We start from the raw sequence: 51,588 nt of genomic DNA, 5'->3' as shown, positions 1-51,588 counted from the left end.
ACGATGCATCGCCGATGGTAGTGTGGGGTTTCCCCATGTGAGAGTAGGTCATCGTCAAGATTAAATTCCGAAACCCCTGTTTGCTAACGCAGACAGGGGTTTTGTCGTTTCAGGGAACACCAAAAACCTGTCTCAAACCGCTCGGCGTGCCTTGCTGCTCCGACGAGCCTGCCACTTGCGCCACCAGATGTAGACGCCAGTTCCCGACAATCCTGCAATAAGAACACCCAATACTGCGATCATCACCTGTCCCGTGAAGCCTATGATCCGTCCCCCATGTATCGGCAACTGCAGCCGATAAAACTGCTCTCCCAACGTCCCTTCTCCTGCAATCTCCTGCCCCAATAATCGTCCGTCCGTACCGTGGAAGAACAACCAGGATTTACCGTGGGCCTCGGTGTCATGCTGTCCGAACCCCGCACCGTAGAAGTTGTACTCAAAGCTGTAATACAACTCGCCGATCGCTGCTGTCAGCCCCAACCTTTTTCCCTCCTGCTGTGCCCTTTCGTACGCCTGTTGATAACTCAATCGGGTGATCCCCAGATCTTCGGCAGGCATTCGCCCTCGCGCCTCGTACACGCTCGGTTCAATCGGGGAAAACAACGACACCACCGGTTTGAAGACCTGGCTCGGCAGGTTCATCGCCACGCTGCTGACGGCGATCGGCAGCAATAATAACCACAGCCACAAGCCCCCTGCCCGATGCAGATCGAAGTTGAGTCGATAGGCATGCCCGCCTTTGATCTTCCAGGCGCTCGACCACTTCTTCCAGAACGGTTTACCCCGCGGCAATGTCAGCCAGAGGGCGATGAAGCAGTCGATCACCCAAGCTACGGCCACCAACCCCATCAACAGCAAACCCCAGTTACCGGGGAGTGTCAGGTTGTAGTGAAACTCGAGAATGAACGGAACGAAGTTCTCACGCTGGAAACAACACTCGCCCCAGTAACGCTGGCCTTTTTGCTCGCCACTGACCGGATCGAGGTAGAACACCTGATTGCGTTCTTTAAACGGTTCACGCGTCGCCGGATCATTGCGCGGAACCGCCGCCAGTAATGCCGTGTGGCCTGCCTCATTCGGGTACTCCATGTACCAGACCTGCAACTTCGGATGTAACGATTGCACCGCATCCACCAGCTCACCTGGCGGTTGACGAGCGCCCTCGGCCGACGCTGTGTAAAACTCCGGATTCAACCACTCATCCAGCTCATGATTGAACGCCAGAATGCTCCCGGTGATCCCGGCCAGCAGTAGAAAAACCGCGGTGGCCAACCCGATATACCGGTGCAACAAAACCATAAACGAACGCATGAAAAATTCCCCCCCAGATACGACAAAGCCAGCCCCGGAAATCTGGGGCTGGCTTTTTTATGCACAAGATAAAGGCTTAGAACTGGTAACTGACCGTAGCGGCGACGTTGCGCTCTTCGCCCATGTAGCAGAAGTCGAGACTGGCGCAGGAGGCTAAGTAGGATTCGTTGGTCAGATTGTTCGCATTCAGGCGTATGTCGACACCCTTCAAACCGACCTTGCCGAGGTCATAACCAATCGATGCGTCGAACAATGTGTAAGACGGCACCTTCATCGTGTTCTCTGCATCCGCCCAGCTATAGCCGACATAACGCACACCGCCACCCAATCGCAGGCCATCGAGCGCAACACTGTTGAACTTGTAGTCCGCCCACAGCGATGCCATGTGCCGCGGCGCCTGGGTTGGCGAGTTGCCCTTGTTCTCGATCACATTGGCCGGTGTGCTCAAGGTGCTGATCATCGACTTCGAGTATTCAATGTCGGTGAAGGTGTAGCTGCCGAGGACTTTCAGGTTATCGGTCAACTGCATGTGCGCTTCCAGTTCCAGACCCTGGGAGCGGACAGCGCCTACAGCGCGATAGAAGTTTTCCTGCGGCAGTTTGGTCGCCAGGTTCTCCTGATCGATGCGGAACAAGGAGGCGGTGAACAGATTGTCGGTACCCGGCGGCTGATACTTCAGGCCCACTTCCCATTGTGTGCCGTCGGTCGGTGCGAGCGGATTGCCGGCGCTGTCCGCGTAGGAATTCGGGTTGAACGATTCGGAATAGCTGACGTACGGCGCGAGGCCATTCTCGAACAGATACAGTGCGCCGGCGCGACCGGTGAGCTTGGTGCGTCGATCGTTGATCTCGGTCCCGACCGGACGGCCCACTTCGGCGATACGGTTTTCGTCGGAGGTTTCCACCCAGTCCTGACGCAGTCCCAGCGAGAAGCGCCATTTGTCCATCTCGATCAGGTCTTGCAGGTAAACGCCGGTCTGCTCCAGGCGCCGCAGGTAGCTGGTCTCGCCGTACGGCGTAATAGCGGAATTGCCATACACCGGGTTGAACGCGTTGATCGGCGCCAGGCCGCCGCTGGTCCAGTCGACCACGGTTTTACGCCGCTGGTAATCCGCCCCCATCAGCACCGTGTGCTTGGTTGCACCGGTAAAAAATTCGGCCTGGAGCATGTTGTCGACGATGAACGCATGCAGGCGCTCGTCACCGCCGGTGTAGTAGCGATTCAGTTCGTTGCTGGTCGGCGACGTCCAGCCATAGGCGTACACCTGATCCATGTTCACTTTGGAGTCGAGGTAGCGGAAGTTCTGCCGCGCGGTGAAGACGTCGTTGAAGCGGTGTTCGAACTGGTAACCGAACGACTGCTGATCACGGGAGTAACCGTCGATGCCCGGCTCGCCTTCAAAGAAGTGCGGCGAGATGCGATTGCCGTTGCGCTGATGAATCGTGCCGTCGGCCGGCACGCCGCCGTGGTAACCGCCATCGGGATCATGTTGCAGATACGCTTGCAGAGTCAGCGACGTGTCCTCGCTGAAATCGATGCTAACGGTTGGCGCGAGGGCGAAGCGCTTTTCCTTGTTGTGGTCGAATTGCGTGTCGGATTGATCCGTCAAACCGATCAGACGATAGGCGATGCGCTTGTCGTCATCGACCGGTCCGCTGAAGTCAAAACCGACACCGCGCTGGCCCTGAGTGCCGACCGTGGCTTGTACCTGGTGATAGGCTTCGTACAGCGGCTTCTTGCTGGTCAGCGCCACCAGACCGCCCGGCGAGCTGCGGCCGTAGAGCACCGACGACGGGCCCTTCAGAATATCGACACGCTCAAGGAAATAGGGGTCGACCTGCATGGTGCTGTAGGTGCCGCTGTCGCCCATCGACTTGAGGCCGTCCAGGTAAATGTTGTCCACCGAGCCATCGTTGAAGCCGCGCATCGCCACGTAGTCGTAACGGTGTGTGGCGCCGTAAGGGTTGGTCAGAACGCCAGGGGTGTAACGCATGGCTTCGGACACGGTTTGCGAGCCCTGGTCATCCATTTGTTCGCGGGTGACCACGGACACACTTTGCGAGGTTTCCAGCAAAGCGGTGCTGGTCTTGGTGGCAATCTGGCTGTGCGTCGCGTTGTAGCCGTCCATGCTGCCCAGTGCGTTGCCGAGAGCGAAGCCTTTGATGTCGGTGGTCGGCAGGGCCAGCGCTTTGGTTTCTGCGACCGAGCGCAACACATAGCTGCTGCCGTCCAGGCTGATCGCCTCCAGGCCCGAGCCGCCGAGCAAATGGCTCAGGGCCTGATCGGCCGAGTACTCGCCCTGCACACCCGGTGACTGCCGGCCCTGGGTTTGCTGCGGTGTCATGGACAACGTGATGCCCGCCTCTCGCGCGAACTGGTTGAGCGCATCGCCCAGCGGTCCGGGGGCGATGTTGTAGCGGTGGCTGCTGACCTCGCTGGCATTGGCCGCCATGCTCAGGCTCGGCAGCACGCCAACGCCCAGTGCGGTAGAAAACAGCGCCGCCCGAACGGCGTGACGCAACAGGCCCGATTCGGCAGAGAAATTCAGAGGGTTCTTACAGGTAACGCGCGCAGTCATTGTCGGTTTCCGTAGGCAGTCGCGAAGGCTGAGTTGAAATGCTTACTGACTAAGCCGGACGTGCCGCGAAAACCCGCCAGAATAATTTCAGACCACCGACTCCAGCGTCACCCACCAACGCGTGCGGTAGCGCACTTGCACCGGCAGAGTCTGCGGCAGGATCGCCAGCAGCTTGTCGGTGTCCTCAAGACGGAACACGCCGGAGAGGCGCAAATCCGCAATGTCCGATGCACAGCTCAGAAAACCCTGACGATACCGGCCGACTTCGCTAAGGAAGTCCCCCAGCCGCATGTTGCGCGTCACGATCAGTCCGTCGACCCAGGCACCGGCGTCCATGTCCAACGGCGGCGCGGGACGTATCTGATGCTGATCGATCAGATAGCTCTGGCCGGCGATGGCCTCCGTCGAGTTGCCAGCGGAATGAATCGCGACCCGGCCACTGGTGACGCTCAGGCGCGTGCAACCCGCTTCCTGGCGCAGAATGAATCGCGCCTTGAACGGTTCGTAACTGCCATGACGACTCTGCACCCGCAGCGGTCGATCAAATGGCGCACCTTCATCGGCCCCGCCACAGGTGACGATGATTTCGCCGTGGGTCAGTTTGATCAGCCGTTGTTGCGCGGTGTAATCGAGGTCCACGCTGCTGGCGGTATTGAGTTCGACCCGCGTGCCGTCCGGCAACTGGAAGCCACGGCGCTCGCCCGTGACGGTGGCGTAGTCGGCGCTCCACGGTTGCCAGGTGGAGGTGTCGCTGGCCAGCCATCCCGCCGAGCCCATCAGCAGCGCGCTGGACAAGAGCTTCAATGCCTGACGTCGACCCAGTCCCTGAGCACTGTTTTCCAGCGTGTTGAACGCCACCTGCGCACCGGGCACGGCGCGCAGATTGTGGGTCAGTTCGGCTTGCAGAGATTGCACCCGTTGCCAGGCCAGTTCGTGATCATGGTGTTCGGCGCGCCATTGTTCGCACTGGTGATTCAGGCGCGGATTGCCATGGTTATTGCGCAGACGCAGGAGCCAGTGAATGGCCTGTCGTACGACCTGCTGCGGTGGCTCGGCGCGACGCCCGAGTGAGAGGTTATCCACCGGCATCAGCTTTCGTACCGCAATACATAGCAGTGAAACAGGGCGTCGGCGACGTAGCGTTCTACCGAGCGCAGGGACAGCCCCATCTGCTCGGCGATCTGCTTGTGCGTCAAACCTTCGCACTGAGCCAGCAGAAATGCCTGACGCACTTTCGGCTTCAAGCCTTCGAGCATGCGCGCAATGCCCTCAAGCAGTTCGATCACCAAGGCGCGGGATTCGGCACTCGGGGTTTCGGCCTCAGGCAAATGGGCGATGGTTTCCAGATACGCGCGTTCGATTTCCTCGCGGCGCCAATGATCGATCACCAGTCCTCGGGCAATCGTGCGCAGGAACGCGCGGGGTGCCTTGAGTTCCAGGCGCTCGGTGCGTTGCAGCAGGCGCACGAAGGTGTCCTGGGCCAGATCCGCCGCGTCGGCGGCATTGCCCAGCCGCGCGCGCAACCAGCCGTTGAGCCAGCCGTGATGACTACTGTAAAGCGCCTGTACTGCAAACTCAGGTGAGGACATGAACGCGACAGCCCGAACGTCACAAATGATAATTAGTCGCATTGTCATCAAGGGTTACAGAATTTGCAACCGGCGCTGCAAAACGGTCATCAAAAAATAACAAGCGAACGCTCTGGCACGCCGTTCGGCGGGAATCTGGTGCAAATGCCGTCCATTTCCCACAACGCCCTAAGTTTTCTCCGATACGTGCCGACAGACTGGTGAGACATGCGTGCACCAAAGTAGAGCAGCCGTCAGAACGCTGCCTGCGCTGTACATGGAATGTTGCATCCGGAACGCATCCCCACTTTTCGCATAAGAAGTCCCCTGAAATGAATCTCAAGTTCAGCCATAAAATCCTGCTGGCCGCCTCGGGCGTCGTGGTCCTGGCGTTCGCGCTGTTCACGTTGTACAACGACTATCTGCAGCGAAACACCATTCGCCAGAACCTCCAGTCCTCGGTCCAGCAGGCCGGTGACCTGACCGCCAGCAGTGTGCAGAACTGGATGAGCGGGCGGATTCTGGTACTGGAAAACCTCGCGCAGAACGTTGCTCATCAAGGCAAGAATGCAGACTTCCCGGGCCTGGTCGATCAACCGGCCTTCACCTCGAACTTCCAGTTCACCTACGTCGGCCAGGCCAACGGTGTGTTCACCCAGCGCCCTGACGCGAAGATGCCGGACGGCTACGACCCGCGTCAGCGTCCCTGGTACAAACAGGCCGTGGCCGCTGACCAGACCATGCTGACCCCGCCGTACATGGCTGCCGTTGGCGGTCTGGTGGTGACCATCGCCATGCCGGTGAAAAAGAACGGCGAGCTGCTCGGCGTAGTGGGCGGTGACCTGAGCCTGGAAACCCTGGTGAAGATCATCAACTCGGTGGACTTCGGTGGCCTGGGCCACGCGTTCCTGGTCAGCGGTGACGGTCAGGTGATCGTCAGCCCGGACAAAGACCAGGTGATGAAGAACCTCAAGGACATCTACCCGAACGCTGGAGTGCGCATCGAGAAGGGCAACCAGAACGTGGTGCTCAACGGCCAGGAACGCATCCTGTCGTTCACTCCGGTCAGCGGTCTGCCGAATGCCGAGTGGTACATCGGTCTGTCGATCGACCGCGACAAGGCCTACGCCGCACTCAGCCAGTTCCGTACTTCGGCAGTGATCGCAATGTTCGTCGCAGTGGGTGCGATTGCGGTCTTCCTGAGCCTGTTGATCACCGTGCTGATGCGTCCGCTGATCACCATGGGCCGTGCGATGCAGGACATCGCCCAGGGTGAAGGCGACCTGACTCGCCGCCTGGTGGTGGAAAGCAAGGACGAGTTCGGCGAACTGGGCAGTTCGTTCAACCAGTTCGTTGAGCGGATTCACGCCTCGATTTCCGAAGTGTCTTCGGCGACCCGCCACGTGCACGACCTGTCGCAACGGGTGATGGCATCGTCCAACGCCTCGATCATCGGTTCCGATGAGCAAAGCGCGCGCACCAACAGCGTGGCGGCGGCGATCAATCAGCTGGGTGCCGCCACCCAGGAAATTGCCCGTAACGCCGCCGATGCTTCGCAACACGCCAGCGGCGCGAGCGAGCAGGCCGATGACGGTCGTCAGGTGGTCGAGCAGACGATTCAAGCCATGACCGAGCTGTCGCAGAAGATCAGCCTGTCGTGCACTCAGATCGAGACCCTGAATGCCAGCACCGACAACATCGGTCATATCCTCGATGTGATCAAAGGCATCTCCCAGCAGACCAACCTGCTGGCGCTCAACGCGGCCATCGAAGCGGCCCGTGCCGGTGAAGCCGGACGCGGTTTCGCAGTGGTGGCGGACGAGGTGCGCAACCTCGCTCACCGCACCCAGGAATCGGCGGAAGAAATCCACAAAATGATCACCTCGCTGCAGGTCGGTTCCCGTGAAGCGGTGACCACCATGAACGCCAGTCAGGCGTCCAGCGAAGAGAGCGTTGAAGTGGCGAACCAGGCCGGTCTGCGTCTGGTCAGCGTGACCCAGCGCATCGGCGAAATCGATGGCATGAATCAGTCGGTGGCCGCCGCGACCGAAGAGCAGACCGCCGTGGTGGAAACCCTCAACGTCGACGTCAACCAGATCAACCTGCTGAACCAGCAGAGCGTGGCCAACCTCAATGAAACGTTGAAGGATTGCGATGCGTTGTCGCAGCAGGCCAACCGTTTGAAACAACTGGTCGACAGCTTCAAGATCTGATCGCTTGCGGTCAAAAAACAGCCCGCTGCGGAGTGATCCGCAGCGGGCTTTTTCATGCCTTACACAAACAGCTTCAGCACATTGCCCATCGCATCATCGGCAAAGCCCTGCACGAAGTCCTTGAACCCCGGCAGCGCCTCGGGCCCACCGCTGGCCGGCTCGGCAATGATCGTCCAGGTCGCCCGCGACTTGCCCGCGCCCAACGATTCCACATTCATCGCCGCCCACAGATTGGCCACGCCCAGCGTGTTGTAGATCGTGGTCCAGGTCATGCTCAGCGCCTGGTCGTCCCGGGAATTGAGTTGCTCGACCACGACGTTGCCATCCTTGAAGAACTTCTTGCGCAGCGAAGACACGCCTTCGCCGGTCATTTCGATGTGCGACAGGGCCGGAATGAAACGGTCGAAGCCGTCGAATTTGCCCACCACTGCCCACACCTGTTTGGCGTCCACCGGCACTTCCACCGAAGACACGACGTGACAGCCGTGAGGGTTTTTGATCAGGGTGTCGGGTTGCAGATTGCTCATGGTGTTGCTCCTTGGTGGTTGACTCAGATGAAGTTGATTTCTTTCAGGTAGTCGCAGCCTCGACGCAGCAGCGCCGGGGATTTTTCCGGGTAGTGCGCGCCCATCTGCTGCACGCCGGCCTGGGCGTTGGCATGGCCGATCAGGGAGATGTCGCCGATGTCTTCCTCGAAGCCGTTGAGGTAGAAACCGAGCACGCCGAACAGCGCGTTATCCGCATCGACCCGGCCCAGTTGCTGCTGCCAGTCGGCGACGCTGACCAGCGCAAACTCGCTGCCGGTTTCGCGGAACGACGCGACGTAGGCATCCCAGCTCAGAGGCTCCGGGTTATGCAGGTTGAACACCGCCCGTTCGGGCGAATAACGGCTGGCGTGGAAGGCGATGAAGCGGGCGAGGAAGTCCACCGGCATCAGGTCGAAATTCAGCGCGAAGGCCGGCACCTGACCGAGCTGGATCGAGCCCTTGAGCATCAGCATCAAACGGTTCTTGTGTGGCTGGCAGACGCCGCTGAGGCTGTTGAAACTGATGTTGCCGGGCCGATACAGATTGACCCGTACCCCACGCTCCCGGGCCCGTTCGAGGATGCGCTCACCGACCCATTTCGACAGGTTGTAGCCGTTGCGGATGTAGATCGGCGGCGTCGGTGCGGCGGGCAATTCCAGCACCCGGCCCGCGTCGTCGACGGTGCTGGAGGCCGACAGCGTCGAGACGAAGTTGAACACCTTCTTGCTGCGCCCTTCGCACAGCCGCAGCAGGTCGAAAATCGGCTCGACGTTGTCCGCCGCCAGCGACTCGTAATCGAGCACGTGATTGACGTTGGCGGCGTTGTGCACCAGCGCGCCGAATTCGCGATCCAGTCGCTCGAAATCCTCATCGGCCAGGCCCAGTTGCGGCCGGGTGATGTCCGCCGAATAGACCCGCACCCGACTCAGGTCCAGATGCTCCAGCCGGTTCTCTCGCAGCGCTTGGGCAAAGCGTTGCGCTGCGGTTTGCCCGCCGCCTTCGCGCACCAGGCACGCCACCTCGCTGGCGCCCCACCCCAGCAGCGCCTCGACGATGTGCACACCGACAAAACTGTTGGCGCCGGTGACGATCACCTTGTGCACATCGCCCATGCGGCTGATCGGCAGCGGCTCGATATCCAGCGGTCGCTGCGCGTCGGCCATCGCCTGGGCGCTGAGCACCGCGCTGTCATCGGTGCCGCGCACCAGCGTGGCGAGCTTGGCGATGGTCGGCAGTTCGATGAAGCGGTTGATCGAAATGCTGCGACCGAATTCCTCCCGCAGACGCAGGAGCATGCGTGACAGCAGAATCGAGTGACCGCCGAGATTGAAGAAGCTTTCGTCGGTGGAAATATCGCTGGTCGGCAGCTCCAGCAACTCGCCCCAGATCTCCAGCAGCAGTGCTTCGTCAGCGTTGGCGGGCAGGCATTTGGGGCCGCTGTCCTGCACGCTGACCGGCAATTCCAGCAAGGCTTTTCGGTCGACTTTGCCGTTGGCGGCGAATGGCATGTTCGGCAGTTCTGTCCATGCCACCGGTTGCATGTAGTCGGGCAAAAACTGCTGCGCGTGAGCTTTCAAAGACTCGCGAGCGGCATCCGATTGCGGCTGGGCGAGGAACGCCAGAATCCGCCGCTGACTGTCGATCACTACGGCGATCTGCCGATACAGCTGACTCTCGCGCAGGCAGCGCTCGATTTCCTCCGGCTCGACCCGGAAACCGCGAATCTTCACCTGATTGTCGCGGCGGCCACACAGCTCGATGCCTTCCTCGCCCCACTTGGCCATGTCGCCGCTGCGGTAGGCGCGCAGATGCTGGCCGTCCGGCAACGCCAGATCCAGATAGCGCTCGGCGGTCTGCTGTGGATTGTTCAAGTAACCCAGGCACACACCGGGGCCGACGATGAACAGCTCGCCCACCGTTTGCTCCGGCACCGGTTGCAGATCGTCATCGAGGATCAGCACCTGACTGTTGGCAATCGGCCCGCCGAGGGTGCGATTGCTGTCGCCTGGTCGCAGTTGCCGCGCGGTAATCAGCACCGTGGCTTCGGTGGGGCCGTAGAGGTTGTGCAGCTTGCCCTGGCGGGTCAGTTGCTCGATCACGAACGGCTCGCACACATCGCCGCCGGTCATGATCTGCCCGACGCTCTGCAGTTGCTCCAGCGGCAGGATGCTCAACAACGCCGGCGGCAGGAACGCGTGGGTCAGTTGCCGGCGGCGGATCAGCGCCACCAGCTGCAGCGGATCGCGCCGCTGGTTGTCGTCGGGCACCACCAGTTCCGCGCCCTCTGACAAGGTCGGGAAGATGTCGATCAGCGACGAGTCAAAACTCAGCGACGAGAATTGCAGTACCCGGCTCTCGGCCCGCAACTGCGCGTAATCGGCGTACCACGCGGTGAAGTGCGCGAGGTTCGCCTGACTGAGCAGCACACCCTTCGGATGCCCGGTGGTGCCTGAGGTGTAGAGCGCCATGCACGGCGCATCGAGCTCGAGCGGGTGACGCAGCAACGGTTGCGACAGATCGACATCCGTGCGGTTGATGCGGCAGACGTCCAGACCCGGCATCGAACCGCTCAGTGGATGTTCGCCGTCGTGCAGCAACACCATCGCTCCGGCGTTTTCCAGGATGTACTGCTGGCGCTGAAGCGGATGGCTCGGTTCCAGCGGCAGATACACCGCGCCGCTGCCGAGAATTGCCAGGATCGAAGCAAACAGCGCATCGCATTTCGGCAGGCAAACCCCGACCACCCAGGGTTGCGGTTGTGTCTCCAGCATGGCCAGCAACCGTTGCTGGATCGCCCGGCTGTGATCATGCAACTGGCGGTAGCTGATCGACTGCTCGGCGAGGTGCAGCGCCGGGCGTTCCGCGTGCTCGATCAGGCTCTGTTGCAGCCGCTCGATCACCGGGATCTGCGCCTGTTGCAGCAAGGCCGGATCGGCCGTGGCATTCAGGCGATGGACGTAGGCCAGGCTGTCGAGAAACAGCAGGTTTTCCACCTGTTCGAAGTCCGGCGCACGGGCCGCTGTCGCGTGCTGGAAATACTCGGCGTCGCGGGAGAAACGGCTGACCAGCAGCGCCACTTCGTCCACCACCTGCGCCAGTGTTCGCTGGCGCAGGGCCTGACCGTTGCCGGAAGGCTCGTCGGCGATCGGCACGCGACTCAGCAGCGCCGTGTTGCACAGGCACAGCAGATCGAGCACCGGCAGTCCGCCGATGCCCGTTGCACCAATGCCCAGGCGCAAGTTCAACTGCGGTGTGGTGCCGTAATCCTGCGGCGCAAGACGGCCGTCATCGATCACCAGATCCACCGACGGAGCAATCTCCGTCAGCAATGAATGACCGTGTTGTTCGAGCTCCTGCGCCAGGTCGGTCAAGGCCTGGCTGTGGCCCCTCAGCAAAATGTCGAGACGTCTCATGTCAGCCTCCTTGTCAAACCAGGTAGTCGCGCAGGGCGTGCTGCACGCACGGTGTGTCGAGCAGTGAGCTGTTCTGGAAAAACCGCACAATGTTGCCCACCAGCGGGTGGTGGCGATTGATCGGGAAGGCCAGCCCGGCCATCTCGTCTTTCAGTGCGCGGCGGGTTGCCTCGTTGACCGGCAGGGCGTCGATCAGGCGCAGGTCGAAGGACTTCTGGATGTCGTTGGTCAGGTAATGGCCGATGAACACCGGCAGGATCTGCGCAATGCATTCGCGGTCCGCATCGCTCGCGGTGTGCCAGTAGATGCGCACCATCCGCGCCCAGAAACTCGAGTGCCGGCCCTCGTCGAGCAAGTGGTCGGCCATCAGGCCCTTGATCGATGGCTTGACCGTGTCGTCCCGGGCGAACGCCGCGACATCGCCGGTCACGGTGTTTTCGGCGATGGCCACGCAGATCAGCTCCACGGCGCTGCGCAAGTGTTGCGGGGCCAGTTCGACGGCGGCTGGAATTGCCCGGCTCAGTTCGATTTCATTCGGCAGTTCGATCGGCTCGATGCCGGTCATGGCCACGGTCTGCTGCATGAAGTCCATCGCCACCAGCGCGTGATAATCCTCGTCCACGACGACGGTCATGGCGTCGTAGCGACAGGCGAACGGGAAGGCCACGGCGAAGCGGTTCTTGGCGATGCTGCGGGCGGTCTTGTCGACGATTTCGGTTTCGAAAATCACCACGTCGTTGATGAATTTGTACAGCGTCTGCACCAGGGCGAAATCACGCTGCTCCGGGCATTCGCGCAGGAAGGTTTCGCTGAGCACCAACGGCTGGCGGCTGAGCGGATAAATCAGCCGCGCATCGTCCTCCAGCACGCGGCGCGGCCGGGTGCGGATGGTCGCGCGGCTTTCCCAGGCGTCGGCGAAAGACTGGTAGTCGGCGGCGTTCATCGGGCCACCTCCGCCAGCGGTTCGCGCATGCTCAGGCGCAGGCCGTCCCACAGGGCAATACGGCTTTCCACGGCGGCGATGGCGCTGGCATAGACCTCGGCTTCGCGCTGCGGATCGCCGTCCACCAGTCGATCCAACAGTTGCTCTGCCGCCGGGCCGTGGTCTTCGGAGTCGACTTCGATGTGTCGCTCCAGGTAGTAACGGAAGGTCGGCGCCTGTTCGACGCCGATGCCCCAGGCATCGAGCATGCGCTGGAACATGGTCGGGATCACGCTCTCGCGGCCGTGCAGGAATGCGGCAGCCACGCTGTGCCCCGGCGCATGCAGTGCGGTGTGCAACGTGTCACGGACGAACCGCGCAGCGGCCGGATCGACCTCGACGCTTTGCAGGGCGACGTCGTAACTCACGCCCTCCTGCTGCAGCGTCACGAAGCGCTCCACCGCCGTCGTGTCCGCACCGACTTCGCGCATGGCATCGAGGTACAGTTCGAAGTGACTGTAATGCCCGTGTGACAGCCGATCGTCAGATTCTTCCCCGAGCACGATTTCGTTGATCAGTCTTGCTGCGTGCGGGTCGCGCGGTGGCAACCACGGCAGACGGGTGCAAGTCAGTTCCTGCTGCAGGCGCTTGGTCAGCGACATGAAGTCCCAGACGGCAAAAACATGGGACTCCATGAACCGGCGCAATGTCGCCAATGAATCGATTTCGGAGAAGATCGGGTGAGCGCTGAGTTGGGCTTTCTTTAGTGTAAGTTGCTCTTTGGTTGGCATGGTTGCGAGACTCTGGCTAATAGGGAATAAGGACTGCTCAGTTAATCGCTAACAACGTTGAACACGTTTCTCCAGGCGAACGACAGCCTCATTCGGTTTCGATGAAAACAGGCAATGTCTGAAGGGCCCGGTACAGCAGCGGATGGACAAACCGCCGATATCCAGGCCGTGGCGCAAGGTTGTGCCGGGTTGGTGATTTCGGATCCAAACTCGGCGAAGAAAAACTAATACATCGCAAAACAACTTAACAAGTTTATTTTTAATTATTTTTAGTTGGCTGTTTTTGAAGTGTGAGTGGGCCTGATAAAACTTATAAGTTAAGTTTTATTTGGACGTAGTTACTCCTTTCGGCGGTTTATGGCCAAAATTGAACGGCAAGAGTGAATGCCTCACTCGAAGTAACTTTTAAATTAAGTAATTGAATTGATATGAGGGGATGAAGTCGGGCTGTAACGGCGCCGTTTCTTCCTGTTCCCGTGACAAGGCTCCTTCCGTAGGTTCCTGGTGCGGGGACTGCTGCCGGGGCGGCGCGTCCCCGTTCTATATTGGGTTGGCGATTCAAGGGTGCGCGTAAATCGGCGCCGCGGCTATCGTCGAAAATGACTTCCTTGCGGTGCAAATTCCGGGCTGTTCAAAGCAGAAGGGAGGTTAGAGCGCAGGCGTCGATGTGCCACGGCAAATGACCGTGACCGGTGGGGGGGATTTGTAAGCGGGTTATTCGCCGGGTGAGTGGAGGCTCACCCGGGAGGGAGGAGTCAGTGCGCCACTTTGCGGCTTTGGCCGGCGGAGCTGGCCAGGTAACGGGTGATGACCTCGACACCGCGGTTGAGGTGCTGCTCCAGCAGTGTCACGGCATGCGCGGTGTCACGCGCCTTCACGGCCTGCAACAACGCACGGTGGTCGTCCTGGGAGAGCTTGCCCAGGCCCATCGCTTCGAGATTGAAGCGCAGAAAGCGTTCTTCTTCATTCAAGCCGTCCTCCACCAGTCGCAACAGCCGGCCATTGGGCGCCTTGCAGTAGAGCGCCATGTGAAACAGACGGTTGAGCCGACCGATTTCGGTGTAGTCGTGTTCGATTTCCAGCTCTTCGATGTAGCTGGCCGCGCGTTCGTGATCGGCAGGGGTCAGCAGCGGGATCGACTGGCGCAGCGCTTCGGATTCCAGCAGGATGCGCAGCTCGTAGGTTTCGGTTGCATCGCCCTGGATCAGCGGCGCCACCACGGCGCCCTTGTGGGCAATGACATTCAGCAGGCCCTGGGCCTCGAGTTGGCGCAAGGCTTCGCGCACCGGCATGCGGCTGACACCGAACAGGTCGGCCAGATCCTGCTGCCGCACGGCGGTGCCGCAGGGCAGGCGGCCGTCGAGAATCGCGGCGCGCAAGGTTTCCTCGATGACCGAGCGCGCCAGGTGGGCGGGAATCGGGCCGTCGACTTTGATGCTGTGGAGTGGCTTGGGCTTCTGGGTCACAACTGCACACCCTATGACTGCGGTATTTGGATCCAAAGGACACTAGTGATTGCTCTACAGGTTGTCAAACCGTGTAGAAGAACCCTGTCACATCTGAAGTTTAGCGCGCCAGCGATGATCTCAGGGTGCCATTGTTTTTTGCTGGGCTAACCTTCACCATCAAGCGCTTTCCTCTCTACCCTGGATGCCTTGCATTGGCGGTACGTTTCGCGATCCCACGGATTGCGCGCTGGCTTGTCGGCGCGCTGCTGCTGGCCGGCATCATGCTGGGCGGCCTGCATGCCGATTGGGATTTTTCCGCGATCAGCCGCAAGGCCACGGCGTTGTACGGCCCGCTGGGTGCCGGGCAACAGCGGATCGATGCCTGGCAGAATCTGCTGGCCACGCAGAAGCAGGTCAGCGAGATGGAAAAGCTCAAAGTGGTGAACCTGTTTTTCAACAAACAGATGCGCTACGTCGAAGACATCGATCTGTGGCACGAGGTCGACTATTGGGAAACCCCGATCGAAGCCTTGTGGAAAGGCGCCGGCGACTGCGAAGACTACGCGATCGCCAAGTATTTCAGCCTGCGCCACCTCGGTGTGGCCAGTGACAAGTTGCGCATCACCTACGTCAAGGCCCTGCGCCAGAATCGCGCGCACATGGTCCTGACTTACTATTCCAGCCCTGACGCCATGCCGCTGGTGCTCGACAGCCTGATCGACCCGATCAAGCCGGCCGCCGAGCGAACCGATTTGCTGCCGGTCTACTCTTTCAATGCCGAAGGGTTGTACCTGCCGGGCGCCAAGGGCAACAAGAAGGTCGGTGACACCAAACGCCTGTCACGCTGGCAGGATGTGTTGAAGAAAATGCAGGCCGAAGGATTCCCGGTCGAGACGACTAACTAGGAGCACGCGCTCAGATGTCTTTGTTCAAACAGCTGTTGATCGCTATCTGTCTGTTCCTGGTGGTCGCCTTCACCGGCAGCTTCATGGTCAGTCTGGAGAGCTCGCGCACCCAGTACGTCAACCAGTTGCGCTCCCACGCCCAGGATGCGGCCACGGCGCTGGCGCTGTCGTTGACGCCGAACATCGATGACCCGGCAATGGTCGAGCTGCTGGTCAGCTCGATCTTCGACAGCGGTTATTACTCAAGCATCCGCGTGGTCGATTTGAAGACTGACCAGACCATTGTCGAGCGCAACGGCATTCCTGCGGTCACCAACGTGCCGGACTGGTTCGTCAGACTGATCGGTCTGGAACCGGCCGGTGGCGATGCGCTGGTCAGCCGTGGCTGGGAGCAGGCCGCGCGGGTCGAGGTGGTCAGCCACCCGATGTTCGCCCTGGCCAAGCTCTGGCAGAGCGCATTGGGCAGCCTGGGCTGGCTGCTGATCTGCGGTGCGGTGAGCGCAGTGCTGGGCGCGCTGTTGCTGCGTCGGCAATTGAAACCGCTGGATTACATGGTCAAGCAATCCCACGCCATCGCCCGCCGCGAATTCCTCAGCCTGCCGGACCTGCCGCGCACGCCTGAATTGCGCCGCGTGGTGCTGGCGATGAACCAGATGGTCGAGAAGCTCAAGGCGCTGTTCCAGGAGCAGGCCGAGCGCAGTGAAAAACTGCGCACCGAGTCTTATCAGGACAACCTTACGGGGCTGGCCAACCGGCGTTATTTCGAGATGCAGCTGAATGCGCGGGTGAGCAACCCGGAGCAGGCCAGCAGTGGTTACCTGCTGCTGCTGCGAGTCAAGGATCTGGCCGGATTGAACCAGCGTCTTGGCGGTCAACGCACCGATGAGTTGTTGAAAGCGGTCGGCGAGCAACTGTCCCGCGAGTGCGCCCGATACCCGGAAACCCAGAACCTCGTCACCCGCATTCGCGGCGGTGAATTCGCCGTGCTGGCGCCGGGGCTGACCCGTGAAGAAGCGCTGCAACTGGCACAGAGTCTCGACAGTGCGTTGAGCAGCCTGCATGCGACAGGCGCTACAGACGTGGCAGCCGTGGCTTCTATCGGTCTGGCGCCGTTCGCTCACGGCGACTCACCGCAAGCGGTTCTCAGCCTCGGCGATCAGGCGCTGGCCCAGGCCGAAGGGCAGGGCGAGCAGAACTGGGCGTGCCTCGATCAGAGCCTGGTGGCGGACGTCGGTGATGATCACCACGCCTGGCACCGCTTGCTCGATCAGGCCTTGAACCAGCGGCGTTTCGAGCTGTTTTTCCAGCCAGTGGTGGCGGCGCAGGACACGCAACTGGTGCTGCATTACAAAGTGCTGTCGCGTTTGCTCGACGAGCAGGGTCAGACCATTCCCGCCGGACGCTTCCTGCCGTGGCTGGAGCGCTTCGGCTGGACCGCGCGGCTGGACCGGTTGATGCTTGAGCAGGTGCTGGAACAAATGGCCGGCCATGAACAATCCCTGGCGCTGAACCTGTCCTCGGCGACCCTGGCCGATCCGCAGGCGTTGAACAAAGTGTTCGAGATTCTGCGGGCGCATTCCAACCTCGGTGCGCGCCTGACCCTGGAAATCGGCGAGGAACAATTGCCGGAGCAAGCGGTGCTGGAGCAGTTGACCCGGCGTTTGCGCGAACTCGGTTTCTCCCTCAGCCTGCAGCGCTTCGGCGGGCGGTTCAGCATGATCGGCAACCTGGCCCGGCTGGGGCTGGCGTACCTGAAGATCGACGGCAGCTACATCCGGGCGATCGATCAGGAAAGCGACAAGCGTCTGTTCATCGAAGCGATCCAGCGTGCGGCGCACAGCATCGATCTGCCGTTGATTGCCGAGCGGGTCGAGACACAAGGGGAATTGTCGGTGATTCGCGAGATGGGGTTGTATGGGGTTCAGGGGCAGCTGTTCGGTGAGCCCAAGCCCTGGAAATAATGCAGCGCCAAACTGATCGTTCCCATGCTCCGCGTGGGAACGATCGACTGTAGGCAGATCAGATCAAGCCGCCCTCATCCTCATCGATCAACTGGCTCAACCCGCCCAGCGCTTCCCGCGCCTGGGTCCGGTCCATCAGCTTGGCCTGGGCCGCCGGTGGCAGGTCGGTGACGCGGATCACGCCTTTCTGGGTCAGGACCTGAATCAGGTCGTCGAGTACCCGGATCATTTCCAGGTCGCTCTGCTTGAGCTGTTTGAGGCTGTTCTCCACGGCCTCGTTGGCGTACCAGGCCTGGATTTCGTGGTGGTCGGCCGGCAGCGTTTCCGTGGCCTCGGCGTAGGCCGCAGCTTCCACGCGAATCAACTGACCCTGCGCATCGCGTTGCACGTAAAACATTGAGCATCCCTCGGAAATGGACCAGCGTCATGCTGTCAGCAGCATAGCCAACTGCGCGCGAGTATGCGGTGCGCCGACGAAATCGTCACCGGTTCAAGCGCCGAAAACGCGACGGCCGCCCCATGTGGGGCGGCCGTTGTTCACGCATCAGCTGTTGTTGTGGTCGACCTTGATGGTCGGATCACTGCCGGCAATCAGGTTGTGAATGTTGGCCGTGGACCAGTTGTTGCCTTCCAGTTTGATCGTCACGTCCGGTGTGGCGGCTGCGGCATCGCCCGAGTTGAACTTGCCGCCGGAGCTGACTTGCAGCGACGACACGCCGTCGACCGTGGTGATCTTCAGGAAGTTGTCGATGGTGCTGCCGGTCTCGCCCTGCAACAGGTCACGCAGGTCGATGCGGTCGCCTTCGCTGGCCTTGAAGTCCTTGATCACGTCGTTGCCGGTGTCGCCCGCCTTCCAGACGAAGGTGTCCGCACCGGAACCACCGATCAGGATGTCGTTGCCCTGACCACCGATCAGTGTGTCGTTACCGGTGCCGCCGAGCAGGATGTCATTGCCCTTGCCGCCGTCGAGCAGGTCGTTGCCGCCCGAGCCGAACAGGATGTCATTGCCCGCGCCGCCCAGCAGTGTGTCGTTGCCGTCGTGGTCACCGGACACATCGAACGCCTGGTAGTGCTCGGTGATGTACTGGTGCACGTTGCTGGTGGTGACTTTGCTGACGTCGACCCCGGTTTCCTTGGCCACGAACGCCTGCATCGCCTGATAACCCTCGCCGGCAATGCCGTTGAAGCTCACCAGGTCGCCGAACAGGATGTCGTTGCCGTCGCCACCACTGACCGTGTCGTTGCCCGGCATCGTCGCTTCGGTGTGACCGATGATCGAGTTGGCCAGGTCCTTCGGATCGATGTTGGTCTGTGGCGTCTTGTCCGAATCGTACGGTTTCAGGTCGTTGAGGCTGACACCGTTGTTGAGGCCGATCGCTTCGACGTTCGACAGACCGCTCAGCAGCGCGAAGCCGGCGGCGGAGTTGTCGGTGGTGCTCGACGAGGTGCTGCTGCCGCTACCGGCCAGGCTCGAGATCTCGTAGGTGCCATCACCCTGGGCGTGGATGGTGCCCAGGCTGTTCCAGTTCCAGTAGCCGTTCTTGTACGTCTGCAACACGACCTCGCCGGAGGTGTTGATGCTCAGGTAGTGGGTGCTGTCGATGTAGGTGGCGAAGCTGTTGCCCAGCTTGTAGTTGCTGGTTTTCACCACATCATCGAGCTTCACGTTGCCGTACAGCGTCGGGTTGGTCTGCTCGTTGCTTTGGTAGTAGGTCGGCTGGCCGTCGGTGATGAAGTACGTGAGGTTCTTCGCCCCGGTGTTGGCCAGCGCTTCGGCGCTCTGGAAGAAGTTCGCCGTGGCCTTGAACACGTCCTCGTAGTTGGTGCCGCCGCCGGACGACATCGAGTCCAGCACGGCCTTGAGCAAGGTCAGTGCGTTCGGGTCGTTGAGGTTCACCGACACCGACTTGTTGACCTGGGTGTCGAAGTCCACCAGGAAGATGTTTACCGTTCCCGAGTTGCTGCCGCCCAGGCTCTGCTTGAGGGTGTTGAACACCGATGTCAGCGAGTCCTTGGCCGCATTGATCGACGAGGCGCTCATACTGCCCGAGCTGTCGACCATGAACGCGATGTTGTAGTTGGTGCCCGGCACCACGGTCAGGCCGCCGATGTCGGCAACCATGATGTCGTTGCCGTCGGTGCCGACGAAGTTGTCGTCACCCGAAGTGGCGACCGCCGCGTTATACACCGCCGGGACCACGGTGACCGGGATGGTCGCGGTGGTGCTGGCCGAACCGCCGACCTGTTCGGTGGAGGTCGAGGTCACGGTCAGGTTGAACTGGCCGTTGTAGTAGGTCGGCGGGGTCACGGTCAGGGTGCCGAGGTTCCAGCCGGTGACGTTGGCGTCGCCGCTGGTGGCGGTCACGGTGAAGCTGTGGCCTGCGCCGTCGCTGAGCACCGAACCGACCGGTGCGCCGCTGATCTTGATGCTCAGGGTTTCCGAACCGTCGGTATCGGTCAGCGCGGTGCTGATCGACGACAGTTTCACGGTGGTGCCTTCGGCGCCGGTGTTGAGTTTGTAGCCGTCGTAATAGCCTTCGCCGTTGCTGCCGTGCAGATCGGAGACTGTCACGCCGGCATTCACCAGATCCTGCACGCCGGTGTAGATCGGCACGCCGGCACTGCTCAGGTCGATCGGCGTGCTGCCGTTGACCGACAGGTTGACGTCGTAGCTGCCCGGGCCGCTCTGGTTGTGGTGGTAGATGTCCAGGGTGTAGTAGCCGCTGGTGGTCGGGGTGAACGAACCGTTGAGGTTGCCGCCCGCGCCCCACGTCGTGGACGCCACGCTCTTGCCGCCGATGGTCACCAGCAGGCTGTCGTCTCCGGTGCCGCTGAAAGTGTAGGTCTTGCCGGCTTCCAGATAGATCAGGCCCGAAGTCTTCGACGCAGTACCGGCGGTCACACTGCCGTCGGACTGCACGTTGTTCACGGTACCGCTGGTGTTCGGCTTGCCGGCACCGTCGATCACGTTTTTCAGGGTGGTCGAGTTGGCGCCGCTGCCGTCGGTGCCCAGGCCCGACAGACCGGTCCAGACTTCCTTGATCAGCCCGGTGGACTTCACGCTGTTGTCGGCCACCGACAGGGTCGGTGCATCCGCCACCGGGGTGATGTCGATCTTCACGGTGCTGGTGTTGCCCAGCAACTGGCCGTCGGTTGGCTGGAATTTGATCTGCGCGTAGTCGGCCTGGTTGTTGCCAACGCCAGTGCCACCGTACCCGTTCACACCCGACTCGTTGGCATCCGGCAGGAAGCGCAGCTTGCCGGCGTCGATGTCAGCCTTGCTGAAGGTCTGGTTGTTAGCGACGTCTTTCCAGGTCGAACCGTCCAGGTACTGCAGTTTGCCTTCGCCCGGCAGTTGGGTGATTTTCACGCCCAGGCTGCTGGCCGGGCTGTCGACATCGCTGACGCCGAAGGTCGACCAGCCGAGGATCAGCGGGGTGTCTTCGGTGCCGGTGACGTTGACCGGTGCAGCGACCGGCGCGTCGTTGACCGCCACCACGTTGACCGTGGTGGTCGCGGTGTTGGAGTAGTTGCCGCCATCGGTCACGGTCACGGTGATGATCCGTGGCACGGTGCTCGGGTCTTCACTGCTGTTGGTGAAGCTGATGTTCTTGATCGCCTGCATGTAGTCGGCCAGCGTCGCGTTACCCGACAGGGTCAGGGTGACGGTGCCGTTGGTGCTGTTGGCATTGATGGTGATGCCGTTGACGCTGTTGCCCAGGTTCAGCGCATCGCCGTCCTGACGGTTGGTCAGCACGACGGTGGCGCCGGTCAGCATGGTGCTGTCCGGGTCGGTGATCTTGATATCGGTGTCGGCAATCGACACACCTGCGCCCGGGGTGTTCTCGGTGAAGGTCACCTTGTAGTCGGCACCCGTTGCGCCGCTGGAGTTGTTGGCGTCGAGGTCGATGACCGGCGGTGCATCGTTGTCGATGATCGAGGTGCTGACGCTGCCATTGGTGCTGCTGACCGCCAGGTTTTCGAAGTTGCCACCGGTGGCCGAATCGATCTTGACTACGAAGTTTTCGGTGCCTTCGGTGATCTTGTCGTCGATGGTCGCAACGTTGAACTGCGCGCTGCTGGCACCGGCCGGGATCTTCACGGTGTACACGCCGGTGAAGTCCGAACCGTCGGCGGCGGTGCCGCTGTAGACGATTTTCAGGGTGACTTCGGTCTGCGCCGGGTTGGTCAGGCTGACGGTGTAGGTTGCGGTCTGGCCTTCGGTCACCGAGGTGCTGCCGGTGATGCTGACGGTGGTGGTGTCGACGGTATCGGTGACGCTGGTCACCGCTGGTGTGTTGCTGGTCACCAGGTTCTCGAAATTGCCGCCCGTGGCGTTGGTAATCGTGGCCTGAACATTGCCGGCGTCTTTGTAGACGTCATCGGCTGGCGCAGGAACGGTCACGGTGCCGGTGGTTTTTCCGGCTTCGATGGTGATCACCGAACCGTTGCTCAGGGTCACGGTCACTGGCGAGCCAGCGGCGTTGGTCAGGGTTGCGGTGTAGGTGATCGAGCCGCCTTCGGCCACGGTGCTGGTCGCGCTGAGTGACAGGTTGGTGGTGTCGACGGTGTCGGTCACGGTGGTGCTGACCGGCGTCTTGTCGGCCACCAGGTTTTCGTAGTTGCCGCCAGAAACGTTGGTGATCGAGTTGGTCAGCGGTGTGTGACCGGTCAACGCGTCGTTTGGCGCGGTGGTGGTCACGGTGCCGCTGGTTTTGCCCACTTCGATGGTGATCGACTGACCGTTGGCCAGGGTCACGGTTACCGGCGAGCCCGTCACCGGCGCACCCACGGTGGCGGTGTAGGTGACGTTGCCACCTTCGGCTGCCGTCGTGGTCGCGGTCAGCTTCACGGTGGTGGTGTCGATGGTGTCGGTGACGCTGGTCACCGCTGGCGTGGTGCTGGTCACCAGGTTTTCGAAGTTACCGCCGGTGGCGTTAGTGATCGTGGCCTGAACATTGCCGGCGTCTTTGTAGACGTCATCGGCTGGCGCGGGAACGGTCACGGTGCCGGTAGTTTTGCCAGCTTCGATGGTGATGACGGAGCCGTTGCTCAGCGTCACGGTCACCGGGGTGCCGGCAGGATTGGTCAGGGTAGCGGTGTAGATGATCGAACCGCCCTCGGCCACGGTGCCGGTCGCGCTGAGGGTCAGGTTGGTGGTGTCGACGGTGTCGGTGACGGTAGTCGAAACCGGGGTTTTATCAGCAACCAGATTTTCGTAGTTACCGCCGCTCACACCAGTGATTGCGTTGGTCAGTGGCGCATGACCGGTCAACACGTCGTTCGGCGCGGTGGTGGTGACGGTGCCGGTGGTTTTACCCACTTCGATGGTGATCGACTGACCGTTGGCCAGGGTCACGGTCACTGGCGAGCCAGTTACAGGCGCGCCGACGGTGGCGGTGTAAACAACGTTGCCACCTTCGGCCGCTGTCGCGGACGCGGTCAGCTTCACGGTAGTGGTGTCGATGGTGTCGGTGACGCTGGTCACCGCTGGTGTGGTGCTGGTCACCAGGTTTTCGAAGTTACCGCCGGTGGCGTTAGTGATCGTGGCCTGCACGTTGCCGGCGTCTTTGTAGACGTCATCGGCTGGCGCAGGAACGGTCACGGTGCCGGTGGTTTTTCCGGCTTCGATGGTGATCACCGAACCGTTGCTCAGGGTCACGGTCACTGGCGAGCCAGCGGCGTTGGTCAGGGTTGCGGTGTAGGTGATCGAGCCGCCTTCGGCCACGGTGCTGGTCGCGCTGAGTGACAGGTTGGTGGTGTCGACGGTGTCGGTCACGGTGGTGCTGACCGGCGTCTTGTCGGCCACCAGATTTTCGTAGTTGCCGCCCGTCACGTTGGTGATCGCGTTGGTCAACGGCGCATGGCCGTTGAGCGCATCGTTTGGCGCGGTGGTGGTCACGGTGCCGGTGGTTTTACCCACTTCGATGGTGATGCTCTGGCCATTCGACAGGTTCACGGTCACTGGCGAGCCAGTCACCGGCGCGCCCACAGTCGCGGTGTAGGTGACAGTGCCGCCTTCAGCCGCCGACTCGGTCGCGGTCAGTTTGACCGAGGTGGTGTCGATGGTGTCAGTGACCTGGGTCACGGCAGGAACAGTGCTTGGTACCAGATTCTCGAAGTTGCCACCGCTGGCGTTGGTAATCGTGGCCTGCACGTTGCCGGCGTCTTTGTAGACGTCATCGGCTGGCGCAGGAACGGTCACGGTGCCGGTGGTTTTTCCGGCTTCGATGGTGATCACCGAACCGTTGCTCAGGGTCACGGTCACTGGCGAGCCAGCGGCGTTGGTCAGGGTTGCGGTGTAGGTGATCGAGCCGCCTTCGGCCACGGTGCTGGTCGCGCTGAGTGACAGGTTGGTGGTGTCGACGGTGTCGGTCACGGTGGTGCTGACCGGCGTCTTGTCGGCCACCAGATTTTCGTAGTTGCCGCCCGTCACGTTGGTGATCGCGTTGGTCAGCGGCGCATGACCGTTCAGCGCATCGTTCGGCGCGGTGGTGGTCACGGTGCCGGTGGTTTTACCCACTTCGATGGTGATCGACTGACCATTGGCCAAGGTCACAGTCACAGGCGACCCGGTCACTGGCGCGCCAACAGTCGCGGTGTAAGTGACGGTGCCACCTTCAGCGGCTGTTTCGGAAGCGGTCAGCTTCACGGTCGTCGTGTCGATGGTGTCGGTGACTTCCGTTACTGCTGGAACAGTGCTCGGAACCAGGTTCTCGAAGTTGCCACCGGTTGCATCCTTGATGGTCACTTCGACTTTACCGGCGTCCTTGTAGACGTCATCGGCAGGTGCTGGAACGGTCACGGTGCCGGTGGTTTTACCGGCTTCGATGGTGATGATTGCGCCGTTCGACAGGGTCACGGTCAGCGGGGTGCCGGCAGGGTTGGTCAAGGTCGCGGTATAGGTGATCGAGCCACCTTCGGCCACGGTGCCCGTCGCGGTCAGCGACAGATTGGTGGTGTCGACGGTGTCGGTCACGGTAGTGCTGACCGGCGTCTTGTCGGCCACCAGACTCTCGTAGTTACCGCCGCTCACACCAGTGATTGCGTTGGTCAGTGGCGCATGACCGTTGAGCGCATCGTTTGGCGCAGTGGTGGTGACGGTGCCGGTGGTCTTGCCCACCTCGATGGTGATCGATTGACCGTTGGACAGCGTCACGGTGACGGGCGAACCGGTTACAGGTGCACCCACGGTCGCGGTGTAGGTGACGGTGCCGCCTTCAGCCGTCGACTCGGTCGCGGTGAGTTTGACCGTGGTGGTGTCGATGGTGTCGGTGACTTCGGTCACGGCCGGAACCGTGCTTGGCACCAGATTCTCGAAGTTGCCACCGGTGGCGGTCGAAATGGTCGTTTCGACTTTGCCGGCGTCCTTGTAGACGTCGTCCTTCGGTGCATCGACGGTCACGGTGCCGGAGGTTTTGCCGGCCTCGATGGTGATCACGGCGCCGTTGCTCAACGTTACGGTCACCGGGGTGCCGGCGGCGTTGGTCAGGGTCGCGGTGTAGGTGATCTGGCCACCTTCGTTGACTTCCGGCGTGGCGCTCAGGGTCAGGTTGGTCGTGTCGACGGTGTCGGTCACGGTGGTGCTGACCGGGGTTTTGTCAGCCACGAGGTTTTCGTAGTTGCCGCCGCTCACACCAGTGATCGAGTTGGTCAGTGGTGCATTGCCGGTCAACGCATCGTTCGGCGCGGTGGTGGTGACGGTGCCGGTGGTTTTGCCGACTTCGATGGTGATCGATTGACCGTTGGCCAGGGTCACGGTCACTGGTGAACCAGTCACCGGAGCGCCGACGGTCGCGGTGTAGGTGACGGTACCGCCTTCGGCAGCGGTTTCGGAAGCAGTCAGCTTCACGGTTGTCGTATCGAGGGTGTCGGTCACTTCGGTAACGGCCGGAACAGTGCTCGGCACCAGGTTTTCGAAGTTGCCACCGGTTGCATCCTTGATGGTGACTTCGACTTTGCCGGCGTCTTTATAGACATCATCGGCTGGCGCCGGAACGGTCACGGTGCCGGTAGTTTTGCCAGCTTCGATGGTGATGACGGAGCCGTTGCTCAACGTCACGGTCACCGGGGTGCCAGCCGGGTTGGTCAGGGTCGCGGTGTAGGTGATCGAGCCACCTTCGGCCACGGTGCCGGTCGCAGTCAGCGTCAGGTCGGTGGTGTCGACGGTGTCGGTCACTTCGGTGACGGCCGGAACAGTGCTTGGCACCAGGTTCTCGAAGTTGCCACCGGTGGCATCCTTGATGGTCACTTCGACTTTGCCGGCGTCTTTGTAAACGTCATCGGCAGGTGCCGGAACGGTCACGGTGCCAGTGGTTTTGCCGGCTTCGATGGTGATGACGGAGCCATTGCTCAGGGTCACGGTCACTGGCGTGCCAGCCGGATGGGTCAGGGTGGCGGTGTAAACGATGGAGCCGCCTTCGGCCACGGAACCTGTCGCGTTGAGGGTCAGGTTGGTGGTGTCGACGGTGTCGGTGACAGTGGTGCTGACCGGGGTTTTGTCGGCCACGAGGTTTTCGTAGTTGCCGCCGCTCACACCGGTGATCGAGTTGGTCAGCGGTGCATGGCCGGCCAGTACGTCATTCGGTGCGGTGGTGGTGACGGTGCCGCTGGTTTTGCCGACTTCGATGGTGATCGACTGACCATTGGCCAGGGTCACAACCACAGGCGAGCCGGTTACCGGGGCGCCCACCGTCGCGGTGTAAGTAACGGTCCCGCCTTCAGCAGCCGATTCGGTCGCGGTCAGTTTGACGGTCGAAGTGTCGATGGTGTCGGTGACCTGGGTCACGGCCGGCACAGTGCTTGGCACCAGGTTTTCGAAGTTGCCGCCGGTTGCGCCGGTAATGGTCGCTTCGACTTTGCCGGCATCCTTGTAGACGTCATCGGCCGGAGCCGGAACGGTCACGGTGCCGGTGGTCTTGCCGGCCTCGATGGTGATGACTGCACCGTTCGACAGGGTCACGGTGACCGGAGTGCCGGCCGGATTGGTCAGGGTCGCGGTGTAGATGATCGAGCCGCCCTCGGCCACGGAATCGGTAGCGCTCAGGGTCAGGTTGGTGGTGTCGACTGTGTCGGTGACGGTGGTCGAAACCGGAGTCTTGTCGGCGACCAGATTTTCGTAGTTGCCGCCGCTCACACCGGTGATCGCGTTGGTCAGCGGTGCGTTGCCGGCCAATGCGTCATTCGGTGCGGTGGTGGTCACCGTGCCGGTGGTTTTGCCGACTTCGATGGTGATCGATTGACCGTTGGCCAGCGTCACGGTGACCGGCGAGCCAGTCACTGGTGCGCCGACGGTGGCGGTATAAGTGACAGTGCCGCCTTCAGTTGCTGACTCAGTCGCGGTGAGTTTCACCGTGGTGGTGTCGACGGTATCGGTCACTTCGGTGACGGCCGGAACGGTGCTTGGCACCAGGTTCTCGAAGTTGCCGCCGGTGGCGTCCTTGATGGTGACTTCGACTTTTCCGGCGTCTTTGTAAACGTCATCAGCAGGCGCCGGGACGGTCACGGTGCCGGTGGTTTTACCGGCTTCGATCGTGATGACGGAGCCATTGCTCAACGTCACGGTCACTGGCGTACCGGCCGGATTGGTCAGGGACGCGGTGTAGGTGATCGAGCCACCTTCGGCCACGGTGCCGGTCGCAGTCAGCGTCAGGTCGGTGGTGTCGACGGTGTCGGTCACGGCGGTGCTGACCGGGGTTTTGTCAGCCACGAGGTTTTCGTAGTTGCCGCCGCTCACGCCGGTGATTGCGTTGGTCAGCGGTGCGTTGCCGGCCAATGCGTCATTCGGTGCGGTGGTGGTCACCGTGCCGGTGGTTTTGCCGACTTCGATGGTGATCGATTGACCGTTGGCCAGCGTCACGGTGACCGGCGAGCCAGTCACTGGTGCGCCGACGGTGGCGGTATAAGTGACAGTGCCGCCTTCAGTTGCTGACTCAGTCGCGGTGAGTTTCACCGTGGTGGTGTCGACGGTATCGGTCACTTCGGTGACGGCCGGAACGGTGCTTGGCACCAGGTTCTCGAAGTTGCCGCCGGTGGCGTCCTTGATGGTGACTTCGACTTTTCCGGCGTCTTTGTAAACGTCATCAGCAGGCGCCGGGACGGTCACGGTGCCGGTGGTTTTACCGGCTTCGATCGTGATGACGGAGCCATTGCTCAACGTCACGGTCACTGGCGTACCGGCCGGATTGGTCAGGGTCGCGGTGTAAACGATCGAACCGCCTTCGGCCACGGAACCGGTGGCGCTCAGCGACAGGTTGGTGGTGTCGATGGAGTCGGTGACGGTGGTGGTCGCTGGTGTCGTGTTCGGCACCAGACTCTCGAAGTTGCCGCCGGTGGCGCCGGTAATCGTGGTGCTGACGGTGCCGCCGTTGTTGTAAACGTCATTCGGTGCGGTCGGCACGTTGACGCTGCCGGTGGTTTGGCCGGCGCCGATGGTGATGGTCGAACCGTTCGACAGGGTGACGGTCACCGGCGTCTGGGCCGGGTTGGTCAGGGTTGCGGTGTAGGTAATCTGGCCACCTTCGACCACAGTGCCGGTGGCGGTAAGGGTCAGGTTGGTGGTGTCAACCGAATCGACAATGTTGGTGACGGCCGGCGTCGGGTTCGGCACCAGGTTTTCGAAGTTGCCGCCGGTGGCGCCGGTGATGGTGGTGGTGACGGTGCTGCCGTTGTTGTAGACGTCATTCGGTGCGGTCGGCACGTTGACGGTGCCGGTGGTCTGGCCGGCGCCAATGGTGATGGTCGAACCGTTGGACAGGGTCACGGTCACCGGCGTCTGTGCCGGGTTGGTCAGCGTGGCGGTGTAGGTGATCTGACCGCCTTCGGTGACGCTGTTGCCCGCCGTCAGGGTGACGGTGGTGGTGTCGATGGTGTCGGTGACCTGGGTCGTGGCCGGGGTGGTCGGCGGGGTCACGGTGATGCCGTTGCCGCCGGTGGTGCCGGTGACCGTCACGTCGATCTGGGTCGGGTCGTTATAAACAGTGTCGTTGGGTGCCAGTGGCACGTTGACGGTGCCGGTGGTGGAACCGGCCGGAATCACGATCACCGCGCCGTTGGACAAGGTGATGGTCAGGTCGGTCAGCGGCGCCTGGGTCAGGGTCGCGGTGTACACCAGCACGCCGCCGGCTTCAGTGATGCTCGGCGTGGCGCTGAGGCTCAGGGTCGATTCGCGCAGGGCGTTGGCGGTGGTATCGGTGGTCTGGCCACCGGTGATGTTCTGCGCGGCCTGGCCGGCAGCGTTGATGCCCGCAGTCGGGAAGCCGATGGTCGGGTCGACACGGCCTGCAGTCGCATCGAGCATCACGAAGCTGTGACCGCCACCGGCGGCGCCGCCAGTCCCTGCGGCGCTCGGGCCGGCAGCGGTGGCTTCAAGGGCGGTGGTCGGGTCGACGCCAGCGGCGATGGCTTGTTGCAGTTCTTCTACCGACGGCGCGGCTTGCGCGGTGGCTTCGGCCAGGTCGGTGCTGGAATCCGGGGTATCAGCGCTCCACTGAGTGTCGCGGCCCAGATCGATCGTGCGGCCATCGGCCAGTTCCAGGGACACGGCGCCGGAAACGCCGGTATCGACCTGATCGCCGGCAAACAGCCGGTCGCCTTCAACGAGTACGCGACGGACGCCCTCTGGGGACACCACGAAAACCTGACCGACAATGCTTTTGACGATGGCAACAACACTGCTCATTGAAGACTCTCCGGGTGTCACGTTCAGTTGACTTCCATAGATCTGATGGCTGTCTGCGCCGATTCAGTCTGGACGTACTTTAAAAAAAGGTGAAACAAACTTGACGCTACTATTCGTCAATATTTTGGCTAGATTCTTTCGCTATTAACTTTATGCCAAACTATTGACCTTCTGGGTGCCATCCTAAACAATCGTCCCAGTAATGTCACATTGATATTTATGCGGCGACCTGCCCTTCAGCGTGTGATCCAGTTCCGGTTTTAAACTTTCCGACATACGGTCATTCCGGTTGCCATCTTCCGACGCAGCTCAACAATTTGCTGTGATTCAAGACAAGAAGTTCTGGGAAATCTTTACCATGCGTTCGCATCTGCTCAAGGCTCTACCCTTCGCTCTCGCCGCCTCTTTCGTACAAGCACAATCCTTACCAGAAGCCATGCAGCAGGCGCTGGATGTCCATCCGGAAATCCAGGCAGGGGTCAACAGTCGGCTGGCCGCGGATTATCAGTTAAAGGCTGCAAAAGGTGGATACCTGCCCAAGGTCGATCTGCTGGGCGGTTATGGCCGTGAAGGCACCGACAGCGTGACCACCCGCGCCAATGGTGGCGGCAATCACTGGGAAACCCTGAATCGCAGCGAGTCAAGTTTGCGTCTGTCGCAAATGGTTTTTGACGGTTTTGCGACGTCCAGCGAAGTCGGGCGTCAACAAGCCACCGTCAACTCACGCGCCTATTCCTTGCTCGGCACTTCCGAGCGCACTGCGCTGACTGTGGCCCAAGTTTACCTGGACGTGCTGACCCGTCGCGAATTCGTGCGTCTGGCCGAAGAAAACCTCAAGAGCCACCAGCGTATCTACGACCAGATCCAGCTGCGCACGCAGCGCGGCGTCGGCAGCGGTGCCGACCTCGATCAGGCCGAAGCGCGGATGGCCCAGGCCCGCAACAACCTGATCACCGAGCAGACCAACCTCGCCGACTCGGAAACCAACTTCCTCAGCGCCGTCGGCCAGATGCCCGATCAACTGGAGCGTCCGGCGCCGTTCATGGCGATGATGCCGGCCAACCTGAATGAAGCCCGCCAGCAGATGCTGGAAAACAGCCCGATCCTGCGCTCGGCCGAGTCCGACATCGCTGCTGCCGAAAAGCAGTACGAGACCGCCAAGTCGACCTTCTACCCGCGCTTCGACGCCGAGCTGGGCCGCACTGCCGACAACGACCTCGACGGCCAGAACGGGCACAACAACGAATGGCAGGCCATGTTGCGCATGCGCTTCAACCTGTATTCGGGCGGCAGCAACAAGGCGGATCTGGAATCCAAGTCCTACCTGTCGAACCAGGCGCTGGACATCCGCAACAACGCCCTGCGTCAGTTGAATGAAGAACTGGGCCTGGCCTGGAACGCCCTGAACAACGCCAACGCCCAGGTGCCGATTGCTCAGCAGTACGTTGATCACAGCACTTCGGTGCGCACCGCTTACCAGCGCCAGTTCAGCCTCGGCGAACGCACCCTGCTGGATTTGCTCGACAGTGAAAACGAGTTGTTCACCGCCTCGCGGCGTCTGGCTGAAATCAAAAACATTCAGTTATTTACTCAGTACCGAATCAAGGCGACCATGGGCGAATTGCTCAAGAGCCAGGGAGTGGTCGCACCCTTGGCATCCGTTGTGCAGAACGACGTGAAGCCCAAGGTCCAGCTGCCTGGGATGAATTGAGTTGTCCCTTTTCAACTGCTAAAGAGTGTCGAGCGTGGAATCAGAAGTCAGTCGAGTTCATCTCAGTCATGATCCACGCGCGTTGCACGACGATCCGTTACTGGATGGTCTGCTCGCTCTTTGCATGCTCCACCAGAAACCTGCCAGCGCGGCGATGCTGACCACCGGCCTGCCGCTGCCCAAACAACGCCTGAGTGTCGAGCTGCTGCCCCGTGCGGCGGCGCGCGCCGGGCTGCAAGGGCGGGTGCTGCAGCGCAAGCTCGAAGAAATTCCGGCGATTGCCATGCCGGCGCTGCTGCTGCTCAAGGATGGCCGCAGTGCCGTCTTGCTCGGCTGGCAGGGCGAGAACGAAGCACGGGTGCTGCTCAGCGAAACCGACGGCGGCGAATCCCTGGTCAGCCGCGAGTTGCTGGCCGACGACTACACCGGCAAAGTGTTCTTCGCTCAGCCCCAGCACAAATTCGACGTCAACCACGGCACGCTGATCCCGCGTGCGCGCTCGTGGTTTCGCGACACCCTCAAGCGTTCGCGCTGGCTGTATGCCGATGCGATCGCCGCCAGTTTCCTGATCAACATCATCGCCATGGCCGCGCCGCTGTTCGTGATGAACGTCTACGACCGCGTGGTGCCGAACCAGGCCGAAGCGACCCTGTGGGTGCTCGCGCTGGGCATCACCGGCGCCTACATGTTCGACCTGATCCTCAAGAGTCTGCGCAGCCTGTGCCTGGATCTGGCTGGCAAGAAAACCGACCTGATCATCTCCGCCACGCTGTTCGAACGCATCGTCGGCATGGCCATGAAATACCGCCCGGCACGGGTCGGCAGCTTTGCCCAGAACATCCACGAGTTCCAGAGCCTGCGCGACTTCCTCGCCTCGCTGACCCTGACCAGCCTGATCGACCTGCCGTTCACCCTCCTGATCTTCATTGTCATCGCGATACTCGGCGGGCATCTGGTGTGGATTCCGGTGCTGGCCTTTCCTATTGCGCTGCTGATCGGCTATGCGTTGCAGAAGCCGTTGGTGGCGACCATGGAGCGCACCATGGCGCTGGGCGCCGAGCGTCAGTCGAGCCTGATCGAAACCCTCGCCGGCCTCGACGCGGTGAAGGTCAACAACGCCGAAAGCGAACGCCAGTATCAGTGGGAGCAGACCATCGGCACCCTCAGCCGCCTCGAGTTGCGGGTGAAAATGCTCTCCGGCCTGGCGATGAACATCACCCTGCTGATCCAGCAACTGGCCGGGGTGATCATGATCGTCTTCGGCGTGTACCAGATCATCGCCGGCAACCTGAGCATGGGCGGCCTGATCGCTTGCTACATGCTCAGTGGCCGCGCCCTCAGCCCGCTGGCGTCGCTGTCCGGTCTGTTGACCCGTTACCAGCAGGCACGGGTGACCATGACTTCGGTCGACCAGATGATGGAGTTGCCTCAGGAGCGCAATTTCGAAGAGCGCCCGCTGAGCCGCAAGGTCCTGCAAGGCGCCATCGAATGCCGCCAGCTCAGCTTCACCTACCCGGAACAACAGAACCCGGCGCTGAAGAACATCAACCTGGTAATCCGTCCCGGCGAGAAGATCGGCATCATCGGCCGCAGCGGTTCCGGCAAAAGTTCGCTGGCGAAATTGCTGGTCGGCCTCTATCAGCCGGACGACGGCGCGTTGCTGGTGGACGGTGTCGATATCCGCCAGATCGACGTCAGCGAGCTGCGCTACAACATCGGCTATGTGCCGCAGGATATCCAACTGCTGGCCGGCACCCTGCGCGACAACCTGATTTCCGGCGCCCGTTACGTCGAGGACGAGCTGGTGCTGCAGGCGGCTGAACTGGCGGGTGTCCACGAATTCGCCCGCCTGCACCCGCAGGGCTATGAGCTGCAAGTCGGCGAGCGCGGGCAGAACCTGTCCGGCGGTCAGCGCCAGAACGTCGCCCTGGCCCGGGCGCTGTTGCTCAACCCGCCGATCCTGTTGCTCGACGAACCGACCAGCGCCATGGATAACACCGGCGAAGAACGCCTCAAGCAGCGCCTCGCGGCGGTGGTGGAAAACAAGACCGTGGTCCTGGTGACGCACCGGGCATCGCTGCTGTCGCTGGTCGATCGCCTGCTGGTGGTCGACCGTGGGCAGATCCTCGCCGACGGCCCGAAAGCGGCCGTCATGGAAGCGTTGAAGAAGGGGCAGATCAGTGTTGCTTAAGTCGGGTTTCAAGGATTCGATCCGCCGCTACTTCAAAGGCTCGGCCTCGCTGCAGGGCCAGCCGCTGCCGGAGGTCAACAAGGCCTTGATCGAGGACGCGCCGCGCGTGGTGCGACTGACGATCTGGGCAATCATCGGCTTCTTCGTGTTCCTGATGCTGTGGGCCAACTTCGCCGTCATCGACGAAGTGACCAAGGGTGACGGCAAGGCGATTCCCTCGTCGAAGATCCAGAAAATCCAGAACCTCGAGGGCGGGATCGTCTCCGAACTGTTCGTCAAGGAAGGCCAGATCGTCGAGGCCGGCGCACCGCTGGTACGGCTGGATGACACGCGATTCGCGTCCAACGTCGGCGAAACCGAAGCGGATCGCCTGTCGATGCTGCTGCGGGTCGAGCGCCTGAGCGCCGAGGTCGATGACCGTCCGCTGAATTTCCCCGAGGACGTGCTCAAAGCCGTGCCGGGTCAGGCCAAGAGTGAAGAATCGTTGTACATCAGCCGTCGTCAGCAACTGCACGACGAAATTGGTGGTTTGCAGGAACAACTGATCCAGCGCCAGCAAGAGCTGCGCGAGTTCACCTCAAAGCAGGCGCAGTACCGCCAGCAACTCGGCCTGCAACGCCAGGAAATCAACATGTCCGAGCCGCTGGTGGCCCAGGGCGCGGTGTCGCCGGTGGAAGTGCTGCGACTCAAGCGTGCCGAAGTGGAAACCCGTGGTCAGCTCGACGCTACCACCCTGGCGATCCCGCGCGCTGAATCGGCGATCAAGGAAGTCCAACGCAAGATCGACGAGACCCGCGGCAAATTCCGCAGCGAAGCCCTCACTCAGCTGAACGAGGCGCGCACTGACCTGAACAAGGCCCAGGCCACCGGCAAGGCCCTGGAAGACCGGGTCAGCCGGACGCTCGTCACCTCGCCGGTGCGGGGTATCGTCAACAAGATGCTGGTCAACACCATCGGCGGCGTGATCCAGCCGGGCAGCGACCTGCTGGAAATCGTGCCGCTGGATGACACCCTGCTGGTCGAAGCGAAGATTCGCCCGCAGGACATCGCGTTCCTGCATCCGGGCCAGGAAGCCACGGTGAAATTCACCGCGTATGACTACACCATCTACGGTGGCCTGAAGGCCAAACTGGAACAGATCGGCGCCGACACCATCACCGACGAAGACAAGAAAACCACCTACTACGTGATCAAGCTGCGCACCGAGCGCAGCCATCTCGGCACCGACGAGAAGCCATTGCTGATCATCCCGGGGATGGTGGCGTCGGTGGACATCATCACTGGCAAGAAGACCGTGCTGAGCTATTTGCTCAAGCCGATCATCCGCGCTCGGGCCGAGGCGTTGCACGAGCGGTAAATCTATACGGACGCCTTCGCGGGACTCGCGGAGGCGTCTGTCGGAACAACACATTCCGTCCAGAAGTGACACAAATGGTCACTCACCATCCAGTCCATTCCTAATCAATTGCCATATCGTTATGCGCTAACGGTATTTAATTTCAAATTCTTATAGCTATAAAGTCAGCCTCCTGCGTACCTGCCGACCAATCGGCGCGCCGCACGACACGAACCCACACGCAATCCAGCGTGAGTTTCTGATCGACGCGCGCGCCCTTGAGCGCGCCGTGCGTGGGAGATTGATTGATGTCCGCAGCTACTGCTACCCCAAGCGCCGCGACTGCCGCGCCGCAAACCTTCGAAATCCGCCCGTTCAGCGGTGCCGTCGGCGCCGAAATCATCGGCCTCGACCTGACCCGTCCGGTCAACGATGAAGACTTCGCCCGCATCCACCGCGCGCACCTCGATCACCACGTCGTGGTGTTCCGCGACCAACGCATCACCCCGCAACAGCAGATCGATTTCAGCCGCCGCTTCGGCGTGTTGCAGATCCACGTGCTCAAGCAGTTCCTGCTGGCCAATCACCCGGAAATCCTCATTGTTTCCAACATCGTCGAGAACGGCCAGAACATCGGCCTCGGTGATGCCGGCAAATTCTGGCACTCGGATCTCTCCTATAAAGAGCTGCCGAGCCTCGGCTCGATGCTGCACGCCCAGGAACTGCCATCCGAAGGCGGCGACACCCTGTTCGCCGACATGCACAAGGCCTGGGACAGCCTGCCCGACGCGCTGCGCAAAGCCGTCGAAGGCCGCTCGGCCGCGCATTCCTACACCGCGCGTTACAGCGAAACCAAATTCGAAGGCAACTGGCGCCCAACCCTGACCCCGGAGCAACTGGCTCAGGTCGCCGAGGTTGTGCACCCGGTGGTCCGCACTCATCCGGAAAACGGCCGCAAGGCGTTGTTCGTCAGCGAAGGCTTCACCACCCGCATCGTCGGCCTGCCGGAGGACGAGAGCAAACAGCTGCTCGACGAGCTCTACGCCCACAGCGTGCTGCCGCAGAACATCTATCGCCATCAATGGCAGCCCCACGATCTGGTGTTCTGGGACAACCGCTCGCTGATCCACCTTGCCGCCGGCTGCCCTGCGCACCTGCGCCGCAAGCTGTATCGCACCACCATCCAGGGCGACGCGCCTTTCTGATTTGCCGGAGATCCGAACATGTTCAAACGTCTTCCATTCGCGCCGCTGGCGGCGGCCATCGGCCTCGGTTTCAGCCTGATCGCCGGCAGCCTGGTGGCACCGACCGTGGCCCACGCCGAAGGTGAAATCCGCATCGCCGAACAGTTCGGCATTGTCTATCTGTTGCTCAACGTGGTGCGCGATCAGGGACTGATCGAGAAGTACGGCAAGCAGCAAGGCCTCGACATCAAGGTCGACTGGACCCAGTTGTCCGGCGGCGCGGCCGTCAACGATGCGCTGCTTTCCGGCTCCATCGACATTGCCGGCGCCGGCGTCGGGCCGCTGCTGACGATCTGGGATCGCACCCACGGCAAGCAGAACGTCAAGGCCGTGGCCTCGCTCGGCAACTTCCCGTACTACCTGGTCAGCAACAATCCCAAGGTCAAAACCATCGCTGACTTCACCGAGAAGGACCGCATTGCGGTGCCGGCGGTGGGCGTTTCGGTGCAGTCGCGTTTCCTGCAATACGCGGCGGCCAAGCAGTGGGGCGACAAGGAATTCAATCGCCTCGACAAGTACACCATCGCCGTTCCGCACCCGGATGCCACCGCTGCGCTGATTGCCGGCGGCACCGAGCTGACCGGGCATTTCTCCAACCCGCCGTTCCAGGATCAGGCGCTGGAGAATCCGAACGTACACGTGGTGCTCAATTCCTATGACGTACTCGGCCCGAATTCGCCGACCGTGCTGTTCGCCACCGAGAAATTCCGCAACGAGAACCCGAAAACCTACAAGGCGTTTGTCGAAGCCCTGACCGAAGCCGCGCAATTTGCGCAGAACGATAAAGGCGCGGCGGCGGACACTTACATCCGCGTGACCAAGGCCAGGATCGACCGCGCCGCCTTGCTGAAAATCATCGATAACCCGCAGTTCGAATTCAGCGTCACGCCGAAAAACACCTACCCGCTCGCCGAATTCCTCTACCGCGTCGGCGCGATCAAGAACAAACCCGAATCGTGGAAGGACTATTTCTTCCAGGACGCCAAACCGCTGCAAGGGAGCTGATCGCCATGAACGCCCCATTGCAAGGCCACGCGGCCAGCCACCCGATCGCCACCGCGCAAGCGCTGCTGGCGGTCGATCAGGTCAGCCTCGAATACCGCACGCCGCAGCGCGTTGTGCGTGCTACCCACCAGGTCAGTTTCGAAGTCGATCAACAGGATCGCTTCGTGCTGCTCGGCCCGTCCGGCTGCGGAAAGTCCACGTTGCTCAAAGCCGTCGCCGGGTTCATTGCGCCATGCGAGGGCGAGATCCGTCTGCAGGGCCAGCGCGTCGATGCGCCGGGGCCGGACCGGATCGTGGTGTTTCAGGAGTTTGACCAACTGCCGCCGTGGAAAACCGTCAAACAGAACGTGATGTTTCCGCTGTTGGCCTCGCACACCTTGAAGAAAAAAGAAGCCGAAGAGCGTGCGCTGCACTACCTGGAGAAGGTCGGTCTGGCAGCGTTTGCCGATGCCTATCCGCACACCTTGTCCGGCGGCATGAAAGCGCGGGTGGCGATTGCCCGGGCGCTGGCGATGCAGCCGAAAATCCTGTTGATGGACGAGCCGTTCGCCGCACTGGACGCCCTGACCCGGCGCAAGATGCAGGAGGAGTTGTTGCTGCTTTGGGAGGAGGTGCGCTTCACCTTGTTGTTCGTCACCCACTCGATTGAAGAAGCGCTGGTGGTCGGCAATCGCATCCTGCTGTTGTCGCCGCACCCGGGCCGGGTGAGGGCGCAAGTGCACAGTCATCAATACGATCTGCACAGCCTTGGCGGCGTGGCGTTTCAAGAGTCGGCACGGCGCATTCACCGGTTGCTGTTCGATGCAGGTCAGTCGCCGGAAACCGAGCGCGAACTGGATTTCACTGATGTCCGCATCGCTTATTGAGCCGCCTGGAGGATTGCCCGATGAGCCATTCATCATCCGTACGTCAAGAGTTCGAAAACGATCTGCAACCGCTGACCCGCGTCCCGGTGGAGCGCGAGCTGCCGCTGGGTCAGCGCCTGTGGCAGCAGGGCTGGCTGCGCAAAAGCGTGATCCTGATTTTGCTCGCAGTGCTCTGGGAGGTTGTGGCCCGGGTGCAGAACAACGACCTGCTGTTGCCGAGTTTCTTGCAGACCAGTCACGCGCTGTACGACGGCCTGCTCAGCGGTGAATTGTTGGGCAAAGTGTGGATCTCGCTGGTGGTGCTGCTCAAGGGCTACCTGATCGGCATCGTCCTGGCCTTTGCCCTGACCACGCTGGCGGTTTCGACCCAGGTTGGTCGGGACTTGCTCGGTACGCTGACCTCGATGTTCAACCCGCTGCCGGCGATTGCCCTGTTGCCGCTGGCGTTACTGTGGTTCGGGCTGGGCCAGAACAGCCTGATTTTCGTGCTGGTGCATTCGGTGCTGTGGGCCCTGGCGCTGAACACCTATGCCGGGTTTCTCGGGGTCTCGGAGACCCTGCGCATGGCCGGGCGCAACTACGGCTTGAAGGGCATGCGTTTCGTGCTGTTCATCCTGATTCCGGCGGCGCTGCCATCGATCCTCGCCGGGCTGAAAATCGGCTGGGCTTTCGCCTGGCGTACCCTGATCGCCGCCGAACTGGTGTTCGGCGCCACCAGCGGCAAGGGTGGCCTGGGCTGGTACATCTTCCAGAACCGCAACGAGCTGTACACCGACAAGGTGTTTGCCGGTCTGGCGGTGGTGATCCTCATCGGTTTGCTGGTGGAGAACCTGGTGTTCGACACACTGGAGCGGGTGACGGTGAAGCGCTGGGGGATGCAGCGCTGATTTTCTGATCTGCTAGCATTGCGTGCGAATCAATCCTGATCGGTCACGAGTGCTCAGCATGCAACTCCCGGACATGAACCTGTTGGTCGCCCTCGACGCCTTGCTCGACGAGGGCAGCGTGGTCGGCGCCGCACGGCGGATGAACCTCAGTTCGGCGGCCATGAGCCGCACGCTGACGCGGATTCGCGAAGCCATTGGCGATCCGATTCTGGTGCGTGCCGGTCGCGGTCTGGTGCCGACGCCCAAGGCCCTGGCGCTGCGCGAGCAGGTGCGGGATGTGGTCGAGCAGGCGGCGCTGCTGTTTCGCTCGGCGGATGCCGTGGAACTGGGCACATTGCGCCGGCGCTTCAGTATTCGCGCCAACGATTTTTTCGTCGGCGTGTACGGCGGCAAGCTGTTCGATACCCTCGATCAACAAGCGCCGCACTGCGAACTGCGCTTCGTCCCCGAGGGTGACGGCGACGATGAGGCGCTGCGCGAGGGACGGATTGATCTGAGCGTGAGCAACACCCGGCCGGTGACGCCGGAAGTCAAAGTGCAGAACCTGTTTTCCACCCACTTTGTCGGTCTGGTGCGCGAGGATCATCCGCTGCTGGATGGCGAGATCACCGCCGAGCGCTATGCCGGTTTTTCCCACATCAGCATGTCCCGCCGGGGCATCGCCCGTGGCCCCATCGACACCGCGCTGAATGCCCTGGGCCTGGAACGGCGAGTGGCGGTGATTGCGCCGAGTTTCCATGCGGCGATGTTCGCCCTGCCGGACTCTGACCTGATTCTGCCGGTGCCCAAGGAAGCGTTGCTCAGCGTGCGGCGGCTGGGCTTGAAGCTGCGCTCGTTCAACCTGCCGGTCCCGTTGCCGATGCTGATGCTGACCCAGGCCTGGCACCCGCGTTTTGACAAGGATCCGGCCCACCGCTGGCTGCGCGAAACCCTCAAGACCTGCTGCGACGAGACCTGGCTCGCGGCACAGCCCTGAGGATTGCGTCTGGTGCAACTATAAGCTGCCAACAAGTCAATTTTCGTCATTCGTAAGCCTGACTAAGATGCTCCGGTATTGTTCCCTCCGGAGTTTGCTTGCATGACATCCCTGACGGTCACGACGCCGATCGCCGCTGCCGCTCCGATGGCAGCTGCGCCACCGGTGTTCGGGGCGCGGATCATCATCGGTCTGGTCGGTGTGCTGCTGGCGGTGCTGGTGTCGGGTCTCAACGAGATGGTCACCAAGGTCGCCCTGGCCGATATTCGCGGCGCCCTGAGCATCGGCTACGACGAAGGCACCTGGCTGGTCGCCGGCTACACCGCGACCTCGGTGGCGGCCATGGCGTTCGCGCCGTGGTGCTCGGTGACCTTTTCCCTGCGTCGCTTCACCCTGTGCGCCATCGGCGTGTTCACCCTGCTCGGGGTGCTCTGTCCGTTCGCCCCGAACTACGAAAGCCTGCTGCTGATGCGCATCCTGCAAGGCCTGGCCGGCGGCGCGTTACCGCCGATGTTGATGACCGTTGCGCTGCGATTCCTGCCGGCCAATATCAAACTGTACGGCCTCGCCGGTTACGCCCTGACCGCCACGTTTGGCCCTGGTCTCGGAACGCCGCTGGCCGGGTTGTGGACTGAATACGTCGGCTGGCAGTGGACGTTCTGGCAAATCATCGTGCCGTGCCTGATCGCCATGGCCGCTGTTGCCTATGGCTTGCCGCAGGACCCGCTGCGTCTGGAGCGCCTCAAGTCGTTCAACTGGAAAGGCCTGCTGCTGGGCTTTCCGGCGATCTGCATGCTGGTGATCGGCCTGCTGCAGGGCAATCGCCTGGACTGGTTTGAGTCGAATCTGATCTGCGCTTTGCTCGGCGCCGGTTCGCTGTTGCTGGTGGCGTTTCTGATCAATGAATGGTCGCAGCCGATACCGTTTTTCAAGTTGCAGATGCTCGGCATCCGCAACCTGTCGTTCGCGCTGATGACGTTGGCCGGGGTGCTGGTGGTACTGCTGGCGGTGGTGCTGATTCCATCAAGTTATCTGGCTCAGGTGCAGGGTTACCGGCCGGTACAGACTGCGCCGATCATGCTGATCGCGGCGTTGCCGCAGTTGATCGCGCTGCCGCTGGTGGCCGCGCTGTGCAACCTGCGTTGGGTCGATTGCCGCTGGGTGCTCGGGATCGGTTTGAGCATGCTGACGCTGTCGTGCCTGGGCGGCTCGCAGCTGACCTCGGAATGGATTCGCGACGATTTCTACGTCCTGCAATGGCTGCAGATTTTCGGCCAGCCGATGGCGGTGTTGCCGCTGCTGATGCTGTCGACCGGCAGCATCCAGCCGCAGGACGGGCCATTCGCCTCGGCCTGGTTCAACACCGTGAAAGGCCTGGCGGCGGTGGTTGCCACCGGAGCCATCGAAGCGCTGACCACTTCGCGCCTGCATTTCCACTCGACCATGCTGGTCGATCGCCTCGGCAACTCGCCACTGGCTTCGAGCAATGACCCCGGCCTCGCCCATCGCCTGCACGAACAGGCGGTGGTGCTGACCTCTTCGGATCTTTATCTGTGCATGGCCGGCGTCGCGGTGGCGCTGATCCTGCTGATTTTCTGGCTGCCGACGCGGATTTTTCCGCCGCGCGCGCCGACCTGACTGGAACAGAAGGTTTTTTATGACGACTCAAGCAAAGCAAAAACTCGCGGTGGCCGTGGCTGCTGCACTGGCGGTCGGTGTGCTGGTGTATCTGGCGATGCCCGGCCTGTTCGGCAAACGTACCCAGCAGAACACTAACGATGCGTTCGTTTCTGCCGACTTCACTTTGGTGGTGCCGCGTGTGGCGGGGTTCATCAAAGAGGTGCTGGTGGAAGACAATCAGCAAGTCAAGGCCGGACAGTTGCTGGCGCTGATCGATGACCGCGACCTGCGCGCCGCCGCCGAGGCCGCCGATGCGCAAACCCTGGTCGCCCGCGCTCAATTGCAGAATGCCAAGGCCACGCTGGAGCGCCAGACCTCGGTGATCGCTCAGGCGCAGGCGTCGGTGGTTTCGGCCAAGGCTGAAATGGCCTTCGCCCAGCAGGAATTGAACCGCTACAACCACCTGGCCGGCGTCGGTGCCGGCACCGTGCAGAACGCCCAGCAGGCGCGCACCCGGATCGATCAGGCCTCTGCGCGGCTGGACACGGCTACGGCAAAACTGGCCGCAGAACGCAAACAGGTCGAGATTCTGACGGCGCAGCGCGATGCCGCCGAAGGCAGTTTGAAACACGCACAGGCCGCGCTGGAAATCGCCAGTTTCGAGCTGTCCTACACGCGCATCACCGCGCCTCAGGACGGCATGATCGGCGAGCGCGCCGTGCGGGTCGGCGCCTATGTGACGCCGGGCAGCAAACTGCTGGCGGTGGTGCCGCTGAAGCAGGCCTATGTGGTCGCCAACTTCCAGGAAACCCAGCTCACCGACGTGCAGCCGGGGCAAGACGTGGTTGTGCGGGTCGACAGCCTCGGCGGCGAAGCCCTCACCGGCCGCGTCGAGAGCATTGCCCCGGCCACCGGGGTGACCTTTGCGGCGGTCAAACCGGACAACGCCACCGGCAACTTCACCAAGGTTGTGCAGCGGATTCCGGTAAAGGTCCTGCTGGATCCGGGCCAGCCGCTGGCCGAACGGCTGCGGGTGGGGATGTCGGTGGAGGCGAGCATTGATACCCAGAGCTCGGCGACGTCGATGCGTGAGGTGACGCAGCGATGAAGCGCCTTCAGTCCATGACAGTGGTCCTGAGTCTGTCGGCGTTGGCGGCCTGCACCGTCGGCCCGGACTTTCAGAAGCCCGAAGCCACGCAGATTGCCGAGTGGGCAAAACCCTCGAAAACCGCCGTCAGCCAAGCCGTCAGCGAACCCTTGAACGAGCGCTGGTGGGAAGTCTTTCACGACGCGCAACTCTCGGCGCTGACCCAACGCGCCCTGCGCAGCAACCTCGACCTGCAACTGGCCAGCAGCCGCCTGCAACAAAGCCGCGCCGCCCGCCAGGTGATCAGCGCCGACCGTTACCCGACGACCGCCGCCACCGGCAGCTACGCCCGCAAACGCAACAGCGGCGAAGGGTTGAACGACCCGTCCGGGCACAATGGCGATTCTGCCTTCAATCTGTGGGATGCCGGTTTTTCCGCCTCTTGGGAGCTGGACTTCTGGGGCCGGGTGCGCCGGGAAACCGAAGCCGCCGATGCCAATCTCGAAGTCGCAGAAAACGACCGTCGCGGCGTGCTGTTGGCGGTACTCGCGGACACCGCGCAGAACTACATCCAGCTGCGTGGCGTGCAGAACACCCGCGCAGTGACCGAACAGAACCTCGATGTCGCGCGGCACAGCCTGAAACTTTCACAACTGCGCCTCAACGATGGGGTGGCCACGGATCTCGACGTCGCCGAAGCGGCCGCGCAAGTGGCGGCCATCGAATCGCGGTTGCCAGCACTGGAGCAGCGTCAGGCGCAACTGATCAACGCCATCAGCCTGTTGATGGGCGAACCGCCACAGGCTCTGGCCAAAGCGTTATCCACAGATGCCCCGGTGCCGCAGTCACCGCTGACCGTCGCCATCGGCCTGCCGTCGCAGCTGGCAGAGCGTCGCCCGGACATCCGCCAGGCCGAAGCCCGTCTGCATGCCGCCACCGCCAACATCGGCGTGGCCAAGGGCGATTTCTATCCGCGCATCACCCTGTCCGGCAACCTCGGCTCGCAAGCCATGCAGCTCAGCGATTTCGGTTCCTGGGGCTCTCGCGCTTTCGGCATCGGCCCGCAATTCAGCCTGCCGCTGTTCGACGGCGGCCGCTTGCGCGGCGTGCTGCAACTGCGCGAAGCCCAGCAGCAGGAAGCGGCGATCGGTTATCAACAGACCGTGCTGCGCGCCTGGCACGAAATCGACGACCAGCTGACCGCCTACAACGCCAGCCAGCGCCGCCGCGACAGCCTCGCCGAAGCCGTACGCCAGAACCAGATCGCCCTGCGCACTGCGCAACAGCGATACGTCGAAGGCGTGGTCGACTTCGTCAACGTCCTCACCGTGCAAGGCGCACTGCTCGCCACCCAGGAACAGTGGGTGGAAAGCTCCACCGGCGTTTCACTGGCGATGGTCGGGCTGTACCGGGCGCTGGGTGGGGGATGGGAGTCGGTGTATCCGGTGGGGGAGATGGCGCAGCGTTGATTCTCACACCCGAATGATGGCCTTTCGCTTGACGCTAATCGCCGCTGTCGTAGACTCCGAACATCCGTCAGGGAGTAACGGTTATGCGGCGTTTTCGTGGTTGGGTTGTCGGATTGACCTTTGTAACGTGTGCAGTTCAGGCGCAAACGCCTGCGCCAGACGATCCGCTGCTGGATAACGGCGGGGCTGCGAATGCATCCCCCAGCAGTGAGGCGCGCGGTGTGTTGCGGGCGCGGGATCAGGCGACGCTGGCCAGCGAGCTGTCGGGGCGGATTGTCGAGTTGCCGTTCAGCGAGGGCGAGTCGTTCAAGAAGGGCGACACTCTGGCGCGTTTCGATTGTTCGGCCTATCAGGCCCAGTTGAATGCCGCGCAGGCCGCCAGCCGTGGCGCCAGTGAAGAGCTGGCGCACAACCGGCAACTGGCGGCGCTCAATTCCGTCGGGCGTTTCGAAGTGGCCCGGGCCGAAGCCAAGGTCAGCGAGACCCAGGCGCAATCTCAGGTTTATCAAGTCCAGGTCAAACGCTGCAGCGTGGTCGCGCCCTTCGATGGGCAAGTGGTCGAGCGCAAGGTCAAGCGTTATGAAAGCGTGCCGGCCGGTGCGCCGCTGCTCGACGTGGTCGACAACCGCACCCTGGAAATCCATCTGCTGGTGCCGTCGCGCTGGATGGCGAAGCTCAAACCCGGCCAGACCTTCAGCTTCGTGCCCGATGAAACCGGTCAGCCGATCGATGCCACGGTCAAACGCCTCGGTGCGCGAATCGATGAAGGCAGCCAGACCCTGTTGCTGGTCGCAACACTGCCCGAAGCCAAAGGCTTGCTCGCTGGCATGAGCGGCACCGCGCGTTTTGCGGAGCTTAAGTGAACGCCCCGGTGAGCGGCGCCGCCGAGCAAGTGTTCGCGCGGTTTCTCGATCTCGAACGGCAGACCCGCGCCGCCCAGGACAGTTCGCAACTGGCGTACAGCCTGGTCAATGACGGCCAGTCGCTGTTCGGTTTTCGCCACGCGGCACTGCTGATCGCCGGCAAGGTGCAGGCGGTGACCGGGGTCAGCGCAGTGGAGCCGAATGCGCCGTTCGTGGCGTTCGTCGAACAGGCCGTGGCGCAACTGTTCAAGCAGGATGTGCTGAAACAGGCGCGGGTGATCACGCCGGAAATGGTCGGCGAATCGATTCAGTCCGACTGGCGCAGTCTGTCGGCCATGCAAGTGTTCTGGTTGCCGTTGATTGATCGTCAGGGTCAGGTGTTCGGCGGTTTGTGGCTGGCCCGTGATCTGCCGTGGAATCCGTCCGAACAAGTGCTGCTGTCGCAACTGGGCGACACCTACAGCCACGCCTGGCTGGCATTGCAACCACGCAAGCCGTGGCGGTTGCGCTGGACCCGCAAACGCCAGGTGGCACTGGTTGCCGTGCTGATGCTCGGGCTGTTGATCCCGGTGCGCCAGTCGGTACTGGCGCCTGCCGAAGTGGTACCCCAGGGTGGGCGCGTTGTCGCCGCGCCGCTGGACGGGGTGATCGCCGAGTTCCTGGTCAAGCCCAACCAGAGCGTGAAAACCGGCGACCTGTTGCTGCGTTTCGAAAGCACGACGCTGAAGGCTCAGGCCGATGTCGCCGAGCGTGCGCTCGGGGTCGCCGAAGCGGAACTCAAAGCCAATTCCCAGCGCTCGTTCGTCGACGCCGAATCCAGCTCCCGGGTCGACCTGCTGGCCGCCCGTGCCGAACAGAAACGCGCCGAACGCGATTACGCCCGCGAACTGCTCAACCGCAGCGAAGTGCGCGCCGAGCGTGACGGCATTGCGGTGTTCGCCGATGCCGAGCGTTGGACCGGCAAACCGGTGCAGACCGGCGAACGTCTCATGGAAATCGCCGACCCGAGTCAGGCCGAACTGCGCATTGAACTGGCCGTGGGCGACGCGATCTCGCTGGAACCGGGTGCCGAAGTCGCGCTGTTTCTCGACAGCGATCCGCTGCACCGCCACCTCGCCACTCTTGAGCGTTCGGCCTACGAGGCGCAGCCCACCGCCGGCGGGCAATTGGCCTATCGGCTGGACGCCAATTTCGCCGACGCCCCGCCGCGTATCGGCCTGCGCGGCACCGCCAAAATATTCGGCGATCGCGCGCCGCTGGCCTTGTACCTGCTGCGGCGTCCACTCGCCGGGCTGCGTCAGAGCGTAGGTCTGTAAATGACTCTGCCGAGCCTGCGTGCCGACCTGCAACTGTCGCCCGCGGCGCCGGCGCTGGACGGTTCGCCGCGCTGGACCCTGGCCGACCCGGTGCGCGGACGCTATTTCAAGCTCGGCGCGGCGGCCATGCGCCTGTTGCGCCACTGGTCGCTGGGCGATCCCGAGCAAGTGCTGCGCGCCGCCAACCGCGAACCGGGTTTGCCCCTGGATGGCAACGAGCTGGCGCAACTGCTGGAGTTCCTGCGCGGGCACGATCTGATCAGCGCCCTCGACGAACAGCAGCGCGCCAGTTATCGGCTCAAGGCCCTCGTGCAACGTCAGAGCCTGTGGAAAATCCTGCTGCATCAATACCTGTTCTTCCGCATTCCGCTGTGGCGCCCGGACGCGTTTCTCAATCGGGCATGGCCGTGGCTGGAGCGCTTCGGGCCGAGGGTGTTGCGCTACGGTCTGCCGGCGACGCTGGCGCTCGGGGTGTTTCTGGTGTCACGGGACTGGCAGCGGTTCGTCGGCACCTTTCCGCACCTGTTCAGCCTCGGTGGCGCCATTGCGTTCGGCATCGCGCTGTTCTTCGCCAAGCTCTGTCACGAGTTCGGCCATGCGTTCATGGCCAAGCGCGCCGGGTGTCGGGTGCAGAGCATGGGCGTGGCGTTCATGGTCTTGCTGCCGATGTTCTACACCGATGTCAGCGATGCCTGGCGGGTCAATGATCGACGTGCGCGACTGCTGATCGGTGCCGGCGGTGTGCTGGCGGAGTTGCTGTTGGCGAGCCTGGCGCTGCTGGTCTGGTCGCTCCTGCCGGACGGGCCCGGTCGCACCGCGGCGTTCATGCTCGCCAGTGCGACCTGGATCACCACGCTGGTGGTCAATCTCAACCCGTTCATGCGTTTCGATGGCTACTTTCTGCTCAGCGACTTCTGGGAAGTCGACAACTTGCAGGGCCGGGCCTTTGCTCTGTGTCGCTGGCGGCTGCGGGAATTTCTGTTCGGTTATGGCGCGCCGGCGCCGGAGCCTTGGTCGCCGACGATGCAGCGGCGTTTGCTGATCTGGGGGTATGGCTCGTGGTTATGGCGTGCGGCGTTGTTTTTCGGGATCGCACTGGCGGTCTATCACCTGTTCTTCAAGGTGTTGGGGATCTTCCTGATGCTGGTGGAACTGGTGTGGTTCATTTTTCTGCCGATCATGAGTGAGTGGCGCCAGTGGTGGAGCCGCCGCGAACAGGCTCACGGCCCCCGCGTATTACTCAGCAGCCTGGCGGTACTCGGCCTGTTGCTGGTGCTGATCGTGCCGTGGCGCAGCTCGGTCGAGTTGCCGACGATGCTCGAGGGCGGTCGCGCCAGCGCCTTGCACGCACCGACGGCGGCGCGGGTCAAAGCCGTGAAGGTCGCGGATGGTCAGACCGTGGCTCAGGGCGACGTGCTGATCGAACTGGAATCGCCGGACCTCGATTCGCGGCAGGCCATCGTCCGCCGGGAAATCCGCATCCAGCAATTGCTGATGCGCCGTCAGGCCGGCCGTAGTGAAACCGCTGCCGACGCCGGCATCGTCGAGCAGCGCCTCGCCGAGGCGGTGGCGGAATATCGTGGCCTGACCGCCCAGCGCGAACGCCTGCAGTTACGCGCCCCCCATGCCGGCACCGTGCGTGACCTGCTGCCGAACCTGACGCCGGGCCGCTGGCTGTCGAGCAAGGATGCACTGGCGCGGGTGGTCGAGGACGGCACACGACTGCGCGGTTATCTGGCGGAAGCCGAACTGTGGCGAGTCAAACCCGGCGCCACCGGGCGGTTTATCGCCGACGACCCGATGCATGCCGCCATCGCGGTGCAACTCAATGAAATCGACACCAACGGTGTGGCCTATGTCGATCAGGAAGCGCTGACGTCCGATCACCACGGCCCGATTGCCGTGCGCCGCGATCAGCAGCAACGGGCGGAACCGGTGCAGGCGCAATACGGCGTGCGTTTGACTACGCTGGATCAGGCAGCGACCCCGGTGCAACCGTTGCGCGGCGTGGTGGTGTTGCAGGGCAGCGGCGAATCGGTGCTCGGCGTGGCCTGGCGCCGGATGGCGGCGCTGGGAGTCAGGGAAAGCGGTTTCTAGGGAGTATGAAGATGACGGACAACCTGGCGGCGGACGGATTGGTGGTGCGGCCTTCGCGGGCGACGGACGGGCCGTTTCTGCACAGCCTTTATCAATCGGCGCGCCCGGATCTGCAATGGATCGACGGCGAACAGGAACAGGTGCAGCAAATCGTTGCCCAGCAGTTTCAGGTGCAGGAGCAGGGCATGGGGGAAAACCATCCGAATGCCATGCACTACATCGTGGAAAAGCTCGGCACGGCCATCGGTGCACTCAGCACTGATTTCGGCGTCAATGAAATTCGCGTGTTGTACCTCGCCTTCATTCCCCAGGCCCGAGGCAAGGGCTACGGACGAACCGTGCTGCAAGGTGTGCAAAAAGCTGCGCAGCAAGTGCGCTGCCCGGTGGCGACGGTGGTCTGGGCCAACAACCCCCATGCGCGCCAACATTACCTGGCGCTGGGGTTTGCCGTGGAGGAGCGCAACCCGGCGGCGGAGCGGCTGGTGTGGTATCCACAGGCTTGAGTCAAATGATCGAGTCAATGTCGAAAGTGTGCGGCGCGCCGATCCTGTGGCCGTAAAGCGTTACCAGCAGCGGGTCATCCTCGGCGGCGTCAGGTGCCATGGCGAGCTGTTCTTCTGCCTGATTTTCCCGGTGCAGCTGCCAGCGCGGCAGGCTTTCGGCCAGGCGTTCCGGTTGTTCTGCCAGCGATCCATAAACATCCGTGGTCGTCAGGCGCCGGTGCCGCAGAACGGCCAGCCGTTCGCGGGTCGTGCGGATGTTCTCGATTTCATGATTGAGCGCTTCGACGATGTTTTTCCGGCTGCGCACATAGCTGTCCGGCCTTCCCGGCAAATTGCTGCGCTGGCGGCGCAACTGATCGGTGATGCGCTGCAGCGCTGTCTCAACCAGCGCGAATTCTCGCTCGGTAACCAGCGTGCGGTTTGATTCCTGTGCCTCCTGCCAACGCCGCAACACTGCCCAGCACGCCGGGATGTACGCCCCGGTCATCGAGTGGTGCCCGGCGTCGAAGATCTGCTTGAGCAACGTCGGCCGATCCGGCAGGCCGTGCCGCTGCCGGATCGCCACGTCGCAGGCCGCATGCTGGGTGATGGTGTCGCAGCCCGGCTCCCAGAGGATGGACGACACCTGCTGGCGGCCGAACTCCACCGGCATGGCGTGTCGCAAACGGCCGTGATGGTCGTAGGCTTCCCCGGTCCAGTTGGTGATGCCCGCGACGAACACCGACAGGCCGAGCGGCACATTCACGAAGGTCAGCGCCGCACCGGCGCCGTAGATATCGGCTTTGGTGTTCATCCAGCTGCCGGGCACACTGGGCACCGGGTCGTTGTGGTTGACCATGCGGTGATGCACGAGATCGGCTGCGCCCCTGACGAAATCCGCGTCGCCGGCGCGGGGGGCGCCGTAGGTGTAGAGCTGGAGGTTGTAGCCCTCTGGCCTACGGCGGAGCATTTCGGCCAGCAGCAGCGTGATTGCGCCACCGAGGCTGTGGCCGCAGATCAGGAGTGTTTGGCCGGTGTAGAACTTTTCCAGGTAATTGACTGCGAATGCGGCAGCTTTTCTGGCCGCTTCATAGAAGCCTCGATGTACCTGGCCTTCGCCTTCCGCAAACGGCACCTGCAAGGCATCGGCATCGCGTAACCCATCGGCGACGATCTCGGCGGTGCCGCGAACGGCAATCAGGATCAGTTCGTCGTTGTGGGTGATGAAGGCTTGGGTGTCTGTACTGTCTTTACTACCGATGTCGTCGAGGAAGTGAACGCTGGCTGGGTGTTCAGGATCTCGTTCAGGCGTATGTCTGTTGACTGCATAGAGGTTCGGGTCAAACGGGATGATTTCCAACCTTGCGGAATACGGAACATCTTCGTAGAGCGGGTAATAGGCTTTGGTCTGGGCGCTGTCGACTTTCCACAGTTCTTCCCCCTTGGGCAGTGCATCGCCGAACCAGTTGCCGACACTGGGTTGCAGCAGAAACTTAACGGATCTGGTTTTGGCGCAAGGGACTTCGGGTTTCTGGCCGAAAGGGCAGTAACTCAGGGTTGCCATCAATGCGAGCTGGTACAGGTTGAGTGCACAGAATGCCGGAGCTGTGGATAACATCGGACGCAACGCACGTAGCGGTCGCACTTCCAGAATGGTGTGACGTTGCGGCATCAGGGCGACCCCAAGTTTGCCGTGTTCGCGCATGATGGCTGCGCACCCGGAATCGAGGGGGTAATCGCGATAAACCTCCGGTGGAAGGTGGGAGGCATGTCTGACCAGGTGACGGACTTCGACTTGAAAGTAGTCTGCGCCGTCTGCGATCTCGGGTCGTTCCCGTGTGCGGGTGGCATTCAGGTTCAGATAAGAAGTTTTTTCGGCGCGTACCTGAAGGTCTGTGATTGGGAGAGGGTAGTGAATTCTTGTCTGCAAATCCTTGTAGAGTTTCTCTGTTCCTTCATATTCCTGGCTGAATAAAAGGGCAATCGGCCCGGCAAAATGGCTCTCCACTTTACCGATGCCTGCGGGATCCAGATGCCCGGTGTATTTCATCCCTTCTGAATCCGTTGCGATATACGCGAGCCCGGCATACGGCGCTCCTGAGCCAGACTCATCGATCAGCTGAAAACTGGTCCATCTTCCGCTTTCCGGGCAAGACAGCATGCGGCTACCCAGTGAAGATTGAAGTTCTTTCTCAAGAGATGACATGTTGAACGCTCCTTATTCGGTGCAGGCGGGGTAAATGCTGCAGATGCGGCCATCAGGCATTTTGAATGTGCTGAAGTCGGTGTAATTGCCGTTGCAATAGGCATGCTGATCGTCATATCCATCGCCCAGGCATCGCTTCCAGCCATTCGGCACCTTCACCCATGTGTCCTTCCATCCTGGCCGTTCTTCCTCCACCAGCCAGATTTTCATCTTCACGGTTTTGCCCGGAAGTTGATCGTGGGTGTATGCCGCAAACGGGCGGCCCGGCTCTGGCTTACCCAGAGCATCGGTTTCTTTACAGTCGAGTAGTTTTCTTAGAATTCGTGGCTTGCCTGAAGTACGAAAAAGCCACTGACATTCGCCGTAGAAAACGCTTAAACCTTGATCGTTGAAAGTGCCTTTGTAGCGATCCTCCAATTCAGGCCGTATAACAACAGCGGCACTCTCAGCGCTGATGTCGCTCCAGTCCTTCCCATAGGCGGCTCTGATATCCAGATCAATTCGACGTATTACCATCGGGCAGCCATTGATGGTCTTTCGGATGACAATTTCGGAAACAGGCTCGTACTTTTCTCGCCAGTTTCTGTTGAATCTGTTGGCTGTTTTGCGGAGGTCTATGGCTCTGCAGTTTTCACTACTATTGATCGGCTCATACTCTGCGAGGGCTTCATAGGCGAACCCTGGCGGTAGCTCTGCCGTGAAAGTGAATGTATTTGCCGGTTGGGTTTTGCACCCAGCGATGAGGGCAAGGCAAACAACCAAAGTCGCACTGCGCAGCGCGAGTCCAATCGTCGGGGAGGTCAGTGTTGGAGATTGCAGCTCCTTTTGAATTGATGTCATGGCGAAACCTCCTTATTCCGTACAGCCCGGATAAATGGTGCAGACTCGGCCATCAGGCATTTTGAATGTGCTGAA

At 61.9% G+C, this 51,588-nt stretch carries 32 protein-coding genes (1 of these 32 running past the window's edge); 18 read left to right on the top strand and 14 right to left on the bottom strand.

Features of this window, described 5'->3' with window-relative positions; translation table 11 throughout:
* Positions 1 to 132: 132 nt before the first annotated feature.
* The 4 genes from ACKJSM_RS16510 to ACKJSM_RS16495 all read right to left on the bottom strand — a co-directional run bounded on the left by ACKJSM_RS16510 (position 133) and on the right by ACKJSM_RS16495 (position 5,478).
* Positions 133 to 1,311, bottom strand: coding sequence for a PepSY-associated TM helix domain-containing protein (locus ACKJSM_RS16510; RefSeq protein ID WP_410238291.1), 1,179 nt, complete (start codon positions 1,309 to 1,311; stop codon positions 133 to 135).
* Positions 1,312 to 1,387: 76 nt separating this feature from the next.
* Entirely contained in the window at positions 1,388 to 3,889 is a 2,502-nt protein-coding gene (locus ACKJSM_RS16505; protein WP_410238290.1) for a TonB-dependent siderophore receptor, read from the bottom strand.
* A gap of 87 nt (positions 3,890 to 3,976) precedes the next feature.
* On the bottom strand, positions 3,977 to 4,978 hold the full coding sequence (locus tag ACKJSM_RS16500; RefSeq protein WP_410238289.1) for a FecR domain-containing protein: 1,002 nt from the start codon (positions 4,976 to 4,978) through the stop codon (positions 3,977 to 3,979).
* Positions 4,978 to 5,478: a sigma-70 family RNA polymerase sigma factor gene (locus ACKJSM_RS16495; RefSeq protein WP_236182908.1), complete on the bottom strand. Its 501-nt coding sequence runs from the start codon at positions 5,476 to 5,478 to the stop codon at positions 4,978 to 4,980. Before ACKJSM_RS16495 ends, ACKJSM_RS16500 begins: the two co-directional genes overlap by 1 nt.
* A gap of 311 nt (positions 5,479 to 5,789) precedes the next feature.
* Between ACKJSM_RS16495 and ACKJSM_RS16490 the strand changes: the two genes are divergently transcribed.
* Positions 5,790 to 7,670, top strand: coding sequence for a methyl-accepting chemotaxis protein (locus tag ACKJSM_RS16490; protein WP_236182909.1), 1,881 nt, complete (start codon positions 5,790 to 5,792; stop codon positions 7,668 to 7,670).
* Between the two features lie 59 nt (positions 7,671 to 7,729).
* Here the strand turns inward: ACKJSM_RS16490 and ACKJSM_RS16485 are convergent, their stop codons facing one another.
* From ACKJSM_RS16485 to ACKJSM_RS16465, 5 genes are all read right to left on the bottom strand, one after another.
* On the bottom strand, positions 7,730 to 8,197 hold the full coding sequence (locus tag ACKJSM_RS16485) for an SRPBCC family protein (protein ID WP_085748542.1): 468 nt from the start codon (positions 8,195 to 8,197) through the stop codon (positions 7,730 to 7,732).
* A gap of 23 nt (positions 8,198 to 8,220) precedes the next feature.
* Entirely contained in the window at positions 8,221 to 11,610 is a 3,390-nt protein-coding gene (locus ACKJSM_RS16480) for an amino acid adenylation domain-containing protein (protein ID WP_410238288.1), read from the bottom strand.
* A 13-nt stretch (positions 11,611 to 11,623) separates the two neighbouring features.
* Complete coding sequence (locus tag ACKJSM_RS16475; protein ID WP_410238287.1) at positions 11,624 to 12,553, bottom strand: diiron oxygenase; 930 nt, start codon at positions 12,551 to 12,553, stop codon at positions 11,624 to 11,626.
* Complete coding sequence (locus ACKJSM_RS16470) at positions 12,550 to 13,323, bottom strand: DUF3050 domain-containing protein (RefSeq protein WP_410238286.1); 774 nt, start codon at positions 13,321 to 13,323, stop codon at positions 12,550 to 12,552. The genes ACKJSM_RS16475 and ACKJSM_RS16470 overlap by 4 nt, the downstream gene beginning before the upstream one ends.
* A 755-nt stretch (positions 13,324 to 14,078) precedes the next feature.
* Positions 14,079 to 14,789: a GntR family transcriptional regulator gene (locus ACKJSM_RS16465; protein WP_236182912.1), complete on the bottom strand. Its 711-nt coding sequence runs from the start codon at positions 14,787 to 14,789 to the stop codon at positions 14,079 to 14,081.
* 194 nt (positions 14,790 to 14,983) lie between these two features.
* Here ACKJSM_RS16465 and lapG point away from each other — a divergent pair, with 194 nt between their 5' ends.
* The gene (lapG, locus tag ACKJSM_RS16460) at positions 14,984 to 15,676 is read left to right on the top strand and encodes a cysteine protease LapG (RefSeq protein WP_236182913.1); all 693 of its coding nucleotides are present in this window, start codon (positions 14,984 to 14,986) and stop codon (positions 15,674 to 15,676) included.
* A gap of 14 nt (positions 15,677 to 15,690) precedes the next feature.
* On the top strand, positions 15,691 to 17,637 hold the full coding sequence (lapD, locus tag ACKJSM_RS16455; protein WP_236182914.1) for a cyclic di-GMP receptor LapD: 1,947 nt from the start codon (positions 15,691 to 15,693) through the stop codon (positions 17,635 to 17,637).
* A gap of 58 nt (positions 17,638 to 17,695) precedes the next feature.
* On the opposite strand, the gene ACKJSM_RS16450 is transcribed toward lapD, so the two are convergent.
* Positions 17,696 to 18,034 carry a hypothetical protein gene (locus ACKJSM_RS16450; RefSeq protein ID WP_039773037.1) on the bottom strand — a complete coding sequence of 113 codons (339 nt, stop codon included), beginning with the start codon at positions 18,032 to 18,034 and terminating at the stop codon, positions 17,696 to 17,698.
* Between the two features lie 147 nt (positions 18,035 to 18,181).
* Positions 18,182 to 29,317 (bottom strand): retention module-containing protein, encoded by an 11,136-nt coding sequence (locus ACKJSM_RS16445; RefSeq protein WP_410238285.1) that lies wholly within the window; start codon positions 29,315 to 29,317, stop codon positions 18,182 to 18,184.
* A 358-nt stretch (positions 29,318 to 29,675) separates the two neighbouring features.
* Here ACKJSM_RS16445 and ACKJSM_RS16440 point away from each other — a divergent pair, with 358 nt between their 5' ends.
* The 15 genes from ACKJSM_RS16440 (at position 29,676) to ACKJSM_RS16370 (ending at position 48,488) form a co-directional block, all read left to right on the top strand.
* Positions 29,676 to 31,028, top strand: coding sequence for a TolC family outer membrane protein (locus tag ACKJSM_RS16440; protein ID WP_085667779.1), 1,353 nt, complete (start codon positions 29,676 to 29,678; stop codon positions 31,026 to 31,028).
* A gap of 34 nt (positions 31,029 to 31,062) precedes the next feature.
* Positions 31,063 to 33,219, top strand: coding sequence for a type I secretion system permease/ATPase (locus ACKJSM_RS16435; protein ID WP_410238284.1), 2,157 nt, complete (start codon positions 31,063 to 31,065; stop codon positions 33,217 to 33,219).
* Complete coding sequence (locus ACKJSM_RS16430; protein ID WP_236182792.1) at positions 33,209 to 34,576, top strand: HlyD family type I secretion periplasmic adaptor subunit; 1,368 nt, start codon at positions 33,209 to 33,211, stop codon at positions 34,574 to 34,576. Before ACKJSM_RS16435 ends, ACKJSM_RS16430 begins: the two co-directional genes overlap by 11 nt.
* Positions 34,577 to 34,863: 287 nt before the next feature.
* Positions 34,864 to 35,760 (top strand): TauD/TfdA dioxygenase family protein, encoded by an 897-nt coding sequence (locus ACKJSM_RS16425; RefSeq protein WP_064382651.1) that lies wholly within the window; start codon positions 34,864 to 34,866, stop codon positions 35,758 to 35,760.
* 18 nt (positions 35,761 to 35,778) lie between these two features.
* A complete protein-coding gene (locus ACKJSM_RS16420; RefSeq protein ID WP_410238283.1) occupies positions 35,779 to 36,804 on the top strand; it encodes an ABC transporter substrate-binding protein in 1,026 nt (341 codons plus the stop codon).
* Positions 36,805 to 36,809: 5 nt separating this feature from the next.
* Complete coding sequence (locus ACKJSM_RS16415) at positions 36,810 to 37,670, top strand: ABC transporter ATP-binding protein (protein WP_410238282.1); 861 nt, start codon at positions 36,810 to 36,812, stop codon at positions 37,668 to 37,670.
* A 20-nt stretch (positions 37,671 to 37,690) separates the two neighbouring features.
* Entirely contained in the window at positions 37,691 to 38,557 is an 867-nt protein-coding gene (locus ACKJSM_RS16410) for an ABC transporter permease (RefSeq protein WP_410238281.1), read from the top strand.
* A gap of 58 nt (positions 38,558 to 38,615) precedes the next feature.
* Positions 38,616 to 39,533: a LysR family transcriptional regulator gene (locus tag ACKJSM_RS16405; protein WP_236182796.1), complete on the top strand. Its 918-nt coding sequence runs from the start codon at positions 38,616 to 38,618 to the stop codon at positions 39,531 to 39,533.
* A gap of 102 nt (positions 39,534 to 39,635) precedes the next feature.
* Complete coding sequence (locus ACKJSM_RS16400; RefSeq protein ID WP_236182797.1) at positions 39,636 to 41,171, top strand: MFS transporter; 1,536 nt, start codon at positions 39,636 to 39,638, stop codon at positions 41,169 to 41,171.
* 19 nt (positions 41,172 to 41,190) lie between these two features.
* Positions 41,191 to 42,261: an HlyD family secretion protein gene (locus tag ACKJSM_RS16395; protein WP_236182798.1), complete on the top strand. Its 1,071-nt coding sequence runs from the start codon at positions 41,191 to 41,193 to the stop codon at positions 42,259 to 42,261.
* Positions 42,258 to 43,709: an efflux transporter outer membrane subunit gene (locus ACKJSM_RS16390; RefSeq protein ID WP_236182799.1), complete on the top strand. Its 1,452-nt coding sequence runs from the start codon at positions 42,258 to 42,260 to the stop codon at positions 43,707 to 43,709. The genes ACKJSM_RS16395 and ACKJSM_RS16390 overlap by 4 nt, the downstream gene beginning before the upstream one ends.
* Positions 43,710 to 43,792: 83 nt before the next feature.
* Entirely contained in the window at positions 43,793 to 44,572 is a 780-nt protein-coding gene (locus tag ACKJSM_RS16385) for an efflux RND transporter periplasmic adaptor subunit (protein ID WP_410238280.1), read from the top strand.
* The gene (locus tag ACKJSM_RS16380; RefSeq protein WP_236182801.1) at positions 44,569 to 45,888 is read left to right on the top strand and encodes an efflux RND transporter periplasmic adaptor subunit; all 1,320 of its coding nucleotides are present in this window, start codon (positions 44,569 to 44,571) and stop codon (positions 45,886 to 45,888) included. Before ACKJSM_RS16385 ends, ACKJSM_RS16380 begins: the two co-directional genes overlap by 4 nt.
* The gene (locus tag ACKJSM_RS16375) at positions 45,889 to 47,985 is read left to right on the top strand and encodes a biotin/lipoyl-binding protein (protein WP_410238279.1); all 2,097 of its coding nucleotides are present in this window, start codon (positions 45,889 to 45,891) and stop codon (positions 47,983 to 47,985) included.
* A gap of 11 nt (positions 47,986 to 47,996) precedes the next feature.
* Positions 47,997 to 48,488: a GNAT family N-acetyltransferase gene (locus ACKJSM_RS16370; protein WP_373874358.1), complete on the top strand. Its 492-nt coding sequence runs from the start codon at positions 47,997 to 47,999 to the stop codon at positions 48,486 to 48,488.
* Between the two features lies 1 nt (position 48,489).
* On the opposite strand, the gene ACKJSM_RS16365 is transcribed toward ACKJSM_RS16370, so the two are convergent.
* The 3 genes in view from ACKJSM_RS16365 to ACKJSM_RS16355 are tightly spaced (at most 12 nt apart) and all read right to left on the bottom strand, a layout consistent with a single transcriptional unit that may run on beyond the window.
* On the bottom strand, positions 48,490 to 50,673 hold the full coding sequence (locus ACKJSM_RS16365; protein WP_410238278.1) for a lipase family protein: 2,184 nt from the start codon (positions 50,671 to 50,673) through the stop codon (positions 48,490 to 48,492).
* A 12-nt stretch (positions 50,674 to 50,685) separates the two neighbouring features.
* Positions 50,686 to 51,513 (bottom strand): hypothetical protein, encoded by an 828-nt coding sequence (locus ACKJSM_RS16360; protein ID WP_410238277.1) that lies wholly within the window; start codon positions 51,511 to 51,513, stop codon positions 50,686 to 50,688.
* A gap of 12 nt (positions 51,514 to 51,525) precedes the next feature.
* A protein-coding gene (locus ACKJSM_RS16355) for a hypothetical protein (RefSeq protein WP_410238276.1) crosses the window boundary here: on the bottom strand, positions 51,526 to 51,588 show its final stretch. The gene runs 711 nt beyond the window's last position; only the last 63 of its 774 coding nucleotides appear in the window; the start codon falls outside the window, past its right edge — the gene reads right to left on this strand; it ends in the stop codon at positions 51,526 to 51,528.

The organism is Pseudomonas sp. PHC1, assembly GCF_046487845.1.
In the GTDB taxonomy this organism is placed as follows: domain Bacteria; phylum Pseudomonadota; class Gammaproteobacteria; order Pseudomonadales; family Pseudomonadaceae; genus Aquipseudomonas; species Aquipseudomonas sputi.
The sequence above is the reverse complement of the archived record's forward strand: the minus strand, read 5'-3'. Positions and strand labels throughout refer to the sequence as shown.

Bases quoted from the DNA above. Each gene is read 5' to 3' on its own strand.
- ACKJSM_RS16510 (WP_410238291.1), bottom strand. From the start codon at position 1,311: ATGCGTTCGTTTATGGTTTTGTTGCACCGGTATATCGGGTTGGCCACC.
- ACKJSM_RS16505 (WP_410238290.1), bottom strand. From the start codon at position 3,889: ATGACTGCGCGCGTTACCTGTAAGAACCCTCTGAATTTCTCTGCCGAA.
- ACKJSM_RS16500 (WP_410238289.1), bottom strand. From the start codon at position 4,978: ATGCCGGTGGATAACCTCTCACTCGGGCGTCGCGCCGAGCCACCGCAG.
- ACKJSM_RS16495 (WP_236182908.1), bottom strand. From the start codon at position 5,478: ATGTCCTCACCTGAGTTTGCAGTACAGGCGCTTTACAGTAGTCATCAC.
- ACKJSM_RS16490 (WP_236182909.1), top strand. From the start codon at position 5,790: ATGAATCTCAAGTTCAGCCATAAAATCCTGCTGGCCGCCTCGGGCGTC.
- ACKJSM_RS16485 (WP_085748542.1), bottom strand. From the start codon at position 8,197: ATGAGCAATCTGCAACCCGACACCCTGATCAAAAACCCTCACGGCTGT.
- ACKJSM_RS16480 (WP_410238288.1), bottom strand. From the start codon at position 11,610: ATGAGACGTCTCGACATTTTGCTGAGGGGCCACAGCCAGGCCTTGACC.
- ACKJSM_RS16475 (WP_410238287.1), bottom strand. From the start codon at position 12,553: ATGAACGCCGCCGACTACCAGTCTTTCGCCGACGCCTGGGAAAGCCGC.
- ACKJSM_RS16470 (WP_410238286.1), bottom strand. From the start codon at position 13,323: ATGCCAACCAAAGAGCAACTTACACTAAAGAAAGCCCAACTCAGCGCT.
- lapD (WP_236182914.1), top strand. From the start codon at position 15,691: ATGTCTTTGTTCAAACAGCTGTTGATCGCTATCTGTCTGTTCCTGGTG.
- ACKJSM_RS16450 (WP_039773037.1), bottom strand. From the start codon at position 18,034: ATGTTTTACGTGCAACGCGATGCGCAGGGTCAGTTGATTCGCGTGGAA.
- ACKJSM_RS16445 (WP_410238285.1), bottom strand. From the start codon at position 29,317: ATGAGCAGTGTTGTTGCCATCGTCAAAAGCATTGTCGGTCAGGTTTTC.
- ACKJSM_RS16440 (WP_085667779.1), top strand. From the start codon at position 29,676: ATGCGTTCGCATCTGCTCAAGGCTCTACCCTTCGCTCTCGCCGCCTCT.
- ACKJSM_RS16425 (WP_064382651.1), top strand. From the start codon at position 34,864: ATGTCCGCAGCTACTGCTACCCCAAGCGCCGCGACTGCCGCGCCGCAA.
- ACKJSM_RS16420 (WP_410238283.1), top strand. From the start codon at position 35,779: ATGTTCAAACGTCTTCCATTCGCGCCGCTGGCGGCGGCCATCGGCCTC.
- ACKJSM_RS16415 (WP_410238282.1), top strand. From the start codon at position 36,810: ATGAACGCCCCATTGCAAGGCCACGCGGCCAGCCACCCGATCGCCACC.
- ACKJSM_RS16410 (WP_410238281.1), top strand. From the start codon at position 37,691: ATGAGCCATTCATCATCCGTACGTCAAGAGTTCGAAAACGATCTGCAA.
- ACKJSM_RS16405 (WP_236182796.1), top strand. From the start codon at position 38,616: ATGCAACTCCCGGACATGAACCTGTTGGTCGCCCTCGACGCCTTGCTC.
- ACKJSM_RS16400 (WP_236182797.1), top strand. From the start codon at position 39,636: ATGACATCCCTGACGGTCACGACGCCGATCGCCGCTGCCGCTCCGATG.
- ACKJSM_RS16395 (WP_236182798.1), top strand. From the start codon at position 41,191: ATGACGACTCAAGCAAAGCAAAAACTCGCGGTGGCCGTGGCTGCTGCA.
- ACKJSM_RS16390 (WP_236182799.1), top strand. From the start codon at position 42,258: ATGAAGCGCCTTCAGTCCATGACAGTGGTCCTGAGTCTGTCGGCGTTG.
- ACKJSM_RS16385 (WP_410238280.1), top strand. From the start codon at position 43,793: ATGCGGCGTTTTCGTGGTTGGGTTGTCGGATTGACCTTTGTAACGTGT.
- ACKJSM_RS16375 (WP_410238279.1), top strand. From the start codon at position 45,889: ATGACTCTGCCGAGCCTGCGTGCCGACCTGCAACTGTCGCCCGCGGCG.
- ACKJSM_RS16370 (WP_373874358.1), top strand. From the start codon at position 47,997: ATGACGGACAACCTGGCGGCGGACGGATTGGTGGTGCGGCCTTCGCGG.
- ACKJSM_RS16365 (WP_410238278.1), bottom strand. From the start codon at position 50,673: ATGTCATCTCTTGAGAAAGAACTTCAATCTTCACTGGGTAGCCGCATG.
- ACKJSM_RS16360 (WP_410238277.1), bottom strand. From the start codon at position 51,513: ATGACATCAATTCAAAAGGAGCTGCAATCTCCAACACTGACCTCCCCG.